The sequence below is a fragment of the Streptomyces sp. NPDC018026 genome, from assembly GCF_044327745.1.
Classification (GTDB): domain Bacteria; phylum Actinomycetota; class Actinomycetes; order Streptomycetales; family Streptomycetaceae; genus Streptomyces; species Streptomyces rubrogriseus.
This window is the reverse complement of sequence record NZ_JBIRFY010000021.1, coordinates 1-57,671: the sequence shown is the minus strand read 5'-3', so window position 1 is coordinate 57,671 and position 57,671 is coordinate 1. Positions and strand designations below refer to the sequence as shown.

46 protein-coding genes and 1 pseudogene are annotated in these 57,671 nt (G+C 72.7%); 19 read left to right on the top strand and 28 right to left on the bottom strand.

Translation table 11 applies throughout. From position 1 onward, the window contains the following. The first annotated feature begins 82 nt into the window (after positions 1–82). Entirely contained in the window at positions 83–2,188 is a 2,106-nt protein-coding gene (locus tag ACH4D3_RS38100) for a SpoIIE family protein phosphatase (protein WP_398332310.1), read from the top strand. Positions 2,189–2,200: 12 nt separating this feature from the next. On the opposite strand, the gene ACH4D3_RS38095 is transcribed toward ACH4D3_RS38100, so the two are convergent. Continuing rightward, positions 2,201–7,174, bottom strand: a complete 4,974-nt coding sequence (locus ACH4D3_RS38095) for a DNA repair ATPase (RefSeq protein ID WP_398332308.1) — start codon at positions 7,172–7,174, stop codon at positions 2,201–2,203. An 85-nt stretch (positions 7,175–7,259) separates the two neighbouring features. After that, positions 7,260–9,293 (bottom strand): flotillin family protein, encoded by a 2,034-nt coding sequence (locus ACH4D3_RS38090; protein WP_398332306.1) that lies wholly within the window; start codon positions 9,291–9,293, stop codon positions 7,260–7,262. A gap of 615 nt (positions 9,294–9,908) precedes the next feature. Between ACH4D3_RS38090 and ACH4D3_RS38085 the strand changes: the two genes are divergently transcribed. The 4 genes from ACH4D3_RS38085 (at position 9,909) to ACH4D3_RS38070 (ending at position 14,669) form a co-directional block, all read left to right on the top strand. Continuing rightward, the gene (locus ACH4D3_RS38085; protein WP_398332304.1) at positions 9,909–10,631 is read left to right on the top strand and encodes a hypothetical protein; all 723 of its coding nucleotides are present in this window, start codon (positions 9,909–9,911) and stop codon (positions 10,629–10,631) included. Positions 10,632–10,637: 6 nt separating this feature from the next. Then, the gene (locus tag ACH4D3_RS38080) at positions 10,638–12,245 is read left to right on the top strand and encodes a hypothetical protein (RefSeq protein ID WP_398332302.1); all 1,608 of its coding nucleotides are present in this window, start codon (positions 10,638–10,640) and stop codon (positions 12,243–12,245) included. Further along, a complete protein-coding gene (locus ACH4D3_RS38075) occupies positions 12,242–12,991 on the top strand; it encodes a TIR domain-containing protein (protein ID WP_398332300.1) in 750 nt (249 codons plus the stop codon). The genes ACH4D3_RS38080 and ACH4D3_RS38075 overlap by 4 nt, the downstream gene beginning before the upstream one ends. A 226-nt stretch (positions 12,992–13,217) precedes the next feature. Further along, positions 13,218–14,669, top strand: a complete 1,452-nt coding sequence (locus ACH4D3_RS38070; protein WP_398332298.1) for a macro domain-containing protein — start codon at positions 13,218–13,220, stop codon at positions 14,667–14,669. Between the two features lie 140 nt (positions 14,670–14,809). Here the strand turns inward: ACH4D3_RS38070 and ACH4D3_RS38065 are convergent, their stop codons facing one another. From ACH4D3_RS38065 to ACH4D3_RS38045, 5 genes are all read right to left on the bottom strand, one after another. Beyond that, positions 14,810–15,319 carry a hypothetical protein gene (locus ACH4D3_RS38065; protein ID WP_398332297.1) on the bottom strand — a complete coding sequence of 170 codons (510 nt, stop codon included), beginning with the start codon at positions 15,317–15,319 and terminating at the stop codon, positions 14,810–14,812. A 59-nt stretch (positions 15,320–15,378) separates the two neighbouring features. Next, positions 15,379–15,891, bottom strand: a complete 513-nt coding sequence (locus ACH4D3_RS38060; RefSeq protein WP_398332295.1) for a hypothetical protein — start codon at positions 15,889–15,891, stop codon at positions 15,379–15,381. Beyond that, on the bottom strand, positions 15,888–17,240 hold the full coding sequence (locus ACH4D3_RS38055) for a transferase (protein ID WP_398332293.1): 1,353 nt from the start codon (positions 17,238–17,240) through the stop codon (positions 15,888–15,890). Before ACH4D3_RS38055 ends, ACH4D3_RS38060 begins: the two co-directional genes overlap by 4 nt. 104 nt (positions 17,241–17,344) lie before the next feature. Beyond that, positions 17,345–18,013, bottom strand: coding sequence for a CE1759 family FMN reductase (locus tag ACH4D3_RS38050; RefSeq protein ID WP_398332291.1), 669 nt, complete (start codon positions 18,011–18,013; stop codon positions 17,345–17,347). Then, positions 18,010–19,113, bottom strand: coding sequence for an LLM class flavin-dependent oxidoreductase (locus tag ACH4D3_RS38045; RefSeq protein ID WP_398332289.1), 1,104 nt, complete (start codon positions 19,111–19,113; stop codon positions 18,010–18,012). The genes ACH4D3_RS38050 and ACH4D3_RS38045 overlap by 4 nt, the downstream gene beginning before the upstream one ends. 95 nt (positions 19,114–19,208) lie before the next feature. Between ACH4D3_RS38045 and ACH4D3_RS38040 the strand changes: the two genes are divergently transcribed. After that, positions 19,209–19,547, top strand: coding sequence for a YnfA family protein (locus ACH4D3_RS38040; protein ID WP_030145264.1), 339 nt, complete (start codon positions 19,209–19,211; stop codon positions 19,545–19,547). 44 nt (positions 19,548–19,591) lie between these two features. Then, entirely contained in the window at positions 19,592–20,374 is a 783-nt protein-coding gene (locus tag ACH4D3_RS38035; RefSeq protein WP_398332287.1) for an SDR family NAD(P)-dependent oxidoreductase, read from the top strand. 33 nt (positions 20,375–20,407) lie between these two features. On the opposite strand, the gene ACH4D3_RS38030 is transcribed toward ACH4D3_RS38035, so the two are convergent. After that, on the bottom strand, positions 20,408–21,601 hold the full coding sequence (locus ACH4D3_RS38030) for an RtcB family protein (protein WP_398332286.1): 1,194 nt from the start codon (positions 21,599–21,601) through the stop codon (positions 20,408–20,410). 203 nt (positions 21,602–21,804) lie between these two features. Between ACH4D3_RS38030 and ACH4D3_RS38025 the strand changes: the two genes are divergently transcribed. From ACH4D3_RS38025 to ACH4D3_RS38015, 3 genes are all read left to right on the top strand, one after another. Next, positions 21,805–22,683, top strand: a complete 879-nt coding sequence (locus ACH4D3_RS38025) for a DUF3558 domain-containing protein (RefSeq protein ID WP_398332284.1) — start codon at positions 21,805–21,807, stop codon at positions 22,681–22,683. Between the two features lie 118 nt (positions 22,684–22,801). Next, positions 22,802–23,668 carry a DUF3558 family protein gene (locus tag ACH4D3_RS38020; protein ID WP_398332282.1) on the top strand — a complete coding sequence of 289 codons (867 nt, stop codon included), beginning with the start codon at positions 22,802–22,804 and terminating at the stop codon, positions 23,666–23,668. A gap of 89 nt (positions 23,669–23,757) precedes the next feature. Beyond that, a complete protein-coding gene (locus ACH4D3_RS38015) occupies positions 23,758–25,041 on the top strand; it encodes a DUF2637 domain-containing protein (RefSeq protein ID WP_398332280.1) in 1,284 nt (427 codons plus the stop codon). A 63-nt stretch (positions 25,042–25,104) separates the two neighbouring features. Here the strand turns inward: ACH4D3_RS38015 and lysS are convergent, their stop codons facing one another. After that, entirely contained in the window at positions 25,105–26,871 is a 1,767-nt protein-coding gene (lysS, locus tag ACH4D3_RS38010) for a lysine--tRNA ligase (RefSeq protein ID WP_398332278.1), read from the bottom strand. A 173-nt stretch (positions 26,872–27,044) separates the two neighbouring features. Here lysS and argS point away from each other — a divergent pair, with 173 nt between their 5' ends. Further along, positions 27,045–28,805: an arginine--tRNA ligase gene (gene argS, locus ACH4D3_RS38005; RefSeq protein WP_398332276.1), complete on the top strand. Its 1,761-nt coding sequence runs from the start codon at positions 27,045–27,047 to the stop codon at positions 28,803–28,805. Positions 28,806–28,850: 45 nt separating this feature from the next. Here the strand turns inward: argS and ACH4D3_RS38000 are convergent, their stop codons facing one another. After that, on the bottom strand, positions 28,851–29,696 hold the full coding sequence (locus ACH4D3_RS38000) for an arylamine N-acetyltransferase (RefSeq protein WP_398332275.1): 846 nt from the start codon (positions 29,694–29,696) through the stop codon (positions 28,851–28,853). Between the two features lie 126 nt (positions 29,697–29,822). Between ACH4D3_RS38000 and ACH4D3_RS37995 the strand changes: the two genes are divergently transcribed. Together ACH4D3_RS37995 and ACH4D3_RS37990 are read left to right on the top strand one after the other, a co-directional pair. Next, positions 29,823–30,422 carry an ArsR/SmtB family transcription factor gene (locus ACH4D3_RS37995; protein WP_398332273.1) on the top strand — a complete coding sequence of 200 codons (600 nt, stop codon included), beginning with the start codon at positions 29,823–29,825 and terminating at the stop codon, positions 30,420–30,422. Further along, positions 30,419–33,004: an ABC transporter permease gene (locus ACH4D3_RS37990; RefSeq protein WP_398332271.1), complete on the top strand. Its 2,586-nt coding sequence runs from the start codon at positions 30,419–30,421 to the stop codon at positions 33,002–33,004. Before ACH4D3_RS37995 ends, ACH4D3_RS37990 begins: the two co-directional genes overlap by 4 nt. Before the next feature lie 58 nt (positions 33,005–33,062). Here the strand turns inward: ACH4D3_RS37990 and ACH4D3_RS37985 are convergent, their stop codons facing one another. The 3 genes from ACH4D3_RS37985 to ACH4D3_RS37975 all read right to left on the bottom strand — a co-directional run bounded on the left by ACH4D3_RS37985 (position 33,063) and on the right by ACH4D3_RS37975 (position 36,770). Further along, complete coding sequence (locus ACH4D3_RS37985; RefSeq protein ID WP_398332269.1) at positions 33,063–34,280, bottom strand: PLP-dependent aminotransferase family protein; 1,218 nt, start codon at positions 34,278–34,280, stop codon at positions 33,063–33,065. Between the two features lie 83 nt (positions 34,281–34,363). After that, on the bottom strand, positions 34,364–35,266 hold the full coding sequence (locus tag ACH4D3_RS37980) for an SAM-dependent methyltransferase (RefSeq protein WP_398332267.1): 903 nt from the start codon (positions 35,264–35,266) through the stop codon (positions 34,364–34,366). A gap of 103 nt (positions 35,267–35,369) precedes the next feature. After that, positions 35,370–36,770: a helix-turn-helix domain-containing protein gene (locus ACH4D3_RS37975; protein ID WP_398332265.1), complete on the bottom strand. Its 1,401-nt coding sequence runs from the start codon at positions 36,768–36,770 to the stop codon at positions 35,370–35,372. 212 nt (positions 36,771–36,982) lie between these two features. On the opposite strand from ACH4D3_RS37975, the gene ACH4D3_RS37970 reads away from it, so the two are divergent. Beyond that, the gene (locus ACH4D3_RS37970) at positions 36,983–37,717 is read left to right on the top strand and encodes a DUF4232 domain-containing protein (RefSeq protein ID WP_398332263.1); all 735 of its coding nucleotides are present in this window, start codon (positions 36,983–36,985) and stop codon (positions 37,715–37,717) included. Between the two features lie 58 nt (positions 37,718–37,775). Here ACH4D3_RS37970 and hemB read toward each other — a convergent pair whose 3' ends face one another. Both hemB and ACH4D3_RS37960 read right to left on the bottom strand, forming a co-directional pair. Beyond that, positions 37,776–38,768, bottom strand: a complete 993-nt coding sequence (gene hemB / locus ACH4D3_RS37965; protein ID WP_398332261.1) for a porphobilinogen synthase — start codon at positions 38,766–38,768, stop codon at positions 37,776–37,778. A 122-nt stretch (positions 38,769–38,890) separates the two neighbouring features. Continuing rightward, positions 38,891–39,599 (bottom strand): annotated as a pseudogene (locus ACH4D3_RS37960) (SDR family NAD(P)-dependent oxidoreductase). Between the two features lie 107 nt (positions 39,600–39,706). Here ACH4D3_RS37960 and ACH4D3_RS37955 point away from each other — a divergent pair. Next, on the top strand, positions 39,707–40,432 hold the full coding sequence (locus ACH4D3_RS37955) for a TetR/AcrR family transcriptional regulator (protein ID WP_398332260.1): 726 nt from the start codon (positions 39,707–39,709) through the stop codon (positions 40,430–40,432). Further along, entirely contained in the window at positions 40,429–40,950 is a 522-nt protein-coding gene (locus tag ACH4D3_RS37950) for an SMI1/KNR4 family protein (protein WP_398332258.1), read from the top strand. Before ACH4D3_RS37955 ends, ACH4D3_RS37950 begins: the two co-directional genes overlap by 4 nt. A 103-nt stretch (positions 40,951–41,053) precedes the next feature. Here ACH4D3_RS37950 and ACH4D3_RS37945 read toward each other — a convergent pair whose 3' ends face one another. The 5 genes from ACH4D3_RS37945 to ACH4D3_RS37925 form a co-directional block, all read right to left on the bottom strand. Further along, positions 41,054–42,751: a uroporphyrinogen-III synthase gene (locus ACH4D3_RS37945; protein ID WP_398332256.1), complete on the bottom strand. Its 1,698-nt coding sequence runs from the start codon at positions 42,749–42,751 to the stop codon at positions 41,054–41,056. Further along, positions 42,748–43,707: a hydroxymethylbilane synthase gene (hemC, locus tag ACH4D3_RS37940; RefSeq protein WP_398332254.1), complete on the bottom strand. Its 960-nt coding sequence runs from the start codon at positions 43,705–43,707 to the stop codon at positions 42,748–42,750. Before hemC ends, ACH4D3_RS37945 begins: the two co-directional genes overlap by 4 nt. Then, a complete protein-coding gene (locus ACH4D3_RS37935) occupies positions 43,704–45,440 on the bottom strand; it encodes a glutamyl-tRNA reductase (protein ID WP_398332252.1) in 1,737 nt (578 codons plus the stop codon). The genes hemC and ACH4D3_RS37935 overlap by 4 nt, the downstream gene beginning before the upstream one ends. After that, positions 45,437–46,213 carry a redox-sensing transcriptional repressor Rex gene (locus ACH4D3_RS37930; RefSeq protein ID WP_109034982.1) on the bottom strand — a complete coding sequence of 259 codons (777 nt, stop codon included), beginning with the start codon at positions 46,211–46,213 and terminating at the stop codon, positions 45,437–45,439. Before ACH4D3_RS37930 ends, ACH4D3_RS37935 begins: the two co-directional genes overlap by 4 nt. Positions 46,214–46,487: 274 nt before the next feature. Next, entirely contained in the window at positions 46,488–46,793 is a 306-nt protein-coding gene (locus ACH4D3_RS37925; RefSeq protein WP_385357588.1) for a glutaredoxin family protein, read from the bottom strand. A 156-nt stretch (positions 46,794–46,949) separates the two neighbouring features. On the opposite strand from ACH4D3_RS37925, the gene ACH4D3_RS37920 reads away from it, so the two are divergent. The 3 genes from ACH4D3_RS37920 (at position 46,950) to ACH4D3_RS37910 (ending at position 50,502) form a co-directional block, all read left to right on the top strand. After that, the gene (locus tag ACH4D3_RS37920; protein WP_398332249.1) at positions 46,950–47,909 is read left to right on the top strand and encodes an HAD family hydrolase; all 960 of its coding nucleotides are present in this window, start codon (positions 46,950–46,952) and stop codon (positions 47,907–47,909) included. Between the two features lie 302 nt (positions 47,910–48,211). After that, the gene (locus ACH4D3_RS37915; protein WP_007443701.1) at positions 48,212–49,006 is read left to right on the top strand and encodes an ECF subfamily RNA polymerase sigma factor, BldN family; all 795 of its coding nucleotides are present in this window, start codon (positions 48,212–48,214) and stop codon (positions 49,004–49,006) included. 248 nt (positions 49,007–49,254) lie between these two features. Then, a complete protein-coding gene (locus ACH4D3_RS37910; RefSeq protein WP_361007994.1) occupies positions 49,255–50,502 on the top strand; it encodes a DUF5667 domain-containing protein in 1,248 nt (415 codons plus the stop codon). 52 nt (positions 50,503–50,554) lie between these two features. Here the strand turns inward: ACH4D3_RS37910 and ACH4D3_RS37905 are convergent, their stop codons facing one another. The 8 genes from ACH4D3_RS37905 to ACH4D3_RS37870 form a co-directional block, all read right to left on the bottom strand. Further along, positions 50,555–51,640 carry a lysophospholipid acyltransferase family protein gene (locus tag ACH4D3_RS37905; protein WP_398332247.1) on the bottom strand — a complete coding sequence of 362 codons (1,086 nt, stop codon included), beginning with the start codon at positions 51,638–51,640 and terminating at the stop codon, positions 50,555–50,557. Positions 51,641–51,654: 14 nt separating this feature from the next. Continuing rightward, positions 51,655–52,716 (bottom strand): NAD-dependent epimerase/dehydratase family protein, encoded by a 1,062-nt coding sequence (locus ACH4D3_RS37900; protein WP_398332245.1) that lies wholly within the window; start codon positions 52,714–52,716, stop codon positions 51,655–51,657. A gap of 219 nt (positions 52,717–52,935) precedes the next feature. Then, positions 52,936–53,034, bottom strand: coding sequence for a 30S ribosomal protein bS22 (locus tag ACH4D3_RS37895; protein ID WP_003948845.1), 99 nt, complete (start codon positions 53,032–53,034; stop codon positions 52,936–52,938). A gap of 110 nt (positions 53,035–53,144) precedes the next feature. Further along, a complete protein-coding gene (locus tag ACH4D3_RS37890) occupies positions 53,145–53,357 on the bottom strand; it encodes a helix-turn-helix domain-containing protein (protein WP_004984898.1) in 213 nt (70 codons plus the stop codon). Positions 53,358–53,486: 129 nt separating this feature from the next. Further along, complete coding sequence (locus ACH4D3_RS37885) at positions 53,487–54,302, bottom strand: phosphatase (RefSeq protein WP_398332243.1); 816 nt, start codon at positions 54,300–54,302, stop codon at positions 53,487–53,489. Positions 54,303–54,408: 106 nt separating this feature from the next. Then, positions 54,409–55,581 carry an acetoin utilization protein AcuC gene (locus ACH4D3_RS37880; protein WP_398332241.1) on the bottom strand — a complete coding sequence of 391 codons (1,173 nt, stop codon included), beginning with the start codon at positions 55,579–55,581 and terminating at the stop codon, positions 54,409–54,411. Then, entirely contained in the window at positions 55,532–56,785 is a 1,254-nt protein-coding gene (locus tag ACH4D3_RS37875) for an MFS transporter (protein ID WP_398332239.1), read from the bottom strand. Before ACH4D3_RS37875 ends, ACH4D3_RS37880 begins: the two co-directional genes overlap by 50 nt. A gap of 103 nt (positions 56,786–56,888) precedes the next feature. After that, the gene (locus tag ACH4D3_RS37870; protein ID WP_398332237.1) at positions 56,889–57,536 is read right to left on the bottom strand and encodes an HAD family hydrolase; all 648 of its coding nucleotides are present in this window, start codon (positions 57,534–57,536) and stop codon (positions 56,889–56,891) included. Between the last annotated feature and the right edge of the window lie 135 nt (positions 57,537–57,671).

The window sequence follows — 57,671 nt, the reverse complement described above, 5'->3', positions numbered from 1 at the left end:
CGAGTTGCCGGACGGGGCCGATGCGAGAAGGTGAGGAAGGTGAGGAAGGCGAGGGGGGAAGGCCGCGAAGGGAGAGCATGCGGTGACTGGCGATCCCATCGGCGACGCCGCGGTGCTCAACGCGCTGTTCGCCAACTCGCCCCAGGGTCTGTTCGTCTTCGACTCGGAGCAGAAGATCACCCGCTACAACCCGTCCGGCCGGGGAGTGCGGGGACTGTCCGAGGAGGACGTCGTCGGACAGGGCATCGCCGACTTCGCCCCCGGGTTCGAAGCGGGCGAACTCCAGGTTCTGATCGACGAGGTCCTGGCGACCGGCGAGCCGTTGCGGGGGCGCCTGGTCCGGGGCAGGGCGCCGTCCGGCCCGCACCGCACCCTCGCCGTCGAGGTGTCCCTCTTCCCGCTGCACGACCTCGGCGACGGCAAGCCCGGCCTGGTGGGCGTGGTCGAGGACGTGACCGAGCGGCAGGCCGCGGCGGACCGGCTGGCCGTGCTGAGCGAGGTGCACGCGACCGTCGGCTCCACCCTGGACGTACGGACCACCGGCGACGAGCTGGTCGGAGCCCTGGTGCCCGCCTTCGCCGACGCTGCCACCGTCGACCTGCTGGACGACGGCGTCGTCGCGGCCGAACGGGCGGCCGGTCCCCCGCCGACGGAGGTTCCACTGCGCCGGGTGGCCTTCGCCCCGCCGACCGCCGAGGTGAGCCGCAAGGAGGGCGACAGCCGTCCGCTCCCCTTCCCCACCCCGTACACGCAGGTCCTCAACGACATGCGGGCCCGGCTGGTCCGCGTCTCGTCCGACGACCCCTGGCTGGCCACCGCCCCGGAGGGCTTCGAGCCGCTGGTCCGGACCGGCGTGCACTCCATGATCGTCGCCCCGCTGCTGGCCCGGGACACCGTGCTCGGGCTGCTGACCCTGTACCGGCACCGGACCGACCCCTTCGAGGAGGCCGATCTGGACGTGGCCCGGCAGGCCGCGTTCACCGCGTCCGTGCACCTGGACAACGCGCACAGCTACCGGCGCGAACACACCGTGGCGGCCGCCCTCCAGCGGCGGCTGCAGCCCGGCGCGATCCCGCTCCTCTCGGCGGTGGAGACCGCCCACGTGTACCTGCCCGAGAGCGCCGGCGGCGACTGGTTCGACGTCGTCCCCCTCTCCGGCACGCGCGTGGCCCTCGTCGTCGGCGACGTCACCGGCCACGGCATCGAGGCGGCGGCCACGATGGGGCAGCTGCGCCTGGCCGTGCGCACCCTCGCCCTGCGGGACCTGGAGACGGACGAGCTGCTGACCCACCTGGACGAGGTCGCCTCCCAGCTGGCGGACGCCTCCGGTCGGGGTGGCAACGCCCCGGTGGCGACCTGCGCGGTCACCGTCTACAACCCCGTCTCCCGGCACTGCACCATGGTCCGCGCGGGGCACCCCTCCCCCGTCGTCATCGACCCGGACGGAGTCCCCCGCGCCGTGGACGTCCCGCAGGGGCCGCCGCTCGGGACCGGCGGCGGACACGTCTTCACCCCGGCCGTGCTCGAACTGGCGCCGGGCACCCTGCTGGCCCTGCACACCAACGGCCTCACCCGGGGCAACGGCGAGCAGGGGGACGCCGCCCGGCGCCGTCTCGAACACATCCTCGCCTCCACGACCCGGCCGCTGCAGGAGCTGTGCGACACCGCCGTCTACCACATGGCGCCCTCCCGCCACGACGACGCCGTCCTCCTGCTCGCGCGCACCCGCGCCCTGCCGCCGGAGCACGTCGCGGACTGGACGCTGCCCGCCGACGCCTCCGTGGTGGGCACCGCCCGGCGGCTCGTCGACCGGCAGCTCGCCTCCTGGGGCCTCGACGAGGCGGTCTACACCACCGAACTCGTCGTCAGCGAACTCGTCACCAACGCCATCCGCTACGGCAAGGGCCCGGTGCGGCTGCGGCTCATCCACGACCGCGGCCGACTGCTGACCGAGGTCACGGACGCCAACAGCACCAGCCCCCATCTGCGCAGGGCCCGGGAGAACGACGAGGGCGGCCGGGGCCTGTTCATCGTGATGCGGCTCAGCACCCACTGGGGCGTCCGGCACAGCCGGCACGACAAGACCATCTGGTCCGAGCAGCGGCTCGACGCGGGACCGCCGGACACGGCCGGCCTGCTGGATGCCTTCGACGTGACGGACGTGGCGGGACTCCGACCGGCACTGTGACCGGCCGCGCGGTCACCGCTCCCTTCCGCCGGCGGCGTGCCGCGCGTCCGGGTTGGCCAGGAGGTGCCGGGGGTCGGCGGCGCGGGTGATGGCGGACTCGACGGCGGCGACGCGGTCCGCGAGCAGCCCCAGGGCGGCGACGGCACGGACGAGCGGGTCGTCGTCCGGACCGCCGAGGGTGCGGGCGCGGACGTGGGCGGTGCGCACCTCGGCCCAACGGTCGGCCTGCTCGGAGGTGAGCGTGCCGCGCAGTTCGGCGAGCTTGAGGAGGTTGGCCTCGGCCCCGTGGGTCAGGGTCTGCGCCTCGGCGGTGTAGTGGTCGTCGAGGACGGCGGCGCGTTCGGCGTCGTTCATGACGGGGCGGATGCGCTGGGCGATCTTGTTCATGTTGCGGTAGGAGCCCTGGAGGCGGAAGGCGGGTTCGGTACGGGTCTCGTCCGACCGGGCCGCGGAGGCGATGTAGGCGGCGTTGACGGCCAGCACCGTCTCGCGGGCGGCCACCAGATGGCGCAGGACGGACAGGATCCGCTCCAGTTCGGCCGGCGGGTAGGCGTGGTCGAGGCGGTCGGCGCGGGCCGTGGGGTCGCCGGTGGCGAGGCGGACGAGCAGCTCCAGGTCGGCGCGGTCGCGGCCGGCGAGCGGGGCCAGGACCGGGTTGGCGGTGAGCGCGTTCTCCAGGAAGCTGAGCGCGAAGGCCTCCTCCTTGCCGGTGAGGACGTCGCCGAGGTTCCAGACGTCGGCCCGGTTGGCGAGCATGTCGGGGACCTGGAAGCGGGCGCCGGACTCGGTGTAGGGGTTTCCGGCCATGCAGACGGCGAAGCGCTTGCCGCGCAGGTCGTAGGTGCGGGGCGCGCCGTCCCACACGCCGTCCACGCGGCGGGTGGCGTCGCACAGCGGGATGAACTTCTGCAGCAGCTCCGGGGAGGTGTGCTGGATGTCGTCCAGGTAGAGCAGCGTGTTGTTCGCGGACGCCAGCGCGAAGTTGATCTTCTCCACCTCCTGGCGTGCGGTGGCGTTCGGGGCGTCGGCCGGGTCGAGCGAGGTGACGCCGTGGCCGAGCGCGGGGCCGCCTACCTTCACCAGCATCAGGCCGAGGCGCTCGGCGACGTACTCGACCAGGGTCGTCTTGCCGTATCCCGGCGGGGAGAGCAGCAGCAGGAGGCCGCCCGTGTCGGTGCGCTTGCCGTCGCCGGTGACGCCGAGCTGTTTGGCCAGGCTGTCGCCGACGAGCGGCAGGTAGACCTCGTCCACGAGCCGGTTGCGGACGAAGGCGGACATGACGCGCGGCCGGTGGTCGTCCAGGCGCAGACGGCCCCGCTCGGCGCCCACGAGGGCGGTACGGCGCCGCTGGTAGGCGCGGAACGCGGGGACGTCGTGCGCGGCGAAGCGGGCGGTACGGGCGAGGAACTCGTCGAGGCGCAGCGGCAGCCTGCCTCCGGTGATGCGCGGGTGGGTGCCCAGCAGGCCCTCCGCGGTGGCCGTCGGCGCGACGTCGCCGTCGTAGCGGGGCAGGTCGCCGCAGAGTTCGGCGGCGACCGCCTCGGCCAGGTCGCCGGGGGTGAGCCCGGTGCCGCCGGCGGCGGCGTACGAGGAGATCCACGCCTCGGCGAGCTGTCCGCGGGCGGCCAGGTCGTCCAGCGATGCCAGGTCCTCGTCGTAGGCCGGGGTGCCCACCGTGCGGCGGAACTTCTCCAGCAGCGTGCGGGTACCGGCGCCGAGGACGAAGCCCTCGGGACCGGCGGTCAGTTCGTGGAAGAGGTACGCGGCGGCCGCCCGGGCGAGCTCGCCACCGGAGCCCGACGGCTCTGCGGGCTCCGCGCCCGAAGCCCCCGCCCCCGGCCATGTGCCGACCGCCCCCGCCAGTTCCTCCTCCAGGGCCGTGATCGCGGCGGAGAGGCCGAAGGTGTCGCGGGCGCGGGCCAGGGAGCGGGCGCGCCGGGTCCAGGACTCGCGCGTCTCCGGCGTGGTGCCGTGGGCCCAGAAGAGCTGGGCGGCGGCGCGGGCGGCCGGTTCGTGGACGAGGGTCCCGGCCGTCTCGTACAGGGGCAGCAGCGCGGTCAGGACGGCCGTCGCGTCGTGGTCGTGCACGCCCCGCTCGTAGCCCTCGTCGTACGCCTCCTGCGCGGCCTCGCGGACGAGGGCGGGCAGGTCGTCGGCGGCGGCGAGGGCGCTCGCGCCGTGCTCCCGGAGCAGGCGGGCGGCGAGGTGTTCGGCGCGGTAGACGCCGGGGGACTCCGAGGGGAGGGTGCGGTCCCAGTGGGCGCGGGTGGCCGCGAAGTCCGGGTCGGTCACCGGTGAGCGGTAGTCCGTGCCGGTGAGGGCGAAGGCGAGTCCGTCGCCGTCGGGGACGAGGGTGAGGTCGAGGGGCTGGGTGTTGACGGCGAAGCGGTGGGCGCCCAGGCGCAGGGTGCGGCCGTCGTCGGCGTACAGGTCGGTGCGGTCGCGCAGGGCGCGGGAGGCCTCCTGGCGGGCCGACTTGAGGCGCCCGTCCAGTTCCTCCGCGCGGACGGTGTCGCCGAGGGCGCGCAGTTCCTCGGCGGTGCGGCGGACCTTGGCCGGCATGGGGTCGGAGGCGAAGTACGTGCTGACCGCGTCGGCGTCGGCGAGCGTGGCGCAGCGCCGGGTGATCGTCTCCATGATCCGGGCGGCGGAGGCGGCGAGCTGCTCGGCGCGGCGGGCGCGGGTGTCGGAGAGGGACTGCTTGCGGGCGGCGAGCGCGTCGTAGATCTCGGTGCGCTTGTCGGCGAGTTCGGTGAGGAAGCCGTCGAACTCCGCGAAGCGGGACTCCAGGTCCTCCAGGCGGGCAAGCAGCCGCGCCAACTGGTCGTCGCAGCGCTCGGGGGTGTCGGCGGCGGCGAGCGCGGCGGTGACGGCCTGGCCCAGCAGGGCCGTCTCGGCGGTGAACTCGGCGCGGCCCTCCCGGTCGAGGAGGGCGCGGCGGCGGGCGTCGAGGGTGGCGCGGGCGCGGTTGACGCCGCCCAGGACGGCGGCGACGCGTTCCAGCAGGGCGGTGCGGACCGTGGCGTCGCCCATGTCGAGTTCGGCGACGACGTCGGTGACCGTGCGCAGCCCGTCGGCGAGTTCGTCCAGCCGGGCCGCGACGGGTCCGGCCTCGGCGACGGTGGCGATGGCCTCCGCGTCGGCGACGAGCGTCTCGACGTCCGCGCGCTGGGCGTCGAAGGCGTCCTCGCGGGCGAGGAAGGCCACGGCCCGCCGGCCCAGCTCGGCCAGGGACGCCTCGGCCTCCTCGGCGAGGGCGTCGATGCCCGGGGCGTCGGCGTACCGCAGCTCCTTGACGGTCAGCAGGTGCCCGTGCGCGTGCCGCAGTTCGGTCAGGCCCTGTACCCAGGCGGCGGCCTCCTTGGGCGCCTCCCCGCGCAGCCGCCGCACCACCGACGCGATCCGCTCGGCGGCCTCGTCACGGGCGGCGGCGGCCCGCCGGGTCAGGTCCCGTACGGTCTCGAACTCGGCCAGCACCTGCTCGGCGGTCTCGCGTACGGCGGCCAGCGCGTCGGCCAGGCCGCCCAGGTCCGCCTCGCCCAGCCAGTGGTGGCCGTCGGCCGCGCGTACGCAGGAGGCGGCGAGCGCCCGGTAGCCCTCGGCGGTGGTGATGCCCTCGCCGACGGCCCCGGCGACGGACAGGCAGGCGGAGATGCCGCGCACCAGGTCGGCGTTGCCGACGCGGGCCAGCGGTCCGTTCCCGGCGGGCGCGGCGGCGGCGTGCGTGTCGGAGACGTACGGCGAGTGCCACAGCTGCACGGGGTGCACCTGGGCGGGTTCGTCGCCGTCCGCGCGCAGCACGGTGAAGGTGCCGTCCTCCGCCAGCGCCCAGCCCCGGCAGGGCAGCGGGTTCGCGACCTCCTTGCGGATGGTGTTGTACGACAGCAGTAGGCCCCGGCTCGCGCCGCGCGCGTGGAAGGCGTACAGCACGTCCTCGCCGTTCGGCGAGCGCACCTCGCGTTCGAACTCCAGCCCGGTCGCGTCGAGTTCGTACGTCTTGTGGACGCCGGTGGCCAGGCAGTAGCCGCCGGGGAAGACGATGCCCTGGTCGTCGGGCAGGCGGCGGCAGGCCAGGCCGATGCCGTCCAGGCGGACCACCGACTTGGTGAGGGTGTTGAACACCAGGTGCCGGTCGGTGTCCTCCTTGTAGGGCCGGACCCGCAGCAGGATCAGGGCACCCACCCGGGCGTGCGCGATGTCGGCGTCGGCCAGGGACTGGAGGGGTTCGTCGACGGGCTCGGAGTAGACGCCCTCGGCGGTCTCGGTGTCGTCCGCCAGCTTGACGGTGAGGGCGCCGCCGACCGCGCTGACGTGGAACTCGCCGCGCACCGAGACGTGCGGGTGGCGGCCCAGGACGTGGTCCTCGCGGGTCGCGGCCCTCCACTCGAAGTCGTGGGACGGGGGGAACACGTCGTCGCGTTCGCCCCGCGCGTCCAGGAAGGCCGCCCGCCCGTCCTCGGTGAGTTCCCAGCGCAGGACGCGGATGTCGTCGGCCTTCTCGCCGGTGCGGAAGACGGCCAGCAGCCTGCCGCCGACGGTGCGCAGCCGCAGCAGCCTCGCCTGCCGGTAGTAGCGGTGCAGGTCCGCGAACTCCCGTACGAAGGCGGGGTCGTCGAGCAGGCCGGGTACGGCCGGCTCGGGCAGCGGGTTCAGGTCGCGGTCGTACAGGGTGAAGACGTCCGCCACGGCCGCCGTCCGGGTGCCCAGGCCCGGGCGGCCGGTGGAGCCGAGGAGCAGGGCGTCGCCGACGGCGGCGACGTCGCACGGCACCCCCGGGTGCTCGGTGCGCAGCCGCTCGGTGGAGGCCAGTTCGAGCCGGGCCGAGCCGAACTCCGCCACCCGGCGGGAGTTGAGGAGTTCGGCGCGGCGGGCGAGGTCGGTGCTCTGCGCGGCGAGACGGTCGCGCAGCACCTCGTACGCGCCGGCGTCGGCGGTGTCGCCGGTGTCGTGCGTGCCGGTCGTAGCCTTCTCCGGAGCGGTGGCCATGAGCGGTGGGTCCCTTCCTGCAAGCGGGGTGCCGGAACCGTCGACCCCCGTACGGCGGTCCCGGCACCCGGTCGGTGATGGCCGGTCAGACCCTGGCCGTGCCGTTCAGGGCGGTGAGCGGGGTGTCGGCGAGGCCCAGTTCGCCCGCCCGGTCCAGCAGGCGCTGCACCTGCCCGGCGTCCGTGCCGCCCGCCTTCATCAGCTTCATCAGCAGCGCGGAGACCGTCAGGTTCTGCACGTCGGCCGTGGAGAACGAGCCGAGCACGCGGGTCAGGTCGTCGGTGAAGCTCGACGAGCCGTCCAGCCAGGGCCCCGCCAGGGCCTGCGCGGTCTCGGAGTGCTTGACGAACCCGTCGACGCCCTTGCCGAGTGCGACCGAGGACATCAGGCGGTCGAAGAAGACCGTGTCGCCGCCGACGATGTCGATGTCGGCGTTCTCCAGACCGGTGGCGAGCACCGTGGCCTGCGCCTCGGCGACCTGCCGCTGCACGTCCAGACCGGCCAGCCGGATGTCCTTCTCCGCCTCCAGGCGCAGCCGGTACTCCTCGTGACCGCGCGAGGCGTCGTCCAGGGCGGCCATCGCCGCGGCCTTCTCGGTGAGCCCGGCGGCCTCCGCCTTCAGCTTGCTGCCGATGGCCTCCGCCTCGGCGAGGGCCTTGGCCCGCGCGCCCTCGGCCTCGGCGCGCATCCGGGCCCCGGTCGCCTCCGCCTCGGCGCGGCCGGCCTTCTCGATGACGTCGGCCTCCTTGTCGCGGACCTGGACCGCCGCGAGGCCCGCCGCGGCCGCCTCGGCCTGGATGCCCTCGGCCATCCGCAGCTTGGCCTGCGCGTCCAGGTCGGCGCTCTTCAACCGGGCCTCGGCCATGGTGAGTTCCTCGGCGGCCCGGTGGGCGGCCGCCGCCTCCGCGGCCTCGGCGGCCTTGATGTCCTTGACCAGCCGCTCCTGCGCCTGCGCCTCGGCGGCGATGATCACGGTCTGCCGGTCCCGCTCCGCCTCCTCCACGGCGCGCAGCTTCTTGATGGACTCCTCCTGCTCGGCGACCGTGCGGTCCACGGCGACGCGCTCGCGGATCACCTCGGCGATGTCCCGCCGCTCGGCCTCCACTTCCTTCTCGGCGGCGATCCGGGTCAGCTCGGTCTCCCGCTCGCGGCCGATGGCCTCCAGCATGCGGTCCTTCTCAATGCGCTCGTTCTCCACGGCGATGACCCGCTCGCGGTTCTTCGCGGCGACCGCGACCTCACGGGCCTGGTTCTCGCGCTGCACGCCGAGCTGCTCCTCCGTGCGCAGGAACGCCGCCTGCGCACGCAGCCGCTCCTCCTCCACGACCCGTGCCGTCTCGGCCTCCTCGCGGGCCCGGCTGGTGTCGATCTCGCGCTTCTGCTTGATCTCGGCGTCCGCCTGCCGGCGCTCCAGCTCCAGTACGGCCTCGCGCGCGTCGACGTTCTGCCGGGTGATCTCCTTCTCCTCCGTGCGCCGCGCCTCGTTGGTGCGCACGTGCTCGACGGCCGTCAGCTCGGTGATCTTCCGGATGCCCTGGGCGTCCAGGACGTTGGCCGGGTCCAGCTGGGTCAGCGGCGTCTGCTCCAGGTAGTCGATGGCCGCGTCCTCGAGGTGGTACCCGCTGAGGTCGACGCCGATGACCTCGATGATCCGGTACCGCAGCTCCTCGCGCTTGGTGTAGAGGTCGGTGAAGTCCAGCTGCTTGCCGACGGTCTTCAGCGCCTCGGAGAACTTCGCGTGGAACAGCTCCTGCAGCGTGTCCCGGTCGCTGGCGCGGGCCGTGCCGACCGCCTGGGCGACCTTGACGACGTCCTCGACGGTCTTGTTGACCTTGACGAAGAACGTGATGCGGATGTCCGCCCGGATGTTGTCCCGGCAGATCAGCCCCTCCTTGCCGGCCCGGGTGATCTCGATCGTCTTGACCGAGATGTCCATCACCTCGGCCCGGTGCAGCACCGGCAGCACCACCTGACCGGTGAAGGTCACGTCCACCTTGCGCATCTTCGAGACGATCAGCGCCTTGCCCTGCTCCACCTTGCGGAAGAGCCGCGAGACACCGAACAGCAGGACGGCGACGAGGAGCAGACAGACGAGGGCGAGGACACCGATGACTTCCATGGCATACGTCCTTACGGCATGAGGCGGCTGTCGCGGCGGCCGGACGAGCGCGGCCGGCCGCCGCCGATGTTGGTGTGGTGACGCCCGTGCGGACAGGCGTGGTTCCGGGGAGGGCGGACCTTCGGACGGACCGTGCCCTCGCCGGGCCCCGGCAGAGGCGGAAAGCGGGTCTCAGACGGCGCGGCGGCCGTGTGCCGCGGCACCGGCGGCGCGCGGGGCGCGGCCGGGTTCGTCGGGACGGGGGCGGAGCCGGTGGAGGGGGCGGACGAACGGACTGTGCGTCGTCTTCGTCCTCATCGTCCGGCCCCCTCCGCGCAGTGCTCCCCGTGCGCCCCATGATGCGTGACGGTGCCACCTACCCGCATTGCCGGTTTCCGGAAGCGTTCACCAGGGCTTGGGTGCCGGTGAGCCGCCCCGGACGGTCAGCGGGACCATCAGCGGGCCGATCAACGGGCCGGCCATACCGGAAGCCGATCGGAAGCGCATCGGAACCCCGGAAATCTGGTTCCGGAAGCGCCGCCACTGGTCGGATCGGTCGATGCACGAGGCACATCGGCCCACTCGGGGCGCGTGCCGTATCCGCCCGGCCGGATACCGGCGGCAATGAGGTGACAGATGAGCAGTACACGCGTCCCGTCCGGCGCCAGGGGTTCCTACCCCGCACCGGGGCTCGCACTCACGCCCGGCCCCGTACGCAACCAGGCCCTGACCGTGATCGCGGTCCCCTTCGTCCTCATAGTCGTGCTGGCCGTCGTGCTCGCCGCGACCGGCCCGGACGACGGAGCGCCGGCCACCGACGGGCTCTACGGCAGCGCAGCGCTGCCGGACTGGGGGTCCGGCTCGACCGACGACGACTCGACCGACGACGGCACCTCGGGCGACGGCACCGACCCCGACGGCATGTACGGCAACGACACGTACGAGGACGGCACTTACGGGGACGGCGCGTACGACGACGGCACCGCGGACGAGACCCCCGCGGACGACACCACGACCGACGACACGGCCACCGAGGACACCGGCACCGAGGACACCACCACCGCCGACGGGAGCGGGCCGGAGGCGACCGTGACGGCGTACTTCGACGCCATCAACAACCGCGACTTCGCGACCGCGTGGCAGCTGGGCGGCCAGAACCTCGACCAGGACTACGACTCCTTCGTGGCCGGCTTCGGGACGACGCAGCGGGACGACGTCACCGTGACCGGCACGTCCGGCGACGACGTCTCGGTCACGGTCGTGGCCTGGCAGACCGACGGCACGCAGACGACGTACGAGGGCACCTACACCGTCAGCGGCGGCGTCATCACCTCGGCCGACATGCGGGAAGGGAACTGAGCAGCCATGACCACCCACGCCGCCCCGCCGCCCCCGGACACGACCAGCAACGCCACCCGTCTGCTGTGCGCGGGCACCTACCTCGACCCCCTCTACCGCAAGGCCGTCATCCGGGAGCTGCTGACCCACCGCTACCGGGTCGTGGCCCCCTCCTACGGCTACGACGCCGCGCCCGTCCTGGCCCACGCCCTGGCCGCCCACAACCTGCGCCGCAACCAGCTGATCGCCCTCGCCGCGGGTGCGGTCGTCATCGCGCTGCTCATGGCCGCGGGCGTACTGGGCGGCTGGACGGCCGCCCTGTTCGCGTTCTGGCTCGCCTGGGCCACGATGTTCCTGCGCAGGCTCGCCATCCTGCAGACCCTCGCCGCGCACCTCGCACCCCCGGCGGACGACCGCACCGGATTCGACGGCTCCCACCCGATCACCTCGCGCCTCACCCCGGAACTCGTCGGCAAGATCAACCGGGAGCAGGCCTCGGACACCGTGTACTACGGCGGCTACAAGCCCTTCATCGGCGCGGGCCACTCCGTCAAACGGTGGGCCAACGCGGAACTGCTGCTCGGCGTCCCGAAGTCCCGGGCCGGCGCGCTCGGCCAGAACCTGCTCAACGGGCACGTCCCCGCCCAGCACGGACCGCAGGACGGCACGAACGGCACGGGCGGCACGGACGGGGCCGGGGGCGGGCGGACCGAACGCAAGCCGATCGTCCCCTTCACGGTCGAGGACATCACCACCCGGGTCTGCGAGGAACTGCTGGCGGAACTGCGCGACAAGCCCGCCCCGAGCGACCGCGTCGAACTGCTCTCGGTCGACCGGCGCCGGTTCACCAAGGCGGTGCGGACCGCCGAGGGCAGCGACCCCGTCGCCGTACTCCTGGACACGCCCGACCCCGGCCACCCCGACCACACCGCCGCACACTGGCGGGAGGACTACGACGCCCGCCGCGAGTACCTGTGCGTCCGCATCGGGGCCTGGCAACAGGAGCTGGTCACCTCGGTGTTCATCGGCTTCGACATCAAGGGCAGCACCCTGCACACCGAGTTCTACACCTACGTGCTCGGCCCCCTGCCGGAGAGCTTCCACCTCGCCGACCGGCTGCCGGCCGCGATCGACGGCAGGCTCATGTGCCGCATCGCCTGGGACGTGACCCGCAGCGCGCCCGGCGAGCTGCTGCGGCTGATCACCAACCCGCTGCGCGAACGGCTGCCCAGCCGCTTCGGCACCGACACCGTGCGCAAGCTGGTGGGCCAGCCCGCCGACACCAGCGAGTTCCGGCTCGGCCGCTACGCCCTGACCGCGGTGGACTGCGGCGCCCTCACCAGCGTCCGCGAGCTGGCGCCCGACCACGACTTCCACCACTTCTTCCAGGAGTCGGACGCGATCAAGTACATCCAGATCATCGAGCGTCATCTGCTGCAGATCGTCGGCGACTTCCTGCGCGACCACGACGTCGACACCCGGGAGCACGAGGCGAACCAGACCAACATCCTCCAGCAGAACTTCGGCGCCAACAGCACCAACAACTTCGGCGGCAACCAGAGCGTCGGCAACACCAACACCACCCAGACCTTCGGCAACAACTCCGGCGTCACCAGGGAGGCACGGCAGGCATGAGCGGCCAGCAGTTCCACGGCAACAGCTTCGGCCAGGGCAGCACCAACAACTTCGGGGGCAACCAGAGCGCCGGCAACACCGACACCACCCAGACCTTCGGCGACAACTCCCCCGTGCACGCCGCGCCGCCCGCGCCGTCCACCCCGCCCGCACAGCCGTACGCCGACGGATGGCGGCGCCCGGCCGCCGCGGCGGGCCAGGACGCCGAGCGGGCCCGCAGCGTCTTCGTCGTGCACGGCCGCGACGACCAGGTGCGGCGCGAGATGTACGAGCTGCTGCGCCGGCTCGACCTGCGGCCCAAGGAGTGGGAGGACCTGGTCCGGGCGACCGGCCAGGCCTCCCCCTTCCTCGGCGACGTGGTCGCGGGAGCCCCCGCCCAGGCCCAGGCGGCGCTGGTCCTGCTCACCCCGGACGACATCGTCACCCTCCACCCGGACCTGCGCGGTCACGACGAACCGGACCACGAGACCCGGCCGGTGTGCCAGCCGCGCCCCAACGTCCTGATCGAGCTGGGCATGGTGCTGATGGCCTACCCGGAGCGCACGCTGATCGTCGAGGTCGGCGGGGTGCGGCCGATCGCCGACATCGCGGGCCGCAACGTGGTCCGCTTCGACGGCTCCGAGACGGCGCTCGGCAAGGTCGTGGAGCGGCTGAAACTGGCGGGCTGCGCGGTCAACGACACCGGCTCCGACTGGCGCCGGACCCACCCCTTCCGCCGCCTGTCCGCCTACCGCCGCCGGCCGTAGGCCTCCCGCCACCGCCGGCGCAGCAGTCCGGCGGATCCGGCGCCGCTCGGGGGACCGGCGCAACCGGCCCCCGGGGCACGTCCCGTCACCGCGGTACGCGTCCCGGGGGCCGGCCCGCACGAACCGTCCGAAACCACAACTCCCCCAAACGGACAATTGATACGCTGCCGACACCTCTCCCGCGACCACCGGTCGGGAGAGTGTGAAGCGAGTGGAGACCACTTGTATGGCGCGCATCCGTGTGAGCGTCCTGGGTCCGGCCAGGCTCGAAATCGACGGCGTACCGGCCCGGTTGACCCCGCTGACGACACGGCTGCTGGTCCGGCTGGTGGCGGCGGACGGCGAGCCCGTCCCGGTGCGCCGGCTGCACCGGGACGTGTGGGCACTGGACGGCGAGCATCCGCACGCGGCGCAGCGCCACCGCAACGAGGTGCAAAAGCGCGTCCTCGAACTGCGCCGCGCCCTCGATCCCGCGCAGCGCGGTGACGGCGCCCGGGTGCTGCGCACCGAGCAGCTGCTGACCGGCCCGGCGCCCGAGACGGCGTACCGGCTGGTGCTCGCGCCCGGCGAACTGGACTGCGCGGAGTTCACCGAGCTGGTCGACTCCGCGCTGCTCGCGGCGCCCGCGTCGGCCGCCGACCGGCTGGCCGCGGCGCTGGCCCTGGTGCGCGGCCGTCCCCTGGCCGAGGCGGGCGACGAGGACTTCGCCCGGCCGCTGGTGCGCCGGCTGACCGCGCTGTACGAGACCGCCCGCCGTCAGCTGATCCGCAGCCGGATGGACCTGGGCCGCCACGACCTCGCGCTGCCGGTCGCGGAACGGATGGCCCGGGAGCGGCCGGAGGACGAGGACGTCGCCGAGCTGCTCGGCACCCTGCGGGCCCGGCTGCGCGAACGGCACGGACGGGAGCTGCTGCGGCAGCCGTTCCCCGGCGCCGGTGACCTCGTGGTGGTGCGGGGCGACCTGTTCGACCAGGACGACGCCAATCTGGTCGTCGGGTTCACCGACACCTTCGACACCGCCACCGAGCAGGACCTGGTGATCAGCCGGGACAGCGTCCAGGGCCAGCTGGTGGAGCGGCTGTTCGGCGGGGAGCGCAAGCTGCTGGACGACCGGATCCAGGCCGGACTGCGGGCGTTCAGACCGCTGCGCACCGAGCGGGTCCAGGACAAGCCGCGCGGCCGGCGGGTGCGCTACCCGCTGGGCACCACCGTCCCGCTGACGGTGGACGGCCGCCGGGTCTTCGCGGTGGCCTACTCCCGGCTCGGCAACGACCTCGTGGCCCGTTCCGGCCCCGCCGACCTGCGGGCGAGCCTGGACACCCTGTGGCCGGCCGTCGCCCGGTACGGGATGTACCGGCCGCTCGCGATCCCCCTGATCGGCTCCGGGCTGGCCCGGATCGTGGAGCTGGACCGCACCCGGCTGCTGCTCCTGATCGTGCAGAGCTTCGCCGACCACTGCCGCCGTGATCCGGCGACCGCCCCGGAGCTGCGCGTCGTGATCCGCCCGGCCGACCTGGAGCGGACCGACCTGTCGGTGCTCGGCACCTATCTGCGCACCACGCGACTCCCCGGCACCGCAGCCGGCACCGGCACCAGCGCCGACGTCGGCGCCGGCACCGGGAGTCAGGACACCGGTGCCGGCGCCGGCGACAGCGGTGGGGCGTACGGCCGCCGGTGACGTCGACATGCCCTTACGGCATCAGCGAGCCCGCTTCCGGGACCAGCGGCGCACCGCTTCCGAACCGCTTCCGGTCCCGCTTCCGGTCCCGGTCCCGGTTTCGGGTTCCGGCGCCGGTCCGCCCCGGTCGGCGGCCCTGCCTACCGGGAGTCCGCCCGGCGCGCCGCCCCGGCGGGCCACACGACGTCGACGGGGATCCCCGCCTCCCGGGCCGCGAGCACCAGGTCGGCGGTTCCGCCGCCCCGGCCGCTGGGCGGTTCGCCGTTCCACACGGCCACCAGCCGGTCGGCACGTTCGAGGAGCAGGGCGTTGGCGGCCTCGTACGCCTGCCGGTCGGCCCGCTCGCGGGGCAGTACGACGACCTCGTCGGCCGCTGCGGCGAGGCGGTCGAAGACAGGGGCGTCGTCGGGATCGACCGTACTGCGGCGGTAGTCCCGCGAGGGGACGACCACGACCAGGCGGCCGCCGACGGCCAGTACGGCTTCGGCGAACAGCGAGTCGGCCCCCTTGGCGATGCAGGAGATCCCGACCAGCGTCCTTCTTGGGCCCAGGTCCCGGTACCGGGCCAGCAGTTCGTCCAGGGCGGCACGGACCGCGGGGACGCTCTCCTCCGTCAGGTCCATGTGCCCGGTCACCGCGAGGGCCGTCACGCTCTCCCCCTCGGTCGCCGGCCTGGTGGCAGGCCCCGGATCCTATCGCGGCCCGCGGCTCACCGGGCGACGAAGGCGCAGAAGCCCATCACGTAGGAGCCGGCGAAGACGACCGGGACCCACTGCTCGACGTAGGTCAGGGGCAGATACCGGCGCCACTCCCGGCCCTCGCCCAGCGCGCCCCACTCCCCCCTGCTGTACGCGAACGCCGGCAGCCTCTCCTCGAAGGCGCCGATCACCGCGTACTTGGCGCGGTTGAGCTGCCGGTACGACCGCACCATGACGTACCAGGCGGCGCACTGGACCAGCAGGATGACCAGTCCGGCCAGCAGCAGCGGGACGGACGCGTCGGCCAGTGCGCCGCCCGACACCGCGGCCACCACGGCGACCACCGCGCTGTTGAGGGACAGGAAGAACGTGTTGGTCAGATTCCGCCGGGCACTGACCCGGTCGGCCATCTCCACGCAGAGCTTGTACTGGTCGAGCACCGCCTGCCGGTAGCGGTCCTCGGCCACCGAGTACGCGGCCGGGCCGACCTCCGTGTTCCACAGCTCGTCCCCCATGTCACTCATGTCTCGCCGTGCCTCCCGTCCGCCCGGCCTTCGAGTCCGAGTTCGAGTTCGGTCAGGCGCACCATGGCGGGCCACATGGCACGGTCCAAAGAGCCCACGAGCTGGTCTTCGAGCGGTGCGGGCCGGCGCAGCGCGACGAACCGCGCCGTCCGGTCCGGCTCGAAGTGGATGATGCCCCGGACCCGGGACGACAAAGCGCGGCTGCGCCGGTACGCGGGCAGCACGCCGGGGGTCAGGTCGCCCGCGAGCGCCCGGAACTCGTCGTACGCCTTCTCCTTCATCGGCACGAGCAGCAGCAGCCGCTCCGGGGGCAGGATCCGGATCGCCTCGCGGATCTCCCAGAGTGTTCCCGCCCCCTTCCCCAGCACGATCACGACGAGCCGGGCGCCGCGCATCATGGTGCTGACGGGTGTCTGCCAGTCGTCCCGCGGAAGGTACATCCGCCGGGCACCGGCCCGGGGCACGCGTTCCCCGGGCGCCCCCACGCCCACGAGGGGGCCGGCCCAGGAGAGGGCGTCGGCGATGCGCTCCTCTTCGCCCTGGCCGACGCTCACGGCGGCGGCCAGCCAGGCGGGCGCCAGGGGGATGCGGTGCGGGCGCGCCATCCGTTGGTCGTCGCGGAAGGAGCGCAGGTAGAGGACGTACCGGCGCCCCGCCAGATCGTCCGGGGAGGAGATGACCGTGTCGTAGTACTGCACTCCGGTGCGCAGGATCGTGTTGCCCAGCCCGATGAAGAGGACCGTCTGCACGAACAGTGCGGCGACGACCAGGGGCGCCCACCACGGGTTGTCGCCGGTCGTCAGCAGATCCCGCAGGGCCAGGAGGGTGAAGCAGAAGAACAGCGAGCCGAGCCCGGAGACGACCGCGCCGAAGAGGCCCGTCAGCGCGAAGGGGACCCGGCGCGCACCCGGCCGCCGCTCGCCGAGCGGCTCGGCGGCCTGGAGCAGCCCGTTCTCCTCGCGGTGCCGCCGCAGCGCTGACAGGACGAGTTGCGAGGCGCGCCGTACCTTCCTGCCGTGCAGGAAGAACTGGAGGCCGAGGAGGTAGAGGACGGCCGTGCTCCCGTGCGGGCCGAGCGAACCGTCCCGCAGGATCAGGTAGTAGGCGTACGACTGCACCAGCACACCCACCGTGCACAGCGCGGACCCGCCGGCCAGGTGCCACCGTGCGGGCTTCAGGGTCGTGGCGTACGCGACGGCCACGGCTGCCACGCCGCACAGCACCGCGGCGTACACCGGTCCCCACAGGACGGCCACCAGGACGGACACCGGGAGGGCCGCCGGAAACCACCGGGGCAACGGCCTCTCGGGCAACCGGTCGGGCGACTGTCCCGGCTGGGGTCTGCTCATCCTGGCCACACCGTAGTGAACCGCCGACCGGGCCGGGCGGGAACCCCGTCGGCGTCACACGATGCGGTGATACGACCGGTGCCCGGCCCCCGCCGGCGGCCGCCCTACGACGCCGGGCTCGGGCCCGGGACGCTCAGCGCGGCGAGCCGCTCCGCGAAGGGCGTGACCTCCTCGAAGGAGTCCCGCTTCGGCAGCGGGCGCCCCGCCGACGGCCCGGATGCCCGCGAGGACCCCGACAGGCCCGACATCAGCGCCGCCAGCTCGGTCGCGGCCCGCCGGATCCGGGCGTCCAGCCCCTCCGCGCCCCAGTCCTCGGAGGCGGCGTAGACGCCGGTGGGGACGATCACCGCCTTCAGATAGGCGAAGAGCGGCCGCAGCGCGTGCTCCAGCACCAGGGAGTGCCGGGCGGTGCCGCCGGTCGCGGCGATCAGGACCGGCTTCCCGGTGAGGGCGTCCTCGTCGGTGACGCTCAGCGCGTCGAAGAACGACTTGAACAGCCCGCTGTACGACGCCGAGAACACCGGCGTGACGACGATCAGTCCGTCGGCCGCCGCGACCTCGGCGAACGCGTCCGCGAGCGCCGGTGCCGGGAAGCCGTTGGTGAAGGTGTGGGCGATCTCCACGGCGAGGTCGCGCAGCTCGATCACCCGGACGGCGGCCGGGCCGGGCTCGGGCGCGGTGGCCGCCGGGGCGGCGACCGCGGCCAGCCGGTCGGCGAGCAGCCGGGTGGACGACGGCACGCTCAGCCCCGCGGAGACGACGACGAGCTTCATGCGCGTACTCCTTCCTCGGCCGGGGCGTCCTTCCGGGCGGCCAGCAGGGACGCGTGGGTGGGCGCGTCCGGCACGTTCGCCGGGCGGTTCTTGGCGAACTCCTCGCGCAGCACCGGCACGACCTCCTCGCCGAGCAGGTCGAGCTGCTCCAGGACGGTCTTCAGGGGCAGCCCGGCGTGGTCCATCAGGAACAGCTGGCGCTGGTAGTCACCGGCGTAGTCGCGGAAGGCGAGCGTCTTCTCGATCACCTGCTGCGGCGAGCCGACGGTGAGCGGCGTCTGCGCGGTGAAGTCCTCCAGCGACGGCCCGTGCCCGTACACCGGCGCCTCATTGAAGTACGGCCGGAACTCGCGGACCGCGTCCTGGCTGTTCTTCCGCATGAACACCTGGCCGCCGAGGCCGACGATCGCCTGCTCGGGCGTGCCGTGCCCGTAGTGGGCGTAGCGGGCCCGGTACAGCTCGATCATGCGCTTGGTGTGGTCGGCGGGCCAGAAGATGTTGTTGTGGAAGAAGCCGTCGCCGTAGAACGCGGCCTGCTCGGCGATCTCCGGGGAGCGGATGGAGCCGTGCCACACGAAGGGCGCGAGGCCGTCCAGCGGACGCGGGGTGGAGGTGAAGCCCTGGAGGGGGGTGCGGAACTTGCCCTCCCAGTTCACCACGTCCTCGCGCCACAGGCGGTGCAGCAGGTTGTAGTTCTCGACGGCGAGGTTGATGCCCTCGCGGATGTCCTTGCCGAACCAGGGGTAGACCGGCCCGGTGTTGCCGCGCCCCATCATCAGGTCCACCCGGCCGTCGGCCAGGTGCTGGAGCATCGCGAAGTCCTCGGCGATCTTCACCGGGTCGTTCGTGGTGATCAGGGTGGTGGAGGTGGACAGCACCAGCCGCTCGGTGCGGGCCGCGACGTAGCCGAGCATGGTCGTCGGCGACGAGGGCACGAAGGGCGGGTTGTGGTGCTCGCCGGTCGCGAAGACGTCGAGCCCGACCTCCTCCGCCTTGAGCGCGATGGCGACCATCGCCTTGATGCGCTCACGCTCGGTCGGCGTACGGCCCGTGGTCGGGTCGGGCGTGACGTCGCCGACGGTGAAGATGCCGAACTGCATGGTCGCTCAACCTCCGCTTTGTTGACGGTTCAACTATACCCGTCCAACGGTGGCCCCCGACCCGATATTCCGCAGGTCCGTGCGAAGCTGCCCGCATGCTGGTCCTCCGCTCCGCCGCCCTCTTCGTCGTCGCCGCCCTGTTCGAGATCGGCGGTGCCTGGCTGGTGTGGCAGGGCGTGCGCGAGCAGCGCGGCTGGCTGTGGGCGGCGGGCGGGGTCCTCGCCCTCGGCGCCTACGGCTTCGTCGCCACCTTCCAGCCCGACGCGCACTTCGGCCGCATCCTCGCCGCGTACGGCGGGATCTTCGTGGCCGGCTCGATCCTGTGGGGCGTGGTCGCCGACGGCTACCGCCCGGACCGCTGGGACATCGCGGGGGCGCTGGTCTGCCTGGCCGGGATGGCCCTGATCATGTGGGCCCCGCGCAACGGCGGCTGACTACCCTGGTCGGCGACCCGCACCACCGACCGAGGAGCAGCACCATGGCCACCGCAGCAGCCGCCCCGTCCGCCGCCTCCCGCATCGCCGTCGTCACCGGCGCGAGCAGCGGCATCGGCGCCGCCACGGCCCGGCAGCTCGCCGCGGCCGGGTACCGCGTGGTCCTCACCGCCCGCCGCAAGGACCGCATCGAGGCGCTGGCCGAGGAGATCCAGGCGGCCGGGCACCAGGCGACGGCCTACCCCCTGGACGTCACCGACCGCGAGGCGGTCGACGAGTTCGCGACCGCGTTCAGGACGGTCGGGGTCCTCGTCAACAACGCGGGCGGCGCACTGGGCGCCGACCCGGTGGCCACCGGCGACCCGGACGACTGGCGCCGGATGTACGAGACGAACGTCATCGGCACCCTCAACCTCACCCAGGCCCTGCTCCCCAAGCTGGAGGCGAGCGGCGACGGCACGGTCGTGGTCGTCTCCTCCACCGCGGGCCTGTCCACCTACGAGGGCGGCGCGGGCTACGTCGCCGCCAAGCACGGCGAGCACGTCCTCGCCGAGACCCTGCGCCTGGAGATCGTCGGCCGCCCGGTCCGCGTCGTCGAGGTCGCGCCCGGCATGGTCAAGACCGACGAGTTCGCCCTGACCCGCTTCGGCGGCGACCGGGACAAGGCGGCCAAGGTCTACCAGGGCGTCGCCGCCCCCCTGACCGCCGACGACGTCGCCGACACCATCACCTGGGCGGTCACCCGCCCCGCCCACGTCAACATCGACCTCCTGGTCGTCCGCCCCCGCGCCCAGGCCTCGAACACGAAGGTGCACCGGGAGGCGTAGACCCGCCCCCGGTGCACCTGGCGCGTCCGGGCGTCAGCCCTTCACGCAGACGACCTGCTTCAGCTTCGCCACGACCTCCACCAGGTCGCGCTGCTGGTCGATGACCTGGTCGATCGGCTTGTACGCGCCCGGGATCTCGTCCACGACGCCGGAGTCCTTGCGGCACTCCACGCCCCGCGTCTGCTCCTCCAGGTCCTTGGTGGAGAAGCGGCGCTTGGCGGCGTTCCGGCTCATCCGCCGGCCGGCGCCGTGGGAGGCGGAGTTGAAGGACTTGGCGTTGCCGAGGCCCTTCACGATGTACGAACCCGTGCCCATGGAACCGGGGATGATCCCGAAGTCCCCGGAACCCGCGCGGATGGCGCCCTTGCGGGTCACCAACAGGTCCATCCCGTCGTACCGCTCCTCGGCCACGTAGTTGTGGTGGGCGCTGATCTCCTGCTCGAAGACCGGCTTGGCCTTCTTGAACTCCTTGCGGACCACGTCCTTGAGGAGCGCCATCATGAGTGTGCGGTTGTACTTGGCGTACTCCTGCGCCCAGAACAGGTCGTTGCGGTACGCCGCCATCTGCGGGGTGTCGGCGACGAACACCGCGAGGTCGCGGTCGACCAGACCCTGGTTGTGCGGGAGCTTCTGGGCGACGCCGATGTGGTGCTCGGCCAGCTCCTTGCCGATGTTGCGGGAACCGGAGTGCAGCATCAGCCAGACGGAACCGGTCGTATCCGTGCACACTTCGACAAAATGATTTCCCCCGCCGAGCGTACCCATCTGCTTCCCGGCCCGTTCGTGACGGAACTTGACCGCTTCGGCGACTCCGTCGAACCGCCCCCAGAAGTCGTCCCACCCGCCGGTCGCCAGCCCGTGGAAGCGTCCCGGCTCAAGGGGACTGTCGTGCATCCCCCGCCCCACCGGAATCGCCTCCTCGATCTTCGAGCGCAGCCGGGACAGGTCGCCCGGCAGGTCGTTCGCCGTCAGGGAGGTCCTCACCGCCGACATGCCGCAGCCGATGTCGACACCCACCGCGGCCGGGCACACCGCACCGCGCATCGCGATCACGGAGCCGACCGTCGCCCCCTTGCCGTAGTGCACGTCCGGCATGACCGCGAGGCCCTTGATCCACGGCAGGGTCGCGACGTTGCGCAGCTGCTGGAGCGCGCCCTCCTCGACCGTCGCCGGGTCGGTCCACATCCGGATCGGCACCTTCGCGCCCGGCATCTCCACGTACGACATATCGCCCTCATTCCCCCGGAAACAAACAGAAGTCTCGAAGCGCAAAACCGGCGCCAAGGGCAGCCAAAGGGACGACTGACCGGCGTTCACGGCGGCGCGTGCGATACACATTGTCTCCAGGGGACGCCCCCGCGCGGCAAGCGAATAACCAGCGGGGACACTGGAGTACCGACCACAGCCACACCGGCGAGAGGAGCCGCACCGTGCAGCGGAAGGCCTACGTACCGGGCGTCGCCGCCCTCCTGGCGGCGTTGCTGGCCGGCTGCACCGGCGGCTCGGGCGGCGGCGCCACCGCGGACGACTCGAACCCGGGTCAGCCCGGGGTCGCGACCGAGGCGGCCGAGCCCGGCAAGTACCGCACCCTGCCGGAGCCGTGCGGCGCGGTCGGCCACAAGGCACTGGACACCCTGCTGCCCGGCATCGAGGAGATCGCCGACGAGGAGCAGCGCGAGCGGGCGTACGCGGGCGAGCCGACGCTCGCGTACGACACGGACCGCAAGGTCGGCTGCCGCTGGAAGGTGGAGTCGGCCGAGGCCACGGACCATCTCTTCGTGGACTTCGAGCGGGTGGTGTCGTACGACGGCTCCGTGAGCGACGCGGGCGAGGCCGAGCAGCTCTTCGCGCAGCAGGTGGAGTCGGCCGACCTGCCCGAGCCGGTCATTTCGGAGTCCGGGTCCGCCACCTCGGACTCCCCCTCCGGCAGCCCTTCCTCCTCCGGGGAGCCCGGGGAGTCCGGAGACCCGGCCGGCGGTGCGGGCGGCACGCCCTCGTCCTCGGCATCCGCCCCCTCGTCCCCCGCCTCGGAGTCGGCCTCGTCCTCGTCGACCGCGTCCCCCGCCGAGGTCCAGCCCCGGCTCCTGGACGACCTGGGCGACGAGGCGTTCGTGGACGACGCGCTCAGCAGCTCCGGCTCGACGGCGAAGCGGCGCACCGTGACTGTGGCGTTCCGCACGTCGAACGTCATGGTGACCATCGAGTACGCCGAGCAGTCGGCGACGCTCGGAGTCGTCCCGGACAGCGAGGAAATGCAGGACATGGCGCGGAAACTGGCCTCCCAGCTGGCGGATTCACTGGGCGGCTGAGTCCCGCCGGGGGCTTCCCCGCGCCCGCGCGCACTGCCGCCGAAGCGCGGCCGCACGATTTCCTCACCGCGTACGGTGGCCCCTCGGACCCGTTCCGAACGCAGGAACCACTAGTGCCATGAGTGAAGGAACCATGCAGCTACGAGCCCAGCGTGACCAGCGAGACCCGCAAGCGAAGCGAGCGAAGCGACTCACCCGCGTCCTTGTCGGCGCGGCCGCCGTACCCGTGATGCTGGTGGCGGCCGGCTGCTCCTCGGACTCCGGCTCCGACGACGGCAAGGACAAGGCCGCGGAGGAGTCCGCCGCGTCCGCGTCCGCGAGCCCGTCCCCGACGGTGAAGCCGGCCGCGTACGGGAAGCTTCCGGAGCCGTGCTCGGTGGTGACGAAGAAGACGCTGGACGACCTGGTGCCCAAGGGCGACTCCGGCAAGGAGGGCTCGTCCAACGACACGGCGATGCGGGCCAGTTGCTCCTGGGACAGCCTCGACGACAACGGCGTGAAGGGTTCTCAGTTCCGCTGGCTGAGCGTGTCGATGCTGCGCTTCGAGTCGGACGTGACGCGCGGCGAGGGCGAGAAGCTGGCGCACGACTACTACCTGAAGCAGCTCAAGGACGCGCAGGCCACGGAGGGCGCCAAGAGCCTCAAGACGGCGCCGGTGAGCGGCACGGGCGACGAGGCCTCCGTGGTGAGCTACGACCTGAAGAAGAAGGAGGGCACCTTCAAGCAGCAGACGGTCGTGGCACGGGTCGAGAACGTCGTCGTCACCCTCGACCTCAACGGCGCGGGCCTGGCGGGCGAGAAGACCCCGGACGCCGACGACCTGGTGAAGGACGCGCAGAAGGCGGCCAAGGAGGCGGTGGCCGCGGTGACCAAGGCCAACGACACCTCCGCCGGCGGCAAGCCGAGCGGCACCCCGCAGGGCTCCGGGTCCTCCTCGAAGCCGGCGTCCGAGACGTCCTCGAAGTCCCCTTCGAAGTCGAGCTGACGGGCCTCTTGGGCCTACCGGCCACCCGTTCCCCGCACACATGTGCCACTCTGTTGCGCGCAACAACACGCAATGGGAGGGGAGTACGGGTGGCCGCGCCACTTCAGCTGACCCGGACGCACCGCGTCCTCATCGGCCTGGTCGTCTTCGGTGCCGTCATCATCGCCGGGATCGGCTTCGCGGGTTCGTACGCGGCGGTGCGCGAACTGGCCCTGAAGAAGGGCTTCGGGAACTTCAGCTACGTCTTCCCGATCGGCATCGACGCGGGCATCTGCGTGCTGCTCGCCCTGGACCTGCTGCTGACCTGGATCCGCATCCCCTTCCCGCTGCTGCGGCAGACGGCGTGGCTGCTGACGGCGGCGACGATCGCGTTCAACGGCGCCGCGGCCTGGCCCGATCCGCTGGGCGTGGGCATGCACGGCGTGATCCCGATCCTGTTCGTGGTGTCGGTGGAGGCCGCCCGGCACGCGATCGGCCGGATCGCCGACATCACCGCCGACAAGCACATGGAGGGCGTCCGCCTCACCCGCTGGCTGCTCTCGCCGGTGCCGACGTTCCTGCTGTGGCGGCGCATGAAGCTGTGGGAGCTGCGCTCCTACGAGCAGGTCATCAAGCTGGAGCAGGAGCGGCTGGTCTACCGGGCCCGGCTGCGGTCCCGTTTCGGCCGCGCCTGGCGCCGCAAGGCGCCCGTGGAGTCCCTGATGCCGCTGCGGCTGGCCCGCTACGGCGTCCCGCTGGCGCAGACCGGCCCCGCCGGGCTGGCGGCCGCGGGCATCGAGCCCGCCCTGCTCCCGCCCGCCCCGCGGCCCCAGGAGCCGGCCCCCGAGGCGGCGCCCGCGGCCGAGCCGCGTGCCGAGCTGGTCAAGGGCCCCGAGGCGGACGCGCCCCGGCCCGAGGACCGGCCGCCGAACGCCGCCGGGGTAGACGGCGGCCCCGAGCAGAGCCCCTGGTTCAACACCCGCCAGGTCGCCTACCAGGGCGGTTACGACCCCACGTACGACCCGGCCGAGCAGTACGCCCAGTGGTACGAGGAGCAGCAGCAGGCCGACCAGTACCGCGACCAGTACGAGGAGGAGCCCCCGCTCCAGGAGCCCTCGCCGGAGGAGACGGGCAGCTTCCCGATACCGGTCGTGCCGGGCCGCACCCGCGAGCTGGGTGAGGGCGCCGGCGCGACCGAGCCGCCGGCGACGGAGGAGGACTACTACACGGTCTTCCGGAAGTCGATCGACGGCAGCTACCCCACGGTCGCCCAGTTCCGGGGCGACGCGGAGGCGACCTTCGGGGTGCCGCTGGCTCCGCGTGAGGCCGATCGCATGGTGAAGGCGTTCACCGAGCGCCACATGCGTGAGCTCCAGGAAGAGCACATCGCCTAAGCGGTACGCGAAGGGGGCGCCCGGTGTTCGCCGGGCGCCCCCTTCGCGTACCGCTTGTTGCCGCTACTCCCCGAGCAGGGTCCGCACCCGGTCCTGTCCCACCGCGAGCAGCAGCGTGGGCAGGCGCGGGCCGGTGTCGCGGCCGACGAGCAGGTGGTAGAGCAGCGCGAAGAAGGTCCGCTGGGCGGTCTTGATCTCCGGCGGCAGCTCCTTGGGCGTGGCGTCGGCCGGGAAGCCCGCCTGGACCTTGGGGACGCCGTAGACGTGGTGGGTGAGCCCGTCCAGGGACCAGTGGTCGGCCAGCCCGTCGAGCAGCAGCCGCAGGGACTGCCGGCTCGGCTCGTCGAGGGACTTCAGCAGCTCGGCGTCGGGCTCCTGGCGCACGATGGTGCGCTGGTCGGCGGGGACGTGGGTGTTGATCCACGCCTCGGCCTTGTCGTAGCGCGGCCGGGCCTGGTCCAGCGACGCGATCGGGTCGGCCGGGTCCAGCTCGCCGAGGATGCGCAGTGCCTGGTCCTCGTGCCCGGCGGTGATGTCGGCCACGGAGGCGAGGGTGCGGTAGGGCAGCGGCCTGGGGGTCTTCGGCAGCTCACCGGCGGCGGTGCCGACGGCGCGCGTGTGGGCGGCCACGTCGGCGGGCAGGGCGCTGCCGTCGGCGACCTTGGCGTCGAGGCGGTCCCACTCGTCGTAGAGCCGCTGGATCTCCTGGTCGAAGGCGATCTTGAAGGACTGGTTGGGGCGGCGGCGGGCGTACAGCCAGCGCAGCAGCTGCGGCTCCATGATCCGGAGCGCGTCGGCCGGGGTGGGCACGCCGCCCTTCGACGAGGACATCTTGGCCATGCCGCTGATGCCGACGAAGGCGTACATCGGGCCGATCGGCTGCTTGCCGCCGAAGATCCCGACGATCTGCCCGCCGACCTGGAAGGAGGATCCGGGGGACGAGTGGTCGACGCCGCTGGGCTCGAAGACGACCCCCTCGTAGGCCCAGCGCATCGGCCAGTCGACCTTCCAGACCAGCTTGCCGCGGTTGAACTCGCTCAGCCGCACGGTCTCGGAGAAGCCGCAGGCGGTGCAGGCGTAGGTCAGCTCGGTCGAGTCGTCGTCGTAGGCGGTGACCGTGGTCAGGTCCTTCTCGCAGTTGCCGCAGTACGGCTTGTACGGGAAGTACCCGGCGGAGCCGGAGCTGCCGTCGTCCTCGGCGGCGGCGCCGGAGCCCTCGGCGGCCTCCAGCTCGGCCTCGTCGACGGGCTTCTGCGACTTCTTCGCGGGCGCCTTCTTCGTCCGGTACTGGTCGAGGATCGCGTCGATGTCCCGCCGGTGCTTCATGGCGTGCAGGATCTGCTCGCGGTAGACGCCGGAGGTGTACTGCGCGGTCTGGCTGATCCCGTCGAACTCGACGCCCATCTCGGCGAGCGAGGCGGTCATCGCGGCCTTGAAGTGCTCCGCCCAGTTCGGGTGCGGGGAGCCCTTGGGGGCCGGGACGGAGGTCAGGGGCTTGCCGATGTGCTCGGCCCAGGTCTCGTCCACGCCGGGGACACCGGCCGGGACCTTGCGGTAGCGGTCGTAGTCGTCCCAGGAGATCAGGTGCCGCACCTCGTACCCCCGGCGGCGCACCTCGTCGGCGACCAGGTGCGGGGTCATGACCTCGCGAAGGTTGCCCAGGTGGATGGGGCCGGAGGGGGAGAGTCCGGAGGCGACGACGACACCGCCCGGAGCGGTGGCGGCTGATGTTTTCGCGCCCGGGGCACGACGCTCCGACTCGGCGATGACCTCGTCCGCGAAACGGGAGACCCAGTCGGTGGTCTCTGTGCTCTGAGCCACGATCGGCACGTCCTCTTTCCTGAAACTTCCCCGGAACCGCTCCGGAGACAGCCGGTACGGTCGCACGGCTGACCGCTCCATTCTCCCAGCCAGGACCGCATCCGCGAAAACCGCTTTTCACCGCGTGGGATACTCGGTTTCTGTACTCCTTCCACGAACCCGAGCAGAACGGCAGCCACTCCATGGCCTCGGTCACGTCCCTCACCGCCTCCGTCCAGCAGCAGCTCGCGTCCGCCCTCTCGGCCACCCGGCCGGAGGCCGCCGGCGCGGACCCGCTGCTGCGACGCAGCGACCGGGCGGACTACCAGGCCAACGGCATCCTCGCGCTGGCCAAGAAGGCGAAGTCCAACCCGCGGGAGCTGGCGACCGAGGTCGTCGCCCACATCACCACCGGTGACGAGCTGATCAAGGACGTCGAGGTCTCCGGCCCCGGCTTCCTCAACATCACCGTCGCCGACCGGGCGATCACCGCGAACCTCGCCGCGCGGCTCGCGGACGGCGAGCGCCTCGGCGTGCCGCTGAAGCAGGACGCGGGCACCACCGTCGTCGACTACGCCCAGCCCAACGTGGCGAAGGAGATGCACGTCGGCCACCTGCGTTCCGCGGTCATCGGCGACGCCCTGCGCGGCATGCTCGACTTCACCGGCGAGCAGACGATCGGCCGGCACCACATCGGCGACTGGGGCACCCAGTTCGGCATGCTCATCCAGTACCTGTTCGAGCACCCCGGCGAGCTGGCCCCGGCCGAGGACGTCGACGGCGAGCAGGCCATGTCGAACCTGAACCGGGTGTACAAGGCGTCGCGGGCGGTCTTCGACGCGGACGAGGAGTTCAAGGAGCGGGCCCGCAAGCGGGTCGTCGCCCTGCAGTCCGGCGACAAGGAGACGCTGGAGCTGTGGCAGCAGTTCGTGGACGAGTCGAAGGTCTACTTCTACTCCGTCTTCGAGAAGCTCGACATGGAGATCCGCGACGAGGAGATCGTCGGCGAGTCCGCGTACAACGACGGCATGCCCGAGACCGCCCGCATCCTGGAGGAGACGGGTGTCGCGGTGCGCTCCGAGGGCGCGCTCGTGGTGTTCTTCGACGAGATCCGCGGCAAGGACGACCAGCCGGTGCCGCTGATCGTGCAGAAGGCCGACGGCGGCTTCGGCTACGCGGCCTCCGACCTGACCGCGATCCGCAACCGCGTCCAGGACCTGCACGCCACCACGCTGCTGTACGTCGTCGACGTACGCCAGTCGCTGCACTTCAAGATGGTCTTCGAGACGGCCCGCCGGGCCGGCTGGCTCGGCGACGACGTCACCGCGCACAACATGGGCTACGGCACGGTGCTCGGCGCCGACGGCAAGCCCTTCAAGACCCGTGCGGGCGAGACCGTGCGCCTGGAGGACCTGCTGGACGAGGCGGTGCAGCGGGCGGCCGAGGTCGTGCGGGAGAAGGCGCGGGACCTCACCGAGGACGAGATCCAGGAGCGGGCCGCGCAGGTCGGCATCGGCGCCGTGAAGTACGCCGACCTGTCGACGTCGCCGAACCGCGACTACAAGTTCGACCTGGACCAGATGGTCTCGCTCAACGGCGACACCAGCGTCTACCTCCAGTACGCCTACGCCCGGATCCAGTCCATCCTGCGCAAGGCCGGCGAGGTCCGCCCCGCCGCCCACCCGGAGCTGGCGCTGCACGAGGCGGAGCGCGCGCTGGGCCTGCACCTGGACGCGTTCGGGGACACGGTCTTCGAGGCGGCCGCGGAGTACGCCCCGCACAAGCTCGCCGCGTACCTGTACCAGCTGGCGTCGCTGTACACGACGTTCTACGACAAGTGCCCGGTGCTGAAGGCCGAGACGCCGGAGCAGGTGGAGAACCGCCTCTTCCTGTGCGACGTCACGGCCCGCACCCTGCACCGGGGCATGGCCCTGCTGGGCATCCGGACGCCCGAGCGGCTCTGAACTCCTCCGGGCCGCGCCCCGTCAGCGGTCAGTCCCTCAGCGTCGTCAGGCCCTCAGCAGCGTCAGGCCGTCCGGGGCGTCGATGCCGAACTCCTCGGCCAGGACCCGGCGGACCTGCGCCTCGTCGGACAGCGTGTGCTCGGTGACCGTGCCGTCGCCGCTGCGCGTCACGGTGACGCGGTCGCCGTCGAGGAGCAGGTGGGCGTCCGGGGTGAGGCGCTGGACGTAGAGGCGCCGGGCGAAGGGGGAGCGCGGGTTGGTGGCGATGTGCCAGTTGATCACCTCGTAGTCGGACGGCTCGAACGGCTCCAGGGTGAAGGCGTACTGCGCCTCCCAGCCGCCCGCCAGGTGGGCCTGGAGCACCCACGTCTCCAGGGGCCCTGGGTGCGGCGTGTGCACCAGCCGGTGCCGGCGTCCGGCGTCGTGGAACTCGGTGTCCGCGGTCAGCGGCACCGGTTCCAGCAGGGAGCCGATGGCGCCGAAGCCGACGTCGGCCAGGTACGGCCGCGGGTCGCCGGGCAGTTCGGCGAGGAGGGCCATGTGGGTGCGCGGCCGGTCCTCGAAGCGGTCGGCGCCGACGACGACCCGTGCGGTCAGGCGGGTCACCCGCACGCCGAGCGCCTCAAGGACCGCCGCGTAGAGGGTGTTGTGCTCGTAGCAGTAGCCGCCGCGCCGACGGCCGTGGACCAGCTTGGCCGTGAGGTCGGCGAGGTCGAGCGAAGGGGCTCGGCCGCCGAGGGCGTCGAGGTTCTCGAAGGGGATGGCTCGCAGGTGGGCGAGTTGCACGCCGCGGAGGGTGGCCGCGTCGGGCCGCCGCCCGCCCTCCCAGCCGATGCGCTCGAAGTAGGCGTCGAGGGGGACCGGTGTCGTCGTCCGTGCGCTGTCGGGCATGGCCACACCGTACGGGCGCCCGCCCGGGACGGCAGGGCGTTTCCGCGCCGGGGTGGGGACAACCCCCGGTGAGGACACCGGACCACCCCAGTGCACAGGCACCTGTGCACAGACGACTGTGTACGCATGCCCCAGGAACCCGGAGCACTCGACCCCGAAGCACTCGACCCCGCCGCGCTCAAGGCGCTCGCACACCCGCGCCGACAGCGGGTGCTGCACCACCTGAGCCTGCACGGACCGGCCACGTCGGCGACCCTGGCCCGCTCGCTCGGCCTGAACACCGGGGCGACCAGCTACCACCTGCGTGAGCTGGCCAGGTACGGCTTCGTGGAGGAGACGGAGCGCGGCGGCGGCCGGGAGCGCTGGTGGCGTGCGGTGCCCCGCGACCGCCGCTTCCCGCCCCGCAGCCGCCAAAGTCCCGAGACGCGGCACGTCATGGACGAGCTGAACCGGCACGCGTACGCCGCCGACCTGGAACTCTTCGAGCGGCTGCAACGGACCGCGGCCGACGACGCGTGGGCCGACGCCTACCCCTACTCGCGCGGCACGATCCGGCTCACGCTCCCCGAACTCCACGCGTTCTTCGAGGAGTACATCGCCCTGCTCAACCGCTACAAGCGGCCCGCGGACGAGACCCCGCCCGGCGCCCGCGCGCTGCTCACCCGGTTCCTCGCCTTCCCCGTCCCGGAGCCGGGCGCCGACGGAAGAGAGGCCGACCCCTCATGATGCTGCGCTACGCCCTGAAGACCGTCCGCGCCCGCAAGGCCGGCTTCCTCGGCGCCTTTCTCGCCCTGATGTGCGCGGCCGCCCTGATCACCGCCTGCGGCACGCTGCTGGAGACCGGACTGCGCGGCACCGTTCGCACCGAGCGGTACGCCGCGGCCCCGGTGGTGGTCTCCGCCGACCAGAACGTCCACCAGAGGACCGTCAAGCACAAGAAGGGCAAGACCAAGGTCAAGCACAAGGCCAAACCCATCGCCGAGCGGGCCTGGCTCGCGGCCTCCCTCGCGGAAACCCTCGCGGGCACGCCCGGCGTCGCCCGGGTGATCCCCGAACTGACCTTCCCGGCCACGCCGTTGACCGGCACCGGCGGCGGCGACACCGGCGCCGACGGCCGGGCCGCCTACGGGCACGCCTGGGAGTCGGCCGCGCTGACGCCGTACCGGCTCACCTCCGGCACCGCGCCCGAGGCCGCCACCGACGTGGTCGTCGACCGACACCTCGCCGAACGCGCCCGGCTCGCCCCCGGGGACCGTCTCACCGTCCAGTCGACGCGGGCCCCGCGCTCCTACCGGGTCTCCGGCATCGCCGCTCCGGGTCCGGACGTGCGCCACCAGACCTCCCTCTTCTTCTCCGCCGCCGAGGCCCGCCGGCTCGCCGCCCACCCCGGGCAGGTCGCCGCCTTCGGAGTGGTCCCCGAGCGGGGCACCGACCCGGAGCGGCTGCGGCACGACCTCGCCGAGGCGCTGCGCGACACCGGCGGCGGCACCGGCACCGGCGGCAGTAAGGGCGCCAGTACCGGTGTCCGGGTCACCACCGGTGACGCCCGCGGAGCGGTGGAGTTCCTGGACGCCGCCGCGGCCCGCACCAAGCTGGTCAGCATGGGCGGCGCGATGGGCGGCACCTCGCTGCTCGTGGCGGTCCTCGTGGTCGTCGGGACTTTCGCGCTCTCGGTCCAGCAGCGCCACCGCGAACTCGCCCTGCTGCGTGCCGTCGCCGCCACCACCGGGCAGGTCCGCCGCCTGCTCGGCCGGGAGGCGCTGATCGTCGGCGCCGCCGCGGGCACCGCCGGGGCCCTGCTGGGGCTACCGCTGGGCGGGCTGCTGTTCGACAGGTTCGTGGCGCTGGGGGCCGTACCCGCCACGCTCCAGCACATCACCGGCTTCGTCCCGCCACTCGCCGCCGTCGCCGCGACCCTCCTCGGTGCCTGGGCCGCGGCGCGGATCGCCTCCCGCCGGGTCACCCGGATCCGCCCCGCGGAGGCGCTCGCCGAGGCCCGCGCCGAAAACCCCCGGATCCCGTGGGGCCGCCTGCTCGCCGGGCTGGTGCTGCTGGCCGGTGGCATCGTGCTGGTGGTGGTGCTCGGCATGCTGCACACCGAACCCGCCTCGACGCCGGTCACGTTCCTCGCGGTCGTCGTCCTGTCGAGCGCCGTCGCCCTGCTCGGGCCGCTCCTGGTCAGGGCGGCGGCCCTGCTGCTGGCGGGACCGCTGCGGCTGACCGGCCACGGGGGCCGGCTCGCCACCGCCAACCTGCGCGCGGGCGCCGCCCGCGCGGCCTCCGTCGTCACCCCGCTGACACTGCTGGTCGGCATGGCCTGCACCGTGCTCTTCGCGCAGCCCACCCTCGGCGACGCGGCCCGCGCCCAGGCCCGGGAGGGGGTGCGCGCCGACTGGGTCGTCGCCTCACCGGGGCCCGGCGTCCCGGCCGAGGCGGCACACCGGCTGCGCTCGGGCGAGGACGTGGTGACCGAGGTGGTCCGCACCACCATCCGGGTCGGCCTCGACAAGTACGCGGCGCAGGGCGTCACGCCCGCCGGTCTCACCCGCACCTGGGACCCGGACGTGGTCGCCGGTTCGCTCGACGGCCTCACCGAGCGCACCGTCGCCGTCAGCGAACTGGCCGCGGACCAGCTCGGCCTGGTCCCCGGCGACGCCCTGAAGCTCACGCTCGGCGACGGCACGCCCGTCGAGGTCACGGTCGCCGCCGTCTACGCCAGGGGCCTGGGCTTCGGCGACCTCACCTTCGCGCACGCACTGGTCGCGGCCCACGTCGACAATCCACTGGCCGCCACCCTCCTCGTCGGCACGGACCGGACCCGCGTCGACCTGGCCGCCGCGCTGCGGGAGTACCCGGGGCTCACCGTGCTCACCCCGGCCGCCGCGGACTCCCTCCAGGCCGAGCGCCAACAGGCCAACGCCGAGGTGAACCTCCTCGCCATGGGCCTCGTCCTCGCCTTCACCGCGATCGCGGTCGTCAACACGCTCGCCATGTCGGTGTCCGAGCGCGTCCGCGAGTTCGCGCTGCTGCGCCTGGCGGGCGCCACCCGCCGCCAGGTGCTGCGCATGCTGCGCACCGAGGCCCTGTCGCTGCTCCTGCTCGCCACCACGCTCGGCAGCGCCATCGCCTTGTCCGTCCTGACCGCGTTCGGCATCGGCATGACCGGCCGGGCGGCACCGGCCGTCCTCCCGCTCGGGTACGTGGCGGTGGTCGCCGGGGCCGGACTCCTCACCCTGGTCGCGACCGCCCTGCCCGGCCGGGTGGCCCTGCGGGTCCGGGCGGTGACGGTCGCGACGGCCAGGGAATGACCCGGCAGGAACGACCCGGCCGGAGTGACCGGGCAGGAATGACCCGGCCGGTGCCGGTCTAACGCGCGGCCCGCAGCCCCTGCCCCAGCCGCCGCAGCCCCTCCGCGATCTCGTCCGGTGTCTGGGTGACGAAGCAGAGCCGCAGCGTGGCGCGGTCGGGCTCGCCGGCGTGGAAGGGGGCGCCGGGGACGTACGCCACGTCGTGCCGGACCACCTCGGGGAGCAGGCCGGTGGTGTCGTACCCGTCCGGCAGCCGCGCCCACAGGAACATGCCGCCCTCGGGCCGGGTCCACACCGACCCGGCCGGGAGGGCGTCCGCGAGGCCCGCGAGCATGGCGTCCCGACGCTCGCCGTAGACGGCGGCGACGCGGGCGACGTGGGCGTCCAGGTCCCGGTCGGCCAGGTAGCGGGCGGCGGCGAGCTGGTTGAGGGTCGGGGTGTGCAGGTCGGCGGCCTGCTTGGCGACCGCGCAGGCCCGGCGCAGCTCGGCGGGCGCCCGCAGCCAGCCCAGGCGCAGGCCGGGCGCCATGACCTTGGAGAAGGAGCCCAGCAGCACGGTCCGGTCCCGGGCGCCCTCGTAGGAGGCGATCCACGGCACCCGCTCGCCCTCGAAGCGCAGTTCGCCGTACGGGTCGTCCTCCACGATCCACAGGCCGCACCGCCCGGCGACCTCGGCGACGGCGGCGCGGCGGGCGGCGGGCACGGTGCGGCCGGTGGGGTTGGAGAAGGTGGGGACCGTGTAGAGCAGCTTGGGGCGCTCGCGCACCACCAGCTCCTCCAGTGCCCCGGGGTCGATTCCGTGCTCGTCCCCGGGCACGGCCACCACCCGGGCGCCCGCGAAGCCGAAGGCCTGGAGCGCGGCCAGGTAGCAGGGGCGTTCGACGAGGACGGTGTCGCCGGGTTCGAGCAGGGCGGTGGCGAGCAGCGAGAGGGCCTGCTGCGAGCCGGTGGTGACGAGGATGTCGTCGGCGCCGGTGGCCAGACCGCGGGCCGAGGTGCGGGCGGCGAGCGCGGCCCGCAGGGCGGGTTCGCCCTCGGTCGTGGAGTACTGCAGGGCCCGCGCGGGCGTCTCGGCCAGGACGTCCCGGTACGCGGCGGCGATGCCCTCCGCGTCGAAGAGTTCGGGGGCCGGCAGCCCGCCCGCGAAGTTGATCACCTCGGGGCGGGCGGTGACGGCGAGGATGTCCCGTACGGGCGAACCGCCGATCGACCGGGCCCGCGCGGCGAGCGGCGGCAGCGGAGCGGGAGCGGCGGGCGCGTTCTCAGTCACGGTCATGCGCGCAGCGTAAAGAAGTAGGTGCCGTCTACAGGCGCCTTTCCGCGATCCGGACACCCGTGCGACGCGCGTCCGCCGGACCGTCAGCCCTTGGTGCCCAGCCCGCCGTACACGTTGATGTCCGCGTCCGTGACGTCGTTGATGTCCCGGTAGCGGACCTTCTCGATGTCGTCCAGCTCGGCCAGGTACGACTCCTCCGGCTGCTCCGGCACCGGTGCCGCGTGGTCGGGCCGCCAGTGGTGCACCGGCACGACCCCCGGCTCGGCCGGCTCGAGACCGGCCTCGGTGAAGAGGCGCTCGACGTCCTTGCGGGAGCGCAGCACGAAGGTGAAACCCCGCTCCGTGTACGTCCGCTGGACCGCGCGGATGTTCTCCGGGTTGAGGTCCTCCGTGAGGTGGCTGAGGACGAGCCGGCTGCCGGCGGGCAGCGCGTCCATCAGCTCGCGGACGATCGGGTACGCCTCCTCGTCCTCGACGAAGTGCAGGATGGCGACGAGGCAGAGCGCCACCGGCCGGTCGAAGTCGAGGGTGGCGGCGGCCTGTTCGAGGATCCGCGCCGGGCTCTTCAGGTCCGCGTCGATGTAGTCCGTACGCCCCTCGGGACCGCTGGTGAGCAGGGCGCGGGCGTGGGCCAGCACGACCGGGTCGTTGTCGACGTAGACGACCCTCGACTCGGGGGCGATGCGCTGGGCGATCTGGTGCACGTTCTCGGCGGTGGGCAGCCCGGTGCCGATGTCGAGGAACTGCCGGATGCCGTCCTCGCGGGCGAGCCCGGTCACCGCGCGCCGCAGGAAGTCGCGGTTGTGCCGTACGTCGAGGTAGCCGCGCGGGTTGGCGGCGAGCCCGGCGGCCGCGGCGTCGAGGTCGGCGGGGTAGTGGTCCTTGCCGCCGAGGAAGACGTCGTAGACCCGGGCCGGGTGCGCCTTGCTGCTGTCGATCCTCCTCCGCAGCTCCGCGGGGTCCTGACTGAGGGCGTCACCGGGCATGGGCGTCCCACCTTTCGGATGTCGCCTGACGAAGCGAACCGGTTAGATGGTCAACAACCTATCCCCCGGGCGGACTTGCCGCTGCCCCGCCGCGGCCGCCGCGTCAGCCGCCCTCGACCGGCTCCCAGTGGTCGCTGCCGAGGGGGTACGCGTAGTAGGAGTCGTCCCGGGAGGCGCTGGTGCGGAACGGCTTGCCGTGGTCGTCGACGCGTGTCGTGCCGTGCCGGCCGCCGCTGGACCACTCCAGCTCCAGGTACCAGCTGACGTCGTGCTCGCTGGTGTGCGCGTTGACGTAGAAGACCTCGGGGTCGGATTCGCTGACGCTGTACGGGAAGTCCCGCTGGCCGCCGATCGGCGCGGCCGTCGGGGTGCCGAGGTCCAGCGAGACGTCGAACGCCTTGGTGTTCACCTGGCCGCCGCAGCCGACGCCCATCGCGTACTGGTTCCAGTCCAGCGCCGGACCGCTGCTCACCACCCGCACGTGCAGGTCCTTGAGGACCACCGTCTCCGGACCGGTGCCCTGCACCGTGAGGACGGCCGTCTGCCGGTTCGCGGACACCGCGTTGAGGGGAGTGGCCCAGCCGACGGCGTCCTGCTGGGGCGGGGGCTTGGACACGTTCTTCGGGCTGCGGTCGATGAGGAAGGAGTGCTCGCAGGGCACGTCCCAGTAGTACGGGGTGGTGGAGACGGTGAGCAGGGGCCCGGCGGGGGGTGCCTCGCGGCTCGGCGTGGCGGTGGCCGCACGCGACGGCGACGCGTCGGCGGGCTCGGACCGGGACGCGGAGGCGGACGGGGAGGCGGTGGAGGAGCTCGCGCTCGGGGAGCCCGGACCGGTCGCGGTCCCGGACACCGGCGCGGAGGTCTGCGCGAGGGCCCCGGCCGGACCGCGCCCGCCGTCCTCGCCGGGTCCGGAGACGAGATTCGCCACGAGCGCCACGGCGGCACTGACGGCGACGACGCCGGACGCGGCGTAGAGCGCGGCGCGCGGGATCCGACGGCGGGCCGGGCCGGGCGGCACATCGAGGGCGAGGGCCCGCGGGGCGCCGGGTGCCGGTGCGGCGTCCGGGGCCGGTGCGGGGTCCGGGGCCGGTGCGGGGCCCGGGGCCGGTGCGGGGCCCGGGGCCGGTGCGGGGCCCGGGGCCGGTGCGGGGCCCGGGGCCGGTGCGGGGTCCGGAGCGAGTGCGGCGTCCGGGGCGGCGGGCGGGGCACTGCGCCCGACCGGGCCCTCGGCGCCCGCGTCGCCCTCGGTCTCCTCCTTCTTCACGCCGCGCAACGCGTCCGCGCGGATCCAGCGGCGGTGGAGTTCGAGCAGTTCCTCGGGCGTCGCCCGGCACACCCGGGCGAGGCGTTCGACGGGCGCGAACTCGACCGGCACCACCTCCCCGCTGACGTACCGGTGCAGGGTCGAGCCGCTCATGTGCAGCCGCTTGCCGAGTGCCCCGTAACTGAGTCCGGACCGCTCCTTCAGCTCCCGAAGCAGTCCCGCGAAGTCGTCCCCCGCCACCGTTCCTCCCTCTCCTCGCATCCCCGTACCGCATCCCAGAGGGACGACATTCCCGCAGGTCAAGGCGTTCCTGGCGTCCCATTGTCCCGCATGATCGCCCGCCGCTGGCGGCTGGGACGAACCCGGCCGCAAGCTGTGGTCATCAAAGCAGCCGGCCCCGGAGAACGGTCGACCGGCTCGCCTCAACTCCCCACTTGTGAAGGAGAACTTCCATGTCCGCACGCCGCATCACCCGTACCCGCCTGTTCGCCGCCACCACGGTCGCGCTGGCCGCGCTCTCCCTGACGGCCTGCGAAGGCGACGAACTCACGGGCTCCCCGGCACCCGACTCCACCGCCTCCGCGTCGGCGGACGGGAACAGCGTCCAGCCGGCGGGCAGTGCGAAGGGTGCCGAGGGATCGACGGGCTCCAACGGATCCACCGGCTCGAACGCATCCGCCGGAAACGACAAGTCATCGGACTCCGGCTCCGGCTCCGGCTCGGCCTCCGGTTCCGGCACCGGCGCCGGCGCCGGCGCCGACAAGGACTCCGATTCGGACGTCCCCGGCGAGTGCTCCGCGTCCGACGTGAGGATCACCGCGGCGGACGCCCCCCGCCCGATCAATCACCTGCTGCTGACGGCCACCAACACCGGCTCGAAGACGTGCGCGCTGCCGCCGTACCCGGCGGCGCGGTTCGGCGAGGCCCAGTCCGTGCCGCCGGTCGCGGAGTCCAGCAAGCCGCAGTCGCTGACGACGCTGGCCCCGGGCGAGTCGGGCTACGCGGGCGTGCGCCTGTCGTCCGGCGACGGCAGCGGCGAGAACGGCTACGACACGAACACCCTCACCATCCCGTTCGAGGACGGCTCCATCGCCACGGTCAAGCTGCCCTCCGGCGGCGTGTACGTCGACACCGCGCTGACGGTCACCTACTGGCAGACCGACGCCTCGAACGCGCTCGAGTACTGAAGAGGTCCGCACCCCCGCACGCCCCGCACCCCTTGCGTGAAGGGCCGGCACCGGTCGCTCAGCGCAGGGTGCGAGCGACCTCGGTCGCCCAGTACGTCAGGATGTTGCGCGCGCCCGCCCGCTTGATCCCGGTGAGGGACTCCAGGATGGCCCGGTCGCGGTCGATCCACCCCTTCTCGGCGGCGGCCTCGATCATCGAGTACTCGCCGGAGATCTGGTAGGCGGCGACGGGCACGTCCGAGGCCTCGGCGACCTTGGCGAGGATGTCGAGGTAGGGCCCGGCCGGCTTGACCATCACCATGTCGGCGCCCTCCTCCAGGTCCAGCGCCAACTCCCGCAGCGACTCCCGCGCGTTGGCGGAGTCCTGCTGGTAGGTCTTGCGGTCGCCCTTGAGCGAGGACCCGACGGCCTCGCGGAAGGGCCCGTAGAAGGCGGAGGCGTACTTGGCGGTGTACGCGAGGATCGCGACGTCCTCCCGCCCGATCTGGTCGAGGGCATCACGGATGACGCCGATCTGCCCGTCCATCATCCCGCTGGGCCCGACGACATGGGCGCCCGCGTCGGCCTGGACCTGCGCCATCTCGGCGTACCGTTCGAGCGTGGCGTCGTTGTCGACGCGCCCCTGGTCGTCGAGGACCCCGCAGTGTCCGTGATCGGTGAACTCGTCGAGGCACAGGTCGGACATCACCAGCAGTTCGTCCCCGACCTCGGCCCGCACGTCCCGCAGCGCGACCTGCAGGATCCCGTCGGGGTCGGTGCCCGCCGTCCCCGCGGCGTCCTTCTTCCCGTCCTCCGGCACCCCGAAGAGCATGATCCCGGAGACCCCGGCCTCGACCGCCTCCGCGGCCGCCTTCTTCAGCGTGTCCCGCGTGTGCTGCACGACGCCGGGCATCGCCCCGATCGGTACCGGCTCACCGACGCCCTCGCGGACGAACGCGGGGAGGATGAGGTCGGCGGGGTGCAGCCGGGTCTCTGCGACCATCCGACGCATCACGGGGGTGGTCCGCAGTCGCCGGGGCCGGGTGCCGGGAAAGGATCCGTACGTCGTCATACCACCTACGCTACGCCCGCCCCACCCATGCCTTTGCCGACGGGAAGTCGGCCCGGCCCGGCCCCGATGGCCCGGGCCGGCCCGCCGTACGGCCGACCTGGACAAGTGCGCGGTACGGCCCCTCAGAACGCGGCGATGCCCTTCGTCAACCGCCGTGCCAGCGCGAGGACCGCCCGCTCCGGCAGGAGCTGGTTCACCCGGGCGAACGCGGCGTAGCGACGTCCGTCGACGACCGAGGTCCTGCCCGAGCGCAACGCCCGGAAGGCAGTGGTGACGACCTGTTCGGGCGTGCGTATGCTGCCGAGCCTCGCCATCTCGGGCAGTACGTCCTCGGTCTTCTGCCCGGAGGCGGTCACTCCCGGGACCAGCGCCAGCACCCGGACACCCGTGCCGGCGGTCTCGTCGGCGACCGCCAGCGTGAACGACCGCACCAGCGCCTTGGACGAGGAGTAGGCCGCCAGATACGGCGTCGGCAGGTACGCGGAGACGCTCGACACGTTCACCACCGTCCCCGTGCCCCGCGCGACCATCCCCGGCCCCGCCGCCCGCGTTGTTGACGAGGAAACCGATCTCCACGCCCTGCTCGACGCTCCGCTCGTACATCGCGCCCGCCGCACCGGGCTCGGACAGGTCCAGCGTCTGCGTCAGGACCCGCACGCCGTGCGCGGAGCGCAGGGACGAGGCGAGTGCCTCCAGTTTGTCGCCCGACCGCGCCACCAGGACGAGGTCCGCACCGCGCCGGGCGAGCCGGTGCGCGAACTCGGCGCCAATGCCTCCCGACGCCCCGGTGACCAGGGCCGTGGTGCCGGACAGGCGAGAGAGGTCCTGCATGTTTCTCCTCCGGACTGAGGGCCGATGACCACGGCCGACGGACTTGCACCGCCCACGCTAACCTCGTAAGTGGACGACACCATCCACTTGCCCGGAAATGAGAAGACATGCCGACCTATACCTCTCACAAACCCCCAGAGCGCACCCCCGCGCGCCATGGGCCGGACGACCTGCGCACCGACGCCCGCCGCAACCGCGAACGCGTGCTGGAGGCGGCACGCGAGGTCTTCGCGGCGCAGGGCACGGACGCCCCGATGAGCGCGGTCGCCCGCCGGGCGGGTGTCGGCGTGGCCACCCTCTACCGCCGCTTCCCGACCCGCGCCGAGCTCCTCACCGCCGCCTTCGACGACCAGCTCTCCGAGTGCGCGGCCTTCTTCGACACGGCGCTGTCCGACCCCGACCCGGGGCACGGGCTCTACACGCTCCTCGAGAAGGTGTGCACCACGCTGGTGACCGACCGCGGCTTCGACACGGTGTTCATGCCGGACTTCCCCGACGCGCTGGACCGCGACCACGACCACGACCACGAACGCGAACGCACCTGCGCCGCGGACGGCCTGAGCACCCTGATCCAACGCGCCCGCGACGCGGGCCAGCTCCGCGAGGACTTCGCCCCGTCCGACATCCCCCTGCTCCTCCTCGCGGTGACCGGCCTGGCCACCCAGCCCCCCGAGGTCGCCCTCCCCGCCGCCCGCCGCCTCCTCACCTACCTCTTCCAGTCCTTCCAGGCCCACCCTCCGTCCCGCCCGGGCCCCCTGCCGCCCGCCCCGGCGCTGAACCTGAACGGGCTGCACCGGTCGGTGTCTGCGCAGACGTCTACTGTGCGCCCATGAGCGAGACACCCGCCGACGACCGCCGCCTTCCCCCGGCCCTGGCCGACGTGGCCCGTATCGAGTTCGACTACGCCGACGGCGACGGAATCGACTTCGAGCCCTACGCGGCTTTCGACTCCGCCGAGGAGACCACGCACTGGCTGCGCCAGTGGACGGGAAACCCCGAGGCCGACGGCTCCGCCTACCGCGTCTTCGGCCAGGACGGCGCCGGCGGCCTCGCGGCCCTGTGGCACGGCCGCCCCGGCCGCCCGCTCACCGAGCAGCCCGTGGTGTACGTGGGGTCGGAGGGCGAGTGCGACGTGGTCGCCGGGAACCTGTCCGACTTCCTGTGGCTGCTCGCCGACGGAATGGGCCCCGCTGAGGCGGACGACGAGCGCACGGAGCGCCCCGACCCGGAACTCACCGCACTCGCCGAACGGCACGCCACCACCCCACGCCGCCCGGCCGCGGACATCGTCAAGGAGGCCCGCGCCGCCTTCCCGGCCTTCGCGGAGGACCTCTGGGCCCTCTGCCGGTGAGCGGCGCCCCGGGCGGAGCCGCGCAACTGCCGGACTGGCCCACCAGGACCCGCCCCGCACGACAACGGGGCGCCCCTGAATCCAGGGACGCCCCGCACACACCTCAGGTCGAGGACCGCCGTCTGCGCGACCCCGGCCGCCGCTCGCTCGGCCGCGTCACCGGATCCCCCGCCTCCAGGGCCGCCGCCCGGCGGCGCAGGCCGAAGTCGGCCAGGGCCTCCGCCAGCTTGTGGACGGACGGCTCGGGAGCCATCACGTCGACGCGCAGCCCGTGCTCCTCGGCCGTCTTGGCCGTCGCCGGGCCGATGCAGGCGATCACCGTGACGTTGTGCGGCTTGCCCGCGATGCCGACCAGGTTGCGGACCGTGGAGGACGACGTGAAGAGCACCGCGTCGAAGCCACCGCCCTTGATGGCCTCCCGGGTCGTGGCCGGGGGCGGCGAGGCGCGCACCGTGCGGTACGCGGTGACGTCGTCGACCTCCCAGCCCAGCTCGATCAGACCGGCGACGAGGGTCTCGGTGGCGATGTCGGCCCGGGGCAGGAAGACACGGTCGATCGGGTCGAAGACCGGGTCGTAGGGCGGCCAGTCCTCCAGGAGACCGGCGGCCGACTGCTCGCCGCTCGGGACCAGGTCCGGCTTGACGCCGAAGGCGATGAGGGCGTTGGCCGTCTGCTCGCCGACCGCCGCGACCTTGATCCCGGCGAAGGCGCGGGCGTCCAGGCCGTACTCCTCGAACTTCTCGCGGACCGCCTTCACCGCGTTGACCGACGTGAACGCGATCCACTCGTAGCGGCCCGTCACCAGGCCCTTGACCGCCCGCTCCATCTGCTGCGGGGTGCGCGGCGGCTCCACCGCGATGGTCGGAACCTCGCTCGGGACGGCCCCGTAGGACCGCAGCTGGTCGGAGAGCGAAGCCGCCTGCTCCTTCGTGCGCGGGACGAGGACCTTCCAGCCGAACAGCGGCTTGGACTCGAACCACGACAGCTGGTCGCGCCGGGCGGCGGAGCTGCGCTCGCCGACCACGGCTATCACCGGGCGGCCGCCGTCCGGGGACGGCAGCACCTTCGCCTGCTTCAGCGTCTGCGCGACCGTGCCCAGCGTCGCCGACCAGGTGCGCTGCCGCGTGGTCGTACCGGCGATCGTCACCGTCAGCGGGGTGTCCGGCTTGCGGCCCGCCGAGACCAGCTCGCCGGCCGCCGCCGCGACCGAGTCGAGCGTCGTCGACACGACCACCGTGCCGTCGGAGGCCCCCACCTCGGTCCAGCAGCGGTCCGACGCCGTACGGGCGTCCACGAAGCGCACGTCCGCGCCCTGGGCGTCCCGCAGCGGCACACCGGCGTACGCGGGCACGCCGACGGCGTTCGCGATGCCCGGGACGACCTCGAAGGGCACCCCGGCCGCGGCGCACGCCAGCATCTCCTCGGCGGCGTACGCGTCGAGCCCGGGATCCCCGGTCACCGCACGCACGACCCGCCTGCCGCCCCGCGCGGCCTCCATGACAAGATGTGCGGCATCCCGCACAGCGGGGGCGCCGAGGGTCGTTGACGCACCGTCAACTACCGTCAGCTGGGGCGCGCCTGTGCCCGGATCCGACGGATCGGCATCCGTGTGCACTTCGGACACGCCCTGCCTCGCGTGCGTGCGTACGACGTCGAGCACCTCGTGCTCGGCGACGAGGACGTCCGCGTGCGCCAGCGCCTCGACGGCGCGCAGAGTCAGCAGTCCCGGATCTCCGGGTCCGGCACCGAGGAAGGTGACGTGCCCGTGTTCAGGACCGGCGGGAAGGGTGGTGGGGCTCACTGTGCTCGCTCCCCCATCAGACCGGCCGCGCCCTGGGCGAGCATCTCGGTGGCGAGTTCGCCGCCGAGCGCCAGCGCCGCCTCGTGCGTCTCGGGCACGGGACCGGTGGTGGACAGCTGCACCAGCGTCGAGCCGTCGGTCGTGCCGACGACGCCGCGCAGGCGCATTTCCTTGACAGTCTGCCCGTCGGCCAGAAGGTCGGCCAGCGCGCCCACAGGTGCGCTGCAGCCGGCCTCCAGGGCGGCGAGCAGTGACCGCTCGGCCGTTACGGCGGCCCGCGTGAACGGGTCGTCGAGCTCGGCGAGCGCGGCGATCAGCGAGGCGTTGTCCGCCGCGCACTCGATCGCCAGTGCCCCCTGGCCGGGGGCCGGCAAAACCGTGTCGACCGACAGGAAGTCGGTCACCTCGTCGATGCGCCCCACCCGGTTCAGCCCGGCGGCGGCCAGCACGACGGCGTCCAGCTCACCGCTGCGGACGTATCCGATGCGGGTGTCGACGTTGCCCCGGATCGGGACGGTCTCGATCTCCATCCCGTGGCCGCGGGCGTACGCGTTCAGCTGTGCCATGCGGCGCGGCGCGCCCGTGCCGATGCGCGCCCCGCGCGGGAGGTCGGTCAGCTTGCGGGCGTCCCGGGCGACGACCACGTCCCGCGGGTCCTCGCGCTCCGGGATCGCGGCCACGACCAGGCCCTCGTGCCGCGCGGTGGGGAGGTCCTTGAGCGAGTGAACCGCGAAGTCCACCTCGCCCCGGAGCAGCGCGTCGCGCAGCGCGGCGACGAACACCCCCGTGCCGCCGATCTGCGCCAGGTGCTCCCGCGACGTGTCGCCGTACGTGGTGATCTCGACCAGCTCAACGGGCCGACCGGTCACCTGGCTCACGGCGTCCGCCACCTGCCCGGACTGGGCCATGGCGAGCTTGCTCCGCCTGGTCCCCAGCCTCAGTGCCTTCTCAGTCATGCCGGCCCTCGGTTCTTCTCAGTGCTGTTCTCGGCGCGGGAGACGGAGGCCACCGTCTCCTGGTCGAGGTCGAACAGGGTGCGCAGCGCGTCCGCGTACCCGGCACCGCCGGGTTCGGCGGCGAGCTGCTTGACCCGCACCGTCGGCGCGTGCAGCAGCTTGTCGACCACACGCTTGACGGTCTGGGTGATCTCGGCCCGGTGCTTGTCGTCGAGCCCCGGCAGCCGCCCTTCCAGGCGGGCGATCTCGCCGGCCACGACGTCCGCGGCCATGCTGCGCAGCGCGACCACGGTGGGCGTGATGTGCGCGGCGCGCTGGGCGGCGCCGAAGGCGGCGACCTCGTCGGCGACGATCCGGCGGACCATGTCGACGTCGGCGGCCATCGGTGCGTCGGCGGAGGCGTCGGCGAGCGACTCGATGTCCACCAGGCGGACCCCGGCCAGCCGGTGCACGGCGGCGTCGACGTCCCGCGGCATCGCGAGGTCGAGCAGGAAGAGCACGGGCTCGGGGCGCGGCACCTCGGCGACCGGCTCCGGGCGGCGGCGCTCGGGGATGCGGCCGACGCGGGTCGCCGTCGCGGCGAGCGCGCCGATCAGCTCGGCCTCCGCCTCCGGACCGCTCCGGCCCGTCTCGCGCGGCCGGTCCGGCGCCGTACCGCCCGCGGCCCACGCGCCGTGCTGCTCCAGCGTCGCCGCGTCCAGCCCGGCCACGGCGGCCTCGCCCATGACGGAGAAGCCGGAGGGGACGGAGGACACGGAGGAGAGGTCCAGGGGGCAGTTCTCGTCGGCGGCGCTCCCGGCACCCGGCAGTGGCGTTTCACCGGCTTCCCGTACCGCGCTCTCCCGTACGGCGGTGTCCTGGACGGCGGTGTCCTCGGCGGCGGGCGCGCCGGTACGGCCCCGCACCGTCGCCGCCACGGAGTCGGCCGTGAGGACGAGACCGGTCGCACCGGTGCAGGAGACGGCCAGGTCGGCACGTGTCAGCTCGCCCGGCACCGCGTCCATCGGTACCGCGCGGGCCAGCACGTCCGTGCCGTCGCCCTCGGAAAGGATCTGTGCGAGGTGCTCGGCGCGCTCGAAGGTGCGGTTGGCGACCACGATCTCGGCGACACCGGCCCGCGCCAGCGTGGCGGCGGCCAGCGAGGACATCGAACCGGCGCCGATGACCAGCGCCTTCTTGCCCCGGGCCCACTGCTCGACGTCGGCCCCGGCGGACAGCTGCTCCAGACCGAAGGTGACCAGGGACTGCCCGGCCCGGTCGATGCCGGTCTCGGAGTGGGCGCGCTTGCCGACCCGCAGCGCCTGCTGGAACAGGTCGTTCAGCAGCCGTCCGGCGCTGTGCAGGTCCTGGGCGCGGGCCAGGGAGTCCTTTATCTGGCCGAGGATCTGCCCCTCGCCGACCACCATCGAGTCCAGCCCGCAGGCCACCGAGAACAGATGGTGGACGGCCCGGTCCTCGTAGTGCACGTAGAGGTAGGGGGTCAGCTCCTCCAGGCCGACGCCGCTGTGCTGGGCGAGCAGCGTGGACAGCTCGGCGACACCGGCGTGGAACTTGTCCACGTCGGCGTACAGCTCGATGCGGTTGCAGGTGGCCAGCACCGCGGCCTCGGCGGCCGGTTCGGCGGCGACCGTGTCCTGGAGCAGCTTGAGCTGCGCGTCCGCGTTCAGCGAGGCCCGTTCGAGCACGCTGACGGGGGCGCTGCGGTGACTCAGCCCGACGACGAGGAGGCTCATGCCGGCATCACGGCGGGTACGTCCCCGTCGGGTCCCTGGTCGGCGGAGCCGGTGGAGTGCTGCTGCTTGCGGGCGGCGACGGGCGGTGCGGCGCCGTCGGCCGCGGCCTCCTCGCCCGCTTTGCGCTGCTCGTGGAAGGCGAGGATCTGCAGCTCGATGGAGAGGTCGACCTTGCGCACGTCGACGCCCTCGGGGACGTTCAGCACGGTCGGCGCGAAGTTCAGGATGGAGGTGACGCCGGCGGCCACGAGGCGGTCGCAGACCTGCTGGGCGGCGCCGGCGGGGGTCGCGATCACACCGATCGAGACACCGTCGTCCTGGATGATCTTCTCCAGCTCGTCGGTGTGCTGCACCGGGATCCCGGCGACGGGCTTTCCGGCCATTCCCGGATCGGCGTCGATGAGCGCGGCGACGCGGAACCCGCGGGAGGCGAAACCGCCGTAGTTGGCGAGCGCGGCACCCAGGTTGCCGATACCGACGATCACAACCGGCCAGTCCTGGGTGAGGCCGAGTTCGCGCGAGATCTGGTAGACGAGATACTCGACGTCGTAACCGACACCACGCGTCCCGTAGGAGCCGAGGTAGGAGAAGTCCTTGCGCAGCTTCGCGGAGTTGACCCCCGCGGCGGCCGCCAGCTCCTCGGAGGAGACCGTGGGCACCGAGCGCTCGGACAGCGCGGTCAGTGCGCGGAGGTACAGCGGAAGCCTGGCGACGGTGGCCTCGGGAATCCCTCGGCTGCGGGTCGCCGGTCGGTGTGCTCGGCCAGTTGCCACGGTGCTCCTGCGGGTAGAGCGGGGCTGTAGGCGGTCATACGTCCCTACATGACCGCCCCGTCGAATGCAGGCTATGTCTTTGTGAACGCGTGCACAAAGATGGTGTCCGATTTGCCCGGCCAACGTGACCGGGGTCACGCGCCCCCGGCGCACGGAACGGGAACCGGCACATACGTACTCGCGTTCCTCACTCATCGGAGGCAAAGCCGTACACGCTCCTCACGATCAACGCCCCCGAGACCTGGTCGCCATCGATCCTAAGCGACCATACGGACTACTTGTACTGATCGGTCAGTACCTTGCGCAGCCGTTCCTCGTTCACACGCCAGAAGGTGTGCTGCCGGCCGTCGACCAGCACGACCGGAATCTGTTCCCAGTACTGGTCGTGGAGCCCGCGGTCCTCGGTGATGTCCTTCCCCTCCCAGGGGACGCCGAGTTCGGCGCAGACCTTCTCGACGACGAGCTGTGCGTCATCACACAGATGACAGCCGGGTTTGCGGATGAGGGTGACGAGATGGTTCTCGGAGTGCTCAGGGGGCTGCGTGGGCTTCCGGCGGAAGAGGGGACTCATGCCGGCCATTCTCGCGCGCGCGAGCGGGACGCCGGGCCGGACCGCGGGCGGGACCGCGGGCGAGCCCTCGGGGCGCGGCCGCTTAACGGCACCGCCGCCCGGAGTTCACAGCCCGCGAACCCGTCGGCTCCGAAGCATCCGAACAAGCTGGCTATGCTCACTGGCATGGCCGCTCTTCGATGGCTCACTCCCCGTAGGCGCTCCGCCACGGCACGGAGCGTGTTGGCAGGCGAGGCCTCGGCGGAGGCAGCCCGCAAGTCCGCGGAAGCCGCAGAGACCGCCGAGATCGCCGAGACCCCCCGGGAAACCGCGCCCGACTCCGGTGTCGCCGAACCGGAGTTCCCGGTCCACGGCGACGAGCGCGCGGCCGCGTTCTTCGACCTCGACAACACCGTCATGCAGGGCGCCGCGATCTTCCACTTCGGCCGGGGCCTGTACAAGCGGAAGTTCTTCGAGACCCGCGACCTCGCCCGCTTCGCCTGGCAGCAGGCCTGGTTCCGGCTGGCCGGGTTCGAGGACCCGGAGCACATGCAGGACGCCCGCGACTCCGCCCTCTCCATCGTCAAGGGCCACCGCGTCTCCGAGCTGAAGTCGATCGGCGAGGAGATCTACGACGAGTACATGGCCGAGCGGATCTGGCCCGGCACCCGCGCCCTCGCCCAGGCCCACCTGGACGCCGGGCAGAAGGTCTGGCTGGTCACGGCCGCCCCGGTGGAGATCGCCCAGGTGATCGCCCGCCGCCTGGGCCTGACCGGCGCGCTCGGCACGGTGGCCGAGTCGATCGGCGGCGTCTACACGGGCAAGCTGGTCGGCGAGCCGCTGCACGGCCCCGCGAAGGCCGAGGCGGTCCGGGCGCTGGCCACGGCCGAGGCCCTGGACCTGTCCCGCTGCGCCGCCTACAGCGACTCCCACAACGACATCCCGATGCTGTCGCTGGTCGGACACCCGTACGCCATCAACCCGGACTCCAAGCTGCGCAAGCACGCCCGCGAGCTGGAGTGGCGGCTGCGCGACTACCGCACCGGGCGCAAGGCCGCCAAGGTCGGCATCCCCGCGGCCGCGGGCGTCGGCGCGGTCGCGGGCGGCACCGCGGCGGCCATCGCACTGCACCGCCGCCGCCGTTGACCCAATCGGGATGACGTACCCCCCGGAGGGGCTCTCCAGTCCCCTGTACTCACATCGGCCACAACACGCTCTGTAGTCACCAGGAATCCGAACCGTTCCGGTCACCAAGCGATCATTCTGGCGCAGCTGATCGAGCGTCAATCGGGCACAGAAGCGACGTAATCGATGATTTGAGCAACTGGGCGTAGCAGTGCCTGCACGAAGCGTTATTCTCCTCAGACGCATTCCGGTGCCCCACCTTCGCTACGACGGGTGAATGGTTCCGTACTGCACGTGATGGAAGCTCTGCCTCTGGGAGTCCCGTGTACCCACACGTCGGGGTTGACGCCTCGGGCCTGGCTACGCTGCGCGCAACGGTCAAATCAGCCCAAGACCTTTTGCGCGGCTTCGTCCCCACCGCGTATGCCGTCCCCGCCCTCGCCGCGGCCGCCGTGCCCGCCGGTCCGTGCTACGCACTGGCCGAAGGAAGCGCCGCCGTCGGCAGACGAGCGCGGTCGTCCTCGTCCGGGGCCGCCGCCACCACCCACCGCCGCCCGGCCGCGGACAGCGACAGCGCCCGCATGATGGAGCTGGTCGAGCGGGCCCAGGCCGGCGAGGCCGACGCCTTCGGCCGGCTCTACGACCAGTACAGCGACACCGTGTACCGGTACATCTACTACCGCGTGGGAGGCAAGGCCACCGCCGAGGACCTGACCAGCGAGACCTTCCTGCGGGCGCTCAGGCGCATCGGCACCTTCACCTGGCAGGGCCGCGACTTCGGCGCCTGGCTCGTGACGATCGCCCGCAACCTGGTCGCCGACCACTTCAAGTCCAGCCGCTTCCGCCTCGAGGTCACCACCGGCGAGATGCTCGACGCCAACGAGGTCGAGCGCTCCCCCGAGGACTCCGTCCTCGAGTCCCTCTCCAACGCCGCCCTGCTGGAGGCCGTACGGCGGCTCAACCCGCAGCAGCAGGAGTGCGTGACCCTGCGCTTCCTCCAGGGCCTCTCGGTCGCCGAGACCGCCCGGGTCATGGGCAAGAACGAGGGCGCCATCAAGACGCTCCAGTACCGGGCCGTGCGCACCCTCGCCCGGCTGCTCCCCGACGACGCCCGCTGAGAGCCGCCCACCGAGGCGCTCACCCTTCGTATTCCCCAAGTCACCACTGGTGAAAGTCCGTTGAGTCCGCCGCCCGATCATCCGCCGTCCGTAACCCAAGTGCCACGCCGCTCGTTGTGCGGGATGCAGGCTCCCTGTGGTCACTCCCTGGCCGACTCCGATCACCCGATCGGATGGTTCCGACCGGGGCGTGCAACCCTCAGGACCCCCTGGGGAGTCGACCGTGATGACGAGAGGAGGTGCCGCCAGTGATCGCGAACGTATCGGCACACCGGCGGGCGAACGCCTTCGCCCAGGCCCTGGAGGAGCAGTCGGATCCCGGGGCGGCGGCCGAGCAGTCCGGAGGGCCGGCGACCGCCGGGGCCACCGCGGAACCGACCGAGCAGGGTCGCCTGGTGACCCTCGCCCATGGTCTGGAGACGCTGCCCCGGCCCGAGCTGGATCCCGAGGTCAAGGTCGTCCAGCGGGCCCAGCTCGTGGCCGCCTTCGAGGCCATGCTGCAGGAGGGCACCGCGAGCGGCGGGGCGACGGACACGTCGGTACCGGAGCAGCGCCGGGCGCGCGGCACCCATCGGGCGGCCCCGCTGAGCAGGTTCCGGCCCCGTTCGCGGCTGGCCAAGGGCCTCACCGCGGGCGGGCTGAGCGTGAGCGTGGCCGCCGGTGCCTTCGGCGGAGTCGCCGCCGCCAGTTCGGACGCCCTGCCCGGCGACTCGCTCTACGGCCTCAAGCGCGGCATAGAGGACTTCCGCCTCGGCCTCGCCGACGGCAACGACGAGCGGGGCCGGGCCTATCTGGACCTCGCCTCGACCCGGCTCAGCGAGGCCCGTCGGCTGATGGAGCGCGGCCGCAGCGGCCCCCTCGACCACGAGTCCCTCGGCGAGGTCCGCCGCGCCCTGTCCGGCATGCGGCACGACGCCTCCGAGGGCCACCGCCTGCTCAGCGCGGCCTACGCCCACGACCCCGACTCGCTGGCCCCCATGCAGGCCCTCTCCGCCTTCTCCCGGTCCCACCGGGAGACCTGGGGAGCGCTGCGCGAACGGCTGCCCGTGCAGCTCGGGGACGTCAGTGAGCAGGTGTCGTCGGTGTTCGACGCCATAGACGACGACGTGGCCCCGCTTCAGTCCATGCTGCCGCAGCCGCCGGCCCAGGACGAGGGCGGCGGGGACGACGGTCTGCCGGGCGGTTCCGGCTCGACAACCACCGACACCCCCGGCTCCGGTCACTCCTCGGCGCCCCGCACCGGCGACGAGGGCACGTCCGAGCGCGGGCGCTCGCAGTCCGGCCGGCCCAGCGAGTCCGCCGAGTCCGGCGACGAGAGCGACGGCCTGCTCGGCGGCGGCACCGGAGGCCTGCTCGACCCGCCGAAGGACGACAGCGGCACCGCCTCCCCGTCCACAGGCGGCAACACCCCGCCCACGGAGCCGGACGTCACCCTCCCGCCCCTCCTCCCGGGCCTCCTGCCCGGCCTGGGCATCGAGGCGGAGGACGCGGACTGAGCCGACGCGCCGCGTGTACGGCGGTGGGGCGGACCCACCGCCGTACTGGCTGTCAGAAGAACACCGACCGCCGCTGCACCAGCAGTTTGTAGAGCGTGTGCTGGATCTGCTCCCTCACCTGGTCGGTCAGGTTGAACATCAGCACCGGGTCCTCGGCCGCCTCCGGCGCGTAGCCGTCCGTCGGGATCGGCTCACCGAACTGGATCGTCCACTTCGTCGGCAACGGCACCGCGCCCAGCGGCCCCAGCCACGGGAAGGTCGGCGTGAGCGGGAAGTACGGGAAGCCCAGCAGCCGCGCCAGCGTCTTGGAGTTGCCGATCATCGGGTAGATCTCCTCCGCCCCGACGATCGAGCACGGAACGATCGGCGCCCCCTGCCGCAGCGCCGTGGAGACGAAGCCGCCCCGCCCGAACCGCTGGAGCTTGTAGCGCTCGCCGAACGGCTTGCCGATGCCCTTGAAGCCCTCCGGCATCACCCCGACCAGCTCGCCCTGCGCCAACAGCCGTTCGGCGTCCTCCGCGCAGGCCAGCGTGTGGCCCAGCTTGCGCGCCAGCTCGTTGACCACCGGCAGCACGAACACCAGGTCCGCCGCCAGCAGCCGCAGGTGCCGGTCGGCCGGATGGTGGTCGTGCACGGCGACCTGCATCATCAGCCCGTCCAGCGGCAGCGTCCCGGAGTGGTTGGCGACGATCAGCGCACCGCCCTCGGCCGGGATGTTCTCCACGCCCTTCACTTCGACCCGGAAGTACTTCTCGTACACCGGGCGGAGCAGGGACATCAGCACCTGGTCGGTCAGCTCGGCGTCGTAGCCGAAGTCGTCGACGTCGTAGTCGCCGGTGAGCCGGCGGCGCAGGAAGGACAGTCCGGCCGCGACGCGCCGTTCCAGGCCACCGTCCCGGTCGCTGCCGTCGCCGTCACCGTCGCCGTCACCGACCGCCGGCCGCGGCTCGGGCGACTCGTCCGGCCCGGGGCCGGGGCCCTGCGCGGCGGCTCCCCGTACGGGCAGCGGCTGCACGTCGCCCACCGGCCCCTCGCCCACCGGCGCCGACTCGGCCGAGCTGCCCCTGCGCCGGCTCCCCGCGCCGCGGCTCCCCCGCGACCGGTCGTCGTCGAACGGAATGACCTTGGCGTCCGCCATCGTTGATGCGCTCCTCAGTTGGCGCTCTGCGTCGGGAGGTGACCGCTGCCCCGCAGGGACAGCTCCGCGATCCGGTCGACGGCCCCCGCGAGGGCCTCGGGCGGCAGCAGCCCGGCACCGCGCCCGCGGGCGAAGTCCGCGAACGCCCCGGCCGTCGAGTACTTCGGCCCAAATCCCAGCGTCTCGCGCATCTGCGTGGTGTCCACCACCCGGCCGTGGGTGAGCAGCCGGATCTGCTCGGGGGAGAAGTCCGTCATCCCCAGCGTACGCACGAGCGAACCCGCCCAGGTGACCGCCGGCAGCAGCAACGGCACGGTGGGCCGGCCGAGGCGGCGCGAGCACTGCGAGAGCGTCAGCACACCGTCCCCGGCGATGTTGAAGGTCCCGCTGTTCAGCGTCCCCCGCCGCGGCTCGTCCGCGCAGACCCGCAGCACCTCGATCACGTCGTCCTCGTGCACGAACTGCAGCCTCGGGTCGTAGCCGAACACCGTGGGCAGCACCGGCAGTCCGAAGTACGAGGCCAGCGGCGTGTCCGCGGCCGGGCCGAGGATGTTGGCGAACCGCAGCACGGTCACCGACACATCCGGCCGCCGGCGCGCGAAGCCCCGCACGTACCCCTCGACCTCGACCGCGTCCTTGGCGAAGCCGCCGCTGGGCAGGGACTTGGGCGCGGTGGTCTCGGTGCAGACGGCCGGGTCGCGCGGCGCGGACCCGTAGACGTTCGTGCTGGACTTCACCACCAGCCGCCGCACCGTCGGCGACTTCTGGCAGGCGCCGAGCAGCTGCATCGTGCCGATGACGTTGGTCTCCTTCACCGAGGCGCGACTGCCGCTGCCCAGCGGCGTGCCCGTCACGTCCAGGTGGACGACCGTGTCCGCACGCGTCTGGGCCAGCACGCGTCCGACGGCCGACTGCCGGATGTCCGCCTGGACGAACTCCGCGCCGCCCAGATGGTGCTCGGGCGCGACGGCGTCCACGCCGATCACCCGCTCCACACCGGGATCACGCTGGACGCGCCGGACGAACCGGCCGCCCAGCTGCCGGGCCACTCCGGTCACGAGCACGACCTTGCCCAAGATCAGCGCCTTCCTTCCGCCTGCACCGTAGCCTGCCGCGTTCCCCGCCTGCGGGCCAACTTAGCCGGTGGGTGTTGCGCCGTGATGACCGCCGGACGCGGCACATGACGAAAAATGACGGCCGGACCGCGCCACGCCCGGACGCCGACGGCCGAACGACTGCGGCCCCCCACCGGATGCGGTGGGGGGCCACAGACCACGCCGACGGCGCAGCGTCGCTTACTTCTTGTTGCGACGCTGAACGCGCGTGCGCTTCAGCAGCTTGCGGTGCTTCTTCTTGGCCATCCGCTTGCGCCGCTTCTTGATAACAGAGCCCACGACAGTCCTCGCTCACTTCTCAATCACTCGGTTGGTGAGCGCCATGGGCCCACACGACCTACGAGGGGCCAGCCTACCGGTCCGAGCGCTGAGGGTGTAATCGAGGGCCGTCAGGCCGTTTCCACCCCCACGTAGCTCTCGCGGAGGTACTCGTGAACCGCTTGCTCCGGGACGCGGAACGACCGTCCCACCCGGATCGCGGGCAGATGACCGCTGTGCACCAACCGGTACACGGTCATCTTGGACACGCGCATCACCGAGGCGACCTCCGCCACGGTAAGGAACTGAACCTCGTTCAGAGGCCTCTCGCCAGCTGCAGCCATGACACACCTGAACCTTCCGCACTCGACGGCCACCGGCTTCCCCTTCCGGTGACTCTTCGTCGCTGCGTGCTCACTCCCCAATGTAGGGGCGGGTGATGCGAATGGGGAAGAGGTGCACCCATCGCTTCCCTACCGTGACAGACACGCCCGATTGAGTACGTAGCGGGTAAGCGGACGGTAGTACTCGGACCGCACAGCGTCATCAAGTGGAACGGCGACGGACACCAACCCCTCGGCCTCCCCCACGAAGAGCGCGGGATCATCCGTATCGGCCGGACCGATCGCCTCGAACCCCAGCTGACCTGCTCCGCAGACCCACCCGTGGTCCCCGATCACCAGCTCGGGCAGCGGTCCGCCACCCTCGGCCGCGGCGGCCAGCGCGGTCCGAACCGGCAGCGGCGAGTGCGTGTGCGCGCCGGGCTCACCACCGGCGTGCCCGGCACCGGGCTCCCGCACCAACGCGACTCCGCGGACGTAGTCGAGGTTGTACGTGCGTAGACCGAACCGGGTCGTTATGTCGACAGAGCGACCCTGCGCCGGGGTGAGGACAGTACATCCCGCCGCCGACAGCGCCTCGGCCAAGGCGACGTAGAAGCCGAGCAGTCGGTGGGGATGCCCGGTGCCGAGCAGCACAGGGGCCCGACGTCCGGCGGCCGCCGCGAGCCGCTCCGCGAAGACGTCCAGCGCCGCTAGGGTCCGGTCCGGGTCGATGACGTCCCGGCCCGAGACATCACCCGGATCGGCAGAGACCCCGCACCTCTGCGCCATCAGCCCGAGCAGCTCCCGCTGCCCCCAGTCCCGCTCCGGATCGATCCCGATCAGCACCCGGGGATCCCGAGCGGCGAACAGCCGGTAACTCCGCAGACTCACCTCCCGAGAGGTCGCCACCACCCCGGCCAGCCGAACATCAAGAAGATGAGCCCGAAGAGCTCCACGGGTCAGCACACCTCCGATGCTGCCGGGTCTTCCCGTCAGCAGAAGAGGAAACGGGAGAATCTACGCACGGTCGGCGTAACGCGGCCGCGCACCAACCCGCTACGCCAACAACCCGCTACGCCAACAGCCCGCGCAGCGGAAACACCGCCCGCCGCGCCGCCCGCACCGCCTGGTCCAACCGATCCGCGGGGTCGTACCCCGCCTCCCACGAGGCGTACGACACCGGCGACCGCCCATCGGTCATCCGCATCGGCCCCAGCTGCCGCGTCCGCGCGTACACCTCCTGCCGCCACCCCTCCGGAATCACCGTCTCCGGCTCCACCGGCCGCCCCGCCGCGACCCCCACCAGATGCGCCCACGACCGCGGCACCACCTCCACCACGGCATAACCACCCCCGCCGAGAGCCACCCACCGCCCCTCGGCGTACTCGTGCGCCAGCTCGTGACACGCCACCTGCACCGCCCGCTGCGCGTCCAGCGACACCGCCAGATGCGCCAGCGGATCCTCGAAGTGCGTGTCGGCACCGTGCTGGGTCACCAGCACCTGCGGCCGGAACTCCGCGAGGACCTCCGGCACCACCGCGTGGAACGCCCGCAGCCACCCCGCGTCCCCGGTCCCCGCCGGCAGCGCGACGTTCACGGCCGACCCCTCGGCACAGTCCGCCCCCGTCTCCTCCGGCCACCCGGTCTGCGGGAACAGCGTCGCCGGATGCTCGTGCAGCGACACCGTCAGCACCCGCGGGTCCTCCCAGAACGCCGCCTGCACCCCGTCCCCGTGGTGCACGTCGACGTCCACGTACGCGACCCGCTCGGCCCCCAGCTCAAGCAGCCGCGCGATGGCCAGCGCCGCGTCGTTGTACACGCAGAACCCGGACGCCGCCCCCGGCATCGCGTGGTGCAGCCCGCCCGCGAAGTTCACCGCGTGCGGCGCGTCCCCGCGCCACACCGCCTCCGCAGCCCCCACCGACTGCCCGGCGATCAACGCGGACACCTCGTGCATCCCCGCGAAGGCCGGGTCGTCGACCGTCCCGAGCCCGTACGAACCGTCCGCCGACCGCGGATCCGCCGACGCCGCCCGCACCGCGTCGATGTAGTCCTCCCGGTGGACCAGCCGCAGCGTCGACTCCCCGGCCGGCCGCGCCGCGACGACCTCCACCTCCCGGTCGAGCCCGAGGGCACCGACCAGACTTCGCGTCAGGGCGAGCCGGACCGGGTCCATCGGATGCTCGGGACCGAAGTCATAGCCCGTTACTGCCTCGTCCCACATCAGCTGTGCGCGGCCGCTCATGCCCGCCACCGTATCGGTCCGGCCGACCCTCGAACGACCGGGCGTACACGACCGTCACCAGCACCAACACCATCGGCACGAGCATCGCCCCGCGATAGCTCCAGGCGTCCCCGAGCGCGCCCACCAACGGCGAACCGATCAGGAAACCGACATAGTTGAACACATTGAGCCGCGCCACCGCCGCGTCGGAAGCCCCCGGGCGACCGTCCTTCTCCGCCGCCAACCGCCCCGCCGCCGCGAACGTCTGCGGCACCAGCACACACAGCCCGAGACCCAGCAGGGTGAAGCCCAGCATCCCCACCCAGGCCCCCGGCGCCGAGGCCACCACGGCGAAACCGCCCGCCGCGACCACCGCCCCGCCCCGCACCACCGCCACGGCCCCGAACCGACGCACCCCGAAGTCCCCGAGGGCCCGCCCCACCAGCGTGGTCACCATGTAGACGTTGTACGGCACGGTGGCCAGCTGCTCCGAACTCCCCAGCACGTCCTGGAGGTACTTCGCGCTCCAGTTGGAGACGGTCGAGTCCCCGATGTACGCGAACGTCATCACCAGACACAGCGGCAGCAGCACCTTGAAGCCGACCCCCGCGCCGACTCCGCCCGTGCTCGTGCCCGCACCTGTGCTTGGGCCCTCCGCACCCTCACGGTCCCCGTCGACGTACCACCGGCTCCCCACCAGCGCGGCCGGCAACAGCAGCACCACCACCGGCAGATACGACACCCACAGCGCCAGATCCCAGTGCGCCCCCGCCCAGGCCAGCGAGGCCCCCAGAATCCCGCCCAGGCTGTACGCGGCGTGAAACCCCAGCATGATGCTGCGCCCATACGCCCGTTGCAGACTCACACCGAGCATGTTCATCGACGCGTCCAGCGCCCCCACGGCCAGCCCGAAGACGGCCAGGGCGACGGCCAGCACCGCCACCCGGTCCCCCGCCCCGACGCCGAGCAGCGCCAGCAGCACCACCGGCTGGGACCAGCGCAGCAGCCGGCTCGGCCGCACCCGCCGCACCAGGCGCTCGCTCACCACGCTCCCGACCCCGGCCAGGATCGGCACCGCGGCGAGGAAGACGGGCAGCAGCGCGTCGGAGACGCCGTACCGGTCCTGGATGGCCGGGATGCGCGTCACCAACAGGGCGAAGGCGACACCCTGGGCGAAGAAGCCGAACGCGAGCGAGGCCCTGCCGCGCCGCAGCACATCAGTCATGGCGGCGAGCGTAGGGCTCCGGCTTACCCGTGGGTAGATCCAACCAAAGATGAATTCTTCTCAGCTTCCGGGACCCGGAGCCGCCCATGCCAAGGGTCAGGCCTCAACCGCGCAGCAGGTCGGCCAACTCCCCCATGTCGGCGAAGAGTCGTGTGGCTCCGTCGAGCCTCTCGGCGGGCGTCATCGCGGTGAACCCGTACACGTCCATCCCGGCCGAGACAGCGGCCCGCACGCCCAGCGGACTGTCCTCGACCACGGCACACCGCTCCCGCGCCACGCCCATCCGCGCGGCCGCGTGCAGGAACAGGTCCGGCGCCGGCTTCCCTCGCCCCACGTCCTGGGAACTGAAGATCCGCTCGTCGTCGAACCACCGGTCGAGCCCGGTCTTGCGATGCCCCGTCCGAATCCGCTCGTGGCTCCCGGAGGAGGCCACGCAGTACGCCACCCCGTCCGCGGCCAGCTTCTCCAGCACATCGACGGCGCCGGGAACGGGTTCCAGCTCCTGCTCGAAGGCGGCGAACACCCGCCCGTGGAAGACGTCGTCGAAGTCCGAGGGCAGCCGCTGCCCCGTCCGCTCCAGCACGAGGTCGTGCACGCGGTGCATGGCACCACCCATGTAGTCCCGCAGCGAGTCCTCGTAGGACGTCGGGTGCCCCAGCTCGGTGAGATAGCCGGCGAGGAGCCGATTGGAGATCGGCTCACTGTCGACGAGCACACCGTCGTTGTCGAAGATAACCAGGTCGTAGCGCATACAGAGACCCTAAACGCAGAAAACCCCGCACCGTTCCCGATGCGGGGTCTCCCAGCAATAATTGTTCGGCGGCGTCCTACTCTCCCACAGGGTCCCCCCTGCAGTACCATCGGCGCTGTAAGGCTTAGCTTCCGG

Bases quoted from the DNA above. Each gene is read 5' to 3' on its own strand.
- hemB (WP_398332261.1), bottom strand. From the start codon at position 38,768: ATGACGACGTACGGATCCTTTCCCGGCACCCGGCCCCGGCGACTGCGG.
- ACH4D3_RS37990 (WP_398332271.1), top strand. From the start codon at position 30,419: ATGATGCTGCGCTACGCCCTGAAGACCGTCCGCGCCCGCAAGGCCGGC.
- ACH4D3_RS37890 (WP_004984898.1), bottom strand. From the start codon at position 53,357: ATGGCTGCAGCTGGCGAGAGGCCTCTGAACGAGGTTCAGTTCCTTACC.
- ACH4D3_RS37980 (WP_398332267.1), bottom strand. From the start codon at position 35,266: ATGCCCGGTGACGCCCTCAGTCAGGACCCCGCGGAGCTGCGGAGGAGG.
- argS (WP_398332276.1), top strand. From the start codon at position 27,045: ATGGCCTCGGTCACGTCCCTCACCGCCTCCGTCCAGCAGCAGCTCGCG.
- ACH4D3_RS38060 (WP_398332295.1), bottom strand. From the start codon at position 15,891: ATGAGTGACATGGGGGACGAGCTGTGGAACACGGAGGTCGGCCCGGCC.
- ACH4D3_RS37955 (WP_398332260.1), top strand. From the start codon at position 39,707: ATGCCGACCTATACCTCTCACAAACCCCCAGAGCGCACCCCCGCGCGC.
- ACH4D3_RS37875 (WP_398332239.1), bottom strand. From the start codon at position 56,785: ATGACTGATGTGCTGCGGCGCGGCAGGGCCTCGCTCGCGTTCGGCTTC.
- ACH4D3_RS38000 (WP_398332275.1), bottom strand. From the start codon at position 29,696: ATGCCCGACAGCGCACGGACGACGACACCGGTCCCCCTCGACGCCTAC.
- ACH4D3_RS37995 (WP_398332273.1), top strand. From the start codon at position 29,823: ATGCCCCAGGAACCCGGAGCACTCGACCCCGAAGCACTCGACCCCGCC.
- hemC (WP_398332254.1), bottom strand. From the start codon at position 43,707: ATGACTGAGAAGGCACTGAGGCTGGGGACCAGGCGGAGCAAGCTCGCC.
- ACH4D3_RS37970 (WP_398332263.1), top strand. From the start codon at position 36,983: ATGTCCGCACGCCGCATCACCCGTACCCGCCTGTTCGCCGCCACCACG.
- ACH4D3_RS37950 (WP_398332258.1), top strand. From the start codon at position 40,429: ATGAGCGAGACACCCGCCGACGACCGCCGCCTTCCCCCGGCCCTGGCC.
- ACH4D3_RS37935 (WP_398332252.1), bottom strand. From the start codon at position 45,440: ATGAGCCTCCTCGTCGTCGGGCTGAGTCACCGCAGCGCCCCCGTCAGC.
- ACH4D3_RS38020 (WP_398332282.1), top strand. From the start codon at position 22,802: ATGAGTGAAGGAACCATGCAGCTACGAGCCCAGCGTGACCAGCGAGAC.
- ACH4D3_RS38040 (WP_030145264.1), top strand. From the start codon at position 19,209: ATGCTGGTCCTCCGCTCCGCCGCCCTCTTCGTCGTCGCCGCCCTGTTC.
- ACH4D3_RS38085 (WP_398332304.1), top strand. From the start codon at position 9,909: ATGAGCAGTACACGCGTCCCGTCCGGCGCCAGGGGTTCCTACCCCGCA.
- ACH4D3_RS37920 (WP_398332249.1), top strand. From the start codon at position 46,950: ATGGCCGCTCTTCGATGGCTCACTCCCCGTAGGCGCTCCGCCACGGCA.
- ACH4D3_RS38035 (WP_398332287.1), top strand. From the start codon at position 19,592: ATGGCCACCGCAGCAGCCGCCCCGTCCGCCGCCTCCCGCATCGCCGTC.
- ACH4D3_RS38030 (WP_398332286.1), bottom strand. From the start codon at position 21,601: ATGTCGTACGTGGAGATGCCGGGCGCGAAGGTGCCGATCCGGATGTGG.
- ACH4D3_RS38050 (WP_398332291.1), bottom strand. From the start codon at position 18,013: ATGAAGCTCGTCGTCGTCTCCGCGGGGCTGAGCGTGCCGTCGTCCACC.
- ACH4D3_RS38080 (WP_398332302.1), top strand. From the start codon at position 10,638: ATGACCACCCACGCCGCCCCGCCGCCCCCGGACACGACCAGCAACGCC.
- ACH4D3_RS38090 (WP_398332306.1), bottom strand. From the start codon at position 9,293: ATGGAAGTCATCGGTGTCCTCGCCCTCGTCTGTCTGCTCCTCGTCGCC.
- ACH4D3_RS38045 (WP_398332289.1), bottom strand. From the start codon at position 19,113: ATGCAGTTCGGCATCTTCACCGTCGGCGACGTCACGCCCGACCCGACC.
- ACH4D3_RS38075 (WP_398332300.1), top strand. From the start codon at position 12,242: ATGAGCGGCCAGCAGTTCCACGGCAACAGCTTCGGCCAGGGCAGCACC.
- ACH4D3_RS37985 (WP_398332269.1), bottom strand. From the start codon at position 34,280: ATGACCGTGACTGAGAACGCGCCCGCCGCTCCCGCTCCGCTGCCGCCG.
- ACH4D3_RS37905 (WP_398332247.1), bottom strand. From the start codon at position 51,640: ATGGCGGACGCCAAGGTCATTCCGTTCGACGACGACCGGTCGCGGGGG.
- ACH4D3_RS37870 (WP_398332237.1), bottom strand. From the start codon at position 57,536: ATGCGCTACGACCTGGTTATCTTCGACAACGACGGTGTGCTCGTCGAC.
- ACH4D3_RS38070 (WP_398332298.1), top strand. From the start codon at position 13,218: ATGGCGCGCATCCGTGTGAGCGTCCTGGGTCCGGCCAGGCTCGAAATC.
- ACH4D3_RS37880 (WP_398332241.1), bottom strand. From the start codon at position 55,581: ATGAGCGGCCGCGCACAGCTGATGTGGGACGAGGCAGTAACGGGCTAT.
- ACH4D3_RS38095 (WP_398332308.1), bottom strand. From the start codon at position 7,174: ATGGCCACCGCTCCGGAGAAGGCTACGACCGGCACGCACGACACCGGC.
- ACH4D3_RS37925 (WP_385357588.1), bottom strand. From the start codon at position 46,793: ATGGCCGGCATGAGTCCCCTCTTCCGCCGGAAGCCCACGCAGCCCCCT.
- ACH4D3_RS38055 (WP_398332293.1), bottom strand. From the start codon at position 17,240: ATGAGCAGACCCCAGCCGGGACAGTCGCCCGACCGGTTGCCCGAGAGG.